General features: G+C 72.7%; 47 protein-coding genes, 1 pseudogene and 1 riboswitch. Of the genes and pseudogenes, 18 read left to right on the forward strand and 30 right to left on the reverse strand.

The genetic code is table 11. The features are described 5' to 3' along the window. Positions 1–279: 279 nt before the first annotated feature. Positions 280–1,104, forward strand: a complete 825-nt coding sequence (locus ACIRVH_RS30620; protein ID WP_403960262.1) for a DMT family transporter — start codon at positions 280–282, stop codon at positions 1,102–1,104. 44 nt (positions 1,105–1,148) lie between these two features. Here the strand turns inward: ACIRVH_RS30620 and ACIRVH_RS30625 are convergent, their stop codons facing one another. Then, positions 1,149–1,406, reverse strand: coding sequence for a hypothetical protein (locus ACIRVH_RS30625; protein WP_403959794.1), 258 nt, complete (start codon positions 1,404–1,406; stop codon positions 1,149–1,151). After that, a complete protein-coding gene (locus ACIRVH_RS30630) occupies positions 1,403–1,663 on the reverse strand; it encodes a hypothetical protein (RefSeq protein ID WP_403959797.1) in 261 nt (86 codons plus the stop codon). The genes ACIRVH_RS30625 and ACIRVH_RS30630 overlap by 4 nt, the downstream gene beginning before the upstream one ends. A 148-nt stretch (positions 1,664–1,811) precedes the next feature. Between ACIRVH_RS30630 and ACIRVH_RS30635 the strand changes: the two genes are divergently transcribed. Next, positions 1,812–2,063 carry a GntR family transcriptional regulator gene (locus ACIRVH_RS30635; protein WP_403959799.1) on the forward strand — a complete coding sequence of 84 codons (252 nt, stop codon included), beginning with the start codon at positions 1,812–1,814 and terminating at the stop codon, positions 2,061–2,063. Positions 2,064–2,127: 64 nt separating this feature from the next. On the opposite strand, the gene ACIRVH_RS30640 is transcribed toward ACIRVH_RS30635, so the two are convergent. Together ACIRVH_RS30640 and ACIRVH_RS30645 are read right to left on the reverse strand one after the other, a co-directional pair. Continuing rightward, positions 2,128–2,385 carry a hypothetical protein gene (locus ACIRVH_RS30640; RefSeq protein ID WP_403959802.1) on the reverse strand — a complete coding sequence of 86 codons (258 nt, stop codon included), beginning with the start codon at positions 2,383–2,385 and terminating at the stop codon, positions 2,128–2,130. Positions 2,386–2,472: 87 nt separating this feature from the next. After that, a complete protein-coding gene (locus tag ACIRVH_RS30645) occupies positions 2,473–3,861 on the reverse strand; it encodes a PLP-dependent aminotransferase family protein (RefSeq protein ID WP_403959805.1) in 1,389 nt (462 codons plus the stop codon). A gap of 47 nt (positions 3,862–3,908) precedes the next feature. Between ACIRVH_RS30645 and ACIRVH_RS30650 the strand changes: the two genes are divergently transcribed. Genes ACIRVH_RS30650 through ACIRVH_RS30660 form a run of 3 tightly spaced genes read left to right on the forward strand, consistent with a single transcriptional unit; the run spans position 3,909 to position 5,568 of the window. Continuing rightward, positions 3,909–4,409: a carboxymuconolactone decarboxylase family protein gene (locus ACIRVH_RS30650; RefSeq protein WP_403959807.1), complete on the forward strand. Its 501-nt coding sequence runs from the start codon at positions 3,909–3,911 to the stop codon at positions 4,407–4,409. A gap of 38 nt (positions 4,410–4,447) precedes the next feature. Beyond that, positions 4,448–4,849, forward strand: a complete 402-nt coding sequence (locus tag ACIRVH_RS30655) for a carboxymuconolactone decarboxylase family protein (protein WP_403960264.1) — start codon at positions 4,448–4,450, stop codon at positions 4,847–4,849. Continuing rightward, complete coding sequence (locus ACIRVH_RS30660; protein ID WP_403959810.1) at positions 4,846–5,568, forward strand: isocitrate lyase/phosphoenolpyruvate mutase family protein; 723 nt, start codon at positions 4,846–4,848, stop codon at positions 5,566–5,568. The genes ACIRVH_RS30655 and ACIRVH_RS30660 overlap by 4 nt, the downstream gene beginning before the upstream one ends. Positions 5,569–5,574: 6 nt before the next feature. Here ACIRVH_RS30660 and ACIRVH_RS30665 read toward each other — a convergent pair whose 3' ends face one another. The 5 genes and pseudogenes from ACIRVH_RS30665 to ACIRVH_RS30685 form a co-directional block, all read right to left on the reverse strand. After that, positions 5,575–6,540, reverse strand: coding sequence for an ABC transporter substrate-binding protein (locus ACIRVH_RS30665; protein WP_403959813.1), 966 nt, complete (start codon positions 6,538–6,540; stop codon positions 5,575–5,577). Between the two features lies 1 nt (position 6,541). Continuing rightward, on the reverse strand, positions 6,542–8,488 hold the full coding sequence (locus tag ACIRVH_RS30670) for an ABC transporter permease (RefSeq protein WP_403959816.1): 1,947 nt from the start codon (positions 8,486–8,488) through the stop codon (positions 6,542–6,544). A gap of 373 nt (positions 8,489–8,861) precedes the next feature. Further along, a pseudogene (locus ACIRVH_RS30675) lies at positions 8,862–9,894 on the reverse strand (glycine betaine/L-proline ABC transporter ATP-binding protein); the annotation flags it as partial. Beyond that, positions 9,894–11,423, reverse strand: a complete 1,530-nt coding sequence (locus ACIRVH_RS30680; RefSeq protein WP_403959819.1) for a GMC family oxidoreductase — start codon at positions 11,421–11,423, stop codon at positions 9,894–9,896. The gene ACIRVH_RS30680 and the pseudogene ACIRVH_RS30675, both read right to left, overlap by 1 nt. Positions 11,424–11,467: 44 nt before the next feature. Then, complete coding sequence (locus ACIRVH_RS30685) at positions 11,468–12,988, reverse strand: aldehyde dehydrogenase family protein (protein WP_403959821.1); 1,521 nt, start codon at positions 12,986–12,988, stop codon at positions 11,468–11,470. Between the two features lie 200 nt (positions 12,989–13,188). Here ACIRVH_RS30685 and ACIRVH_RS30690 point away from each other — a divergent pair, with 200 nt between their 5' ends. After that, a complete protein-coding gene (locus tag ACIRVH_RS30690) occupies positions 13,189–13,947 on the forward strand; it encodes a hypothetical protein (RefSeq protein WP_403959824.1) in 759 nt (252 codons plus the stop codon). After that, positions 13,944–14,840: a GNAT family N-acetyltransferase gene (locus ACIRVH_RS30695; protein WP_403959827.1), complete on the forward strand. Its 897-nt coding sequence runs from the start codon at positions 13,944–13,946 to the stop codon at positions 14,838–14,840. The genes ACIRVH_RS30690 and ACIRVH_RS30695 overlap by 4 nt, the downstream gene beginning before the upstream one ends. On the opposite strand, the gene ACIRVH_RS30700 is transcribed toward ACIRVH_RS30695, so the two are convergent. After that, entirely contained in the window at positions 14,823–15,740 is a 918-nt protein-coding gene (locus ACIRVH_RS30700; protein WP_403959831.1) for a LysR family transcriptional regulator, read from the reverse strand. The genes ACIRVH_RS30695 and ACIRVH_RS30700 overlap by 18 nt on opposite strands. Before the next feature lie 101 nt (positions 15,741–15,841). Here ACIRVH_RS30700 and ACIRVH_RS30705 point away from each other — a divergent pair, with 101 nt between their 5' ends. Beyond that, positions 15,842–17,287: an MFS transporter gene (locus ACIRVH_RS30705; RefSeq protein WP_403959834.1), complete on the forward strand. Its 1,446-nt coding sequence runs from the start codon at positions 15,842–15,844 to the stop codon at positions 17,285–17,287. A gap of 230 nt (positions 17,288–17,517) precedes the next feature. On the opposite strand, the gene ACIRVH_RS30710 is transcribed toward ACIRVH_RS30705, so the two are convergent. From ACIRVH_RS30710 to ACIRVH_RS30730, 5 genes are all read right to left on the reverse strand, one after another. Then, positions 17,518–18,513, reverse strand: coding sequence for a hypothetical protein (locus tag ACIRVH_RS30710; protein WP_403959837.1), 996 nt, complete (start codon positions 18,511–18,513; stop codon positions 17,518–17,520). A gap of 130 nt (positions 18,514–18,643) precedes the next feature. Further along, positions 18,644–19,633, reverse strand: a complete 990-nt coding sequence (locus tag ACIRVH_RS30715) for a malate dehydrogenase (RefSeq protein WP_403959840.1) — start codon at positions 19,631–19,633, stop codon at positions 18,644–18,646. 367 nt (positions 19,634–20,000) lie between these two features. After that, complete coding sequence (locus tag ACIRVH_RS30720) at positions 20,001–21,242, reverse strand: DUF2690 domain-containing protein (protein WP_403959843.1); 1,242 nt, start codon at positions 21,240–21,242, stop codon at positions 20,001–20,003. Between the two features lie 509 nt (positions 21,243–21,751). After that, positions 21,752–22,204, reverse strand: a complete 453-nt coding sequence (locus ACIRVH_RS30725) for a DUF3017 domain-containing protein (protein ID WP_403959845.1) — start codon at positions 22,202–22,204, stop codon at positions 21,752–21,754. Next, on the reverse strand, positions 22,194–23,048 hold the full coding sequence (locus ACIRVH_RS30730) for a bifunctional methylenetetrahydrofolate dehydrogenase/methenyltetrahydrofolate cyclohydrolase (RefSeq protein ID WP_403959848.1): 855 nt from the start codon (positions 23,046–23,048) through the stop codon (positions 22,194–22,196). Before ACIRVH_RS30730 ends, ACIRVH_RS30725 begins: the two co-directional genes overlap by 11 nt. Before the next feature lie 253 nt (positions 23,049–23,301). On the opposite strand from ACIRVH_RS30730, the gene ACIRVH_RS30735 reads away from it, so the two are divergent. Next, the gene (locus ACIRVH_RS30735) at positions 23,302–23,880 is read left to right on the forward strand and encodes an RDD family protein (RefSeq protein ID WP_403959851.1); all 579 of its coding nucleotides are present in this window, start codon (positions 23,302–23,304) and stop codon (positions 23,878–23,880) included. A gap of 102 nt (positions 23,881–23,982) precedes the next feature. On the opposite strand, the gene purH is transcribed toward ACIRVH_RS30735, so the two are convergent. Both purH and purN read right to left on the reverse strand, forming a co-directional pair. Beyond that, positions 23,983–25,554: a bifunctional phosphoribosylaminoimidazolecarboxamide formyltransferase/IMP cyclohydrolase gene (purH, locus tag ACIRVH_RS30740; protein ID WP_403959854.1), complete on the reverse strand. Its 1,572-nt coding sequence runs from the start codon at positions 25,552–25,554 to the stop codon at positions 23,983–23,985. After that, positions 25,551–26,189 (reverse strand): phosphoribosylglycinamide formyltransferase, encoded by a 639-nt coding sequence (gene purN, locus ACIRVH_RS30745; protein WP_403959857.1) that lies wholly within the window; start codon positions 26,187–26,189, stop codon positions 25,551–25,553. Before purN ends, purH begins: the two co-directional genes overlap by 4 nt. Before the next feature lie 283 nt (positions 26,190–26,472). On the opposite strand from purN, the gene ACIRVH_RS30750 reads away from it, so the two are divergent. Continuing rightward, positions 26,473–27,237: a hypothetical protein gene (locus tag ACIRVH_RS30750; protein ID WP_403959860.1), complete on the forward strand. Its 765-nt coding sequence runs from the start codon at positions 26,473–26,475 to the stop codon at positions 27,235–27,237. An 80-nt stretch (positions 27,238–27,317) separates the two neighbouring features. Here the strand turns inward: ACIRVH_RS30750 and ACIRVH_RS30755 are convergent, their stop codons facing one another. Then, positions 27,318–29,507, reverse strand: coding sequence for a DUF6350 family protein (locus ACIRVH_RS30755; protein ID WP_403959863.1), 2,190 nt, complete (start codon positions 29,505–29,507; stop codon positions 27,318–27,320). Positions 29,508–29,606: 99 nt separating this feature from the next. Between ACIRVH_RS30755 and ACIRVH_RS30760 the strand changes: the two genes are divergently transcribed. Further along, positions 29,607–30,599 (forward strand): sigma factor-like helix-turn-helix DNA-binding protein, encoded by a 993-nt coding sequence (locus ACIRVH_RS30760; RefSeq protein WP_403959866.1) that lies wholly within the window; start codon positions 29,607–29,609, stop codon positions 30,597–30,599. Between the two features lie 92 nt (positions 30,600–30,691). On the opposite strand, the gene sucD is transcribed toward ACIRVH_RS30760, so the two are convergent. The 7 genes from sucD to ACIRVH_RS30795 all read right to left on the reverse strand — a co-directional run bounded on the left by sucD (position 30,692) and on the right by ACIRVH_RS30795 (position 40,991). Further along, entirely contained in the window at positions 30,692–31,576 is an 885-nt protein-coding gene (gene sucD, locus ACIRVH_RS30765) for a succinate--CoA ligase subunit alpha (RefSeq protein ID WP_403959869.1), read from the reverse strand. A 26-nt stretch (positions 31,577–31,602) separates the two neighbouring features. Then, positions 31,603–32,781, reverse strand: coding sequence for an ADP-forming succinate--CoA ligase subunit beta (gene sucC / locus ACIRVH_RS30770; RefSeq protein ID WP_403959872.1), 1,179 nt, complete (start codon positions 32,779–32,781; stop codon positions 31,603–31,605). 437 nt (positions 32,782–33,218) lie between these two features. Then, entirely contained in the window at positions 33,219–35,213 is a 1,995-nt protein-coding gene (locus tag ACIRVH_RS30775) for a hypothetical protein (protein WP_403959875.1), read from the reverse strand. Positions 35,214–35,350: 137 nt separating this feature from the next. Further along, positions 35,351–36,094 (reverse strand): hypothetical protein, encoded by a 744-nt coding sequence (locus tag ACIRVH_RS30780; protein ID WP_403959878.1) that lies wholly within the window; start codon positions 36,092–36,094, stop codon positions 35,351–35,353. Positions 36,095–36,256: 162 nt separating this feature from the next. Further along, positions 36,257–37,447, reverse strand: coding sequence for a VWA domain-containing protein (locus ACIRVH_RS30785; protein ID WP_403959880.1), 1,191 nt, complete (start codon positions 37,445–37,447; stop codon positions 36,257–36,259). After that, entirely contained in the window at positions 37,444–39,864 is a 2,421-nt protein-coding gene (locus ACIRVH_RS30790) for a DUF5682 family protein (RefSeq protein WP_403959882.1), read from the reverse strand. The genes ACIRVH_RS30785 and ACIRVH_RS30790 overlap by 4 nt, the downstream gene beginning before the upstream one ends. Next, entirely contained in the window at positions 39,861–40,991 is a 1,131-nt protein-coding gene (locus ACIRVH_RS30795; protein ID WP_403959884.1) for an AAA family ATPase, read from the reverse strand. The genes ACIRVH_RS30790 and ACIRVH_RS30795 overlap by 4 nt, the downstream gene beginning before the upstream one ends. Positions 40,992–41,123: 132 nt before the next feature. Here ACIRVH_RS30795 and ACIRVH_RS30800 point away from each other — a divergent pair, with 132 nt between their 5' ends. Both ACIRVH_RS30800 and ACIRVH_RS30805 read left to right on the forward strand, forming a co-directional pair. Further along, positions 41,124–42,485, forward strand: a complete 1,362-nt coding sequence (locus ACIRVH_RS30800; RefSeq protein ID WP_403959886.1) for an SWIM zinc finger domain-containing protein — start codon at positions 41,124–41,126, stop codon at positions 42,483–42,485. A 40-nt stretch (positions 42,486–42,525) separates the two neighbouring features. Continuing rightward, a complete protein-coding gene (locus ACIRVH_RS30805) occupies positions 42,526–44,178 on the forward strand; it encodes a DUF5691 domain-containing protein (protein ID WP_403959889.1) in 1,653 nt (550 codons plus the stop codon). Positions 44,179–44,281: 103 nt separating this feature from the next. Here the strand turns inward: ACIRVH_RS30805 and ACIRVH_RS30810 are convergent, their stop codons facing one another. Further along, positions 44,282–44,704 carry a cobalamin B12-binding domain-containing protein gene (locus tag ACIRVH_RS30810; RefSeq protein WP_403959891.1) on the reverse strand — a complete coding sequence of 141 codons (423 nt, stop codon included), beginning with the start codon at positions 44,702–44,704 and terminating at the stop codon, positions 44,282–44,284. Between the two features lie 225 nt (positions 44,705–44,929). On the opposite strand from ACIRVH_RS30810, the gene ACIRVH_RS30815 reads away from it, so the two are divergent. Then, positions 44,930–45,781 carry an esterase/lipase family protein gene (locus ACIRVH_RS30815; RefSeq protein WP_403959894.1) on the forward strand — a complete coding sequence of 284 codons (852 nt, stop codon included), beginning with the start codon at positions 44,930–44,932 and terminating at the stop codon, positions 45,779–45,781. 254 nt (positions 45,782–46,035) lie between these two features. Then, on the forward strand, positions 46,036–47,529 hold the full coding sequence (locus ACIRVH_RS30820; RefSeq protein ID WP_403959897.1) for a peptidoglycan DD-metalloendopeptidase family protein: 1,494 nt from the start codon (positions 46,036–46,038) through the stop codon (positions 47,527–47,529). A gap of 49 nt (positions 47,530–47,578) precedes the next feature. On the opposite strand, the gene pcrA is transcribed toward ACIRVH_RS30820, so the two are convergent. Then, entirely contained in the window at positions 47,579–50,071 is a 2,493-nt protein-coding gene (gene pcrA / locus ACIRVH_RS30825; protein ID WP_403959900.1) for a DNA helicase PcrA, read from the reverse strand. Positions 50,072–50,333: 262 nt separating this feature from the next. Beyond that, a riboswitch (cyclic di-AMP (ydaO/yuaA leader) is annotated at positions 50,334–50,508 on the forward strand. Between the two features lie 8 nt (positions 50,509–50,516). Between pcrA and ACIRVH_RS30830 the strand changes: the two genes are divergently transcribed. Both ACIRVH_RS30830 and ACIRVH_RS30835 read left to right on the forward strand, forming a co-directional pair. Next, on the forward strand, positions 50,517–51,713 hold the full coding sequence (locus tag ACIRVH_RS30830) for an NlpC/P60 family protein (RefSeq protein WP_403959902.1): 1,197 nt from the start codon (positions 50,517–50,519) through the stop codon (positions 51,711–51,713). 104 nt (positions 51,714–51,817) lie between these two features. Beyond that, positions 51,818–52,786 carry a tellurite resistance/C4-dicarboxylate transporter family protein gene (locus tag ACIRVH_RS30835; RefSeq protein WP_403959904.1) on the forward strand — a complete coding sequence of 323 codons (969 nt, stop codon included), beginning with the start codon at positions 51,818–51,820 and terminating at the stop codon, positions 52,784–52,786. 3 nt (positions 52,787–52,789) lie between these two features. Here ACIRVH_RS30835 and ACIRVH_RS30840 read toward each other — a convergent pair whose 3' ends face one another. Then, on the reverse strand, positions 52,790–53,143 hold the full coding sequence (locus ACIRVH_RS30840) for a hypothetical protein (protein ID WP_403959907.1): 354 nt from the start codon (positions 53,141–53,143) through the stop codon (positions 52,790–52,792). A gap of 417 nt (positions 53,144–53,560) precedes the next feature. Here ACIRVH_RS30840 and ACIRVH_RS30845 point away from each other — a divergent pair, with 417 nt between their 5' ends. Beyond that, entirely contained in the window at positions 53,561–54,625 is a 1,065-nt protein-coding gene (locus ACIRVH_RS30845) for an NlpC/P60 family protein (protein ID WP_403960267.1), read from the forward strand. 19 nt (positions 54,626–54,644) lie between these two features. Here ACIRVH_RS30845 and ACIRVH_RS30850 read toward each other — a convergent pair whose 3' ends face one another. Beyond that, the gene (locus tag ACIRVH_RS30850) at positions 54,645–55,376 is read right to left on the reverse strand and encodes a LuxR C-terminal-related transcriptional regulator (protein ID WP_403959910.1); all 732 of its coding nucleotides are present in this window, start codon (positions 55,374–55,376) and stop codon (positions 54,645–54,647) included. Continuing rightward, positions 55,373–56,665, reverse strand: coding sequence for a PspC domain-containing protein (locus ACIRVH_RS30855; RefSeq protein ID WP_403959912.1), 1,293 nt, complete (start codon positions 56,663–56,665; stop codon positions 55,373–55,375). Before ACIRVH_RS30855 ends, ACIRVH_RS30850 begins: the two co-directional genes overlap by 4 nt. Positions 56,666–56,727 lie beyond the last annotated feature (62 nt).

Here is a 56,727-nt window from a genome sequence, read left to right on the forward strand (position 1 = left end):
AACTCCCACTGCCCGTCGGTGAGTTGCCTACGTGTCACACCCAGCGTCCTACCAGGTCCGGCCCCCGCACGGGACCAGAACCCGAGATTGATCACGACCGCACACAGGCCCTAGTCGCCGAGGTAGGCCCGTTGCGGCACGAACGCGGCGCGAGCTCGACGACGTGCCGGGCTGTGCAGGCGGGATCGACGGTCGGACTGCGCACGAAATCGGTGTGAGAGCGGGTGCGGAGGCCTCCGCGAATCCCCCTTCGCCTAAAGTCACTTCGTGCTCTTCGGAATGGTGTGTGCCCTGGCCGCGGCGCTCTGCTTCGGTACGGCGACGGTGTTGCAGGCGATCGCGGCGCGGGAGGCCGGTACGGGTGGGGGCGGCGAAGCCGCACTGCTGCTACGGGCGTTGCGGCAGTGGCGGTACCTGGCCGGGCTGGCCCTGGACGGACTGGGTTTCCTGTTCCAGATCGCGGCGCTGCGCTCGATTCCCATCTACGCGGTCAGCGCGGCACTGGCGTCGAGTCTGGCGGTGACCGCGGTGGTCGCGGCGCGCCTGCTGCGGGTGCGGCTGAGCGGCACGGAGTGGGGCGCGGTGGGCGTGGTGTGCGCCGGGCTCGCGATGCTGGGGGTGGCGTCCGGGCCGGAGGGGGAGCAGGAGGGTTCGGACGCCCTGAAGTGGGCCATGCTCGCGACGGCGGTCGGCATGCTGGTGCTCGCGCTGCTGGGCGGGCGGCTGACCGGGCGTATGCGGGCGCTGGTACTGGGTCTGGGGGCGGGTTTCGGATTCGGGGTCGTGGAGGTCTCGGTCCGCCTGATCGACTCGCTGCGGTTGGCCGATCTGCTCACCAACCCGGCGGCCTACGCCCTCCTGATCGGCGGCGCCGCCGCCTTCATCCTGCTGACCTCCGCCCTGCAGCGCGGCGCGGTGACGACGGCGACGGCCGGCCTGGTGATCGGCGAGACGATCGGCCCGGCGGCGATCGGCGTGATCTGGCTCGGCGACCGCACGCGGGAGGGCTTCGCCTGGCTGGCTGTGCTGGGGTTCGCGGTGGCGGTGGCGGGGGCGTTGGCGCTGGCTCGGTTCGGTGAGGCGCCAGTGGCGGAAGAAGCCTGAAGCCACCTCCTCGAACCTGCCACTCGCTGCATGCTCTTACACCGTCACTCCCCGTCCGCCGCAATCATGCCCACGCATTCGCCGAGCGCAGCGTGCAACGGCGGTACGAAGGCGGCGAGTTCGGCGTCCGACGCCTCCCCCGCCTCCAGTACGGCACCGACGAGAGCCACCAGGACGGCGGAGGCCTCCAGGGCGTGCGCGTCGGCCAGCGCCTCCAGAAAACCGCCGGGGCGCGCGACCACGAATGCCTCCTTGCCAGTGGCGGGGTCGACGCCGAGGCTGCGGAGGGGTGACGTCCTCATACGGCAGCCTCCCACGGGGCGTAGTAGCGCCGTTCTTGTTCGTCACGCTCGCGTTCCCAGACGGCGACGTAGGCCCGGACCAGCGGTAGACCGTCGGCGGCGATGACGTCCGTCGGGTACGGCCTCCTCCGACGCACGGAGGTGAGCCGGAACGCGGGAACGGACGGGCAGGCGATGAGGGGCGGCGGCATGTTGGCGCGGGGCGCTCCGCGGGAAGGCACGAAGAGGCTCAGGAATGCGGCCAGTAGGCTGCGCATAGGTCGACTCCTGTTCAGTCGGCTGAGGCCCCGGTGAGGAAGTAGCCGCTTCCCGTCGGGGCCGTTCTGCGTACGGATCCAACATAGCGTGGATAACCGTAGATAACCACGGATGCACAGAATGCCATGGTCACCCACGCTGAAGCTCATGGAGCTTGACCGCACGCGCCCGCTATGGCGCCAGATTGCAGCGGAGATCATCCGGCGCATCCAGGACGGCACGTATCCGCCAGGAAGTCGCGTGCCGTCCACTCTCGAAATCGCCCAGGAGTTCGGCGTAGTGAACGCGACGGCCGCGAAAGCCATGCGGCATGTACGGGAACAGGGCTGGACGCGGGGCGAAGTCGGACTGGGGACCTTTGTGGCCGACCCCCTGCCGCCCTCCCCTGCAACCCCCTAGCCCAGGGCGTTAGGGATTGAGGTCGCCATCGCGGTGTCGTCCAGGACGATGCGCATAGCATCGCTCACCGGGCAGCCGCCTGTGCCAGACGCCGGTCCAGCTCGCTGTCGAGGTCCCGTTCCTCAGAGGGAGTCGGCGCATAGCCGGTCCACTCCGTCAAGGCAGCGCGGGCCTGCTCGGCCCGCTCGGCCCGCTCAGCGGGGGTGAGCAGGGTTTCAGCGAGCCGGGCCAGGTAGGCACACAGCGACATACCCTCGGCTGCCGCTATGGCGGCGAGCCGGTCCCGTGCTTCCTCAGGGATACGGACATTGGCGTCAGGCACCTTCGGGCTCCTCTCCACCTTCCAAGGTACGGGTACGTACCCGTAGCCGGTTGCAGCACTGGTCGGCCGGACTCACCTCAGCCACCCTCAAGGCAACACCCTGCACAACGCCTCCAACGCCCCCGCCCACGCGCTGTCCGGCGGGGTGCCGTAGCCGACGACCAGGGCGTCCAGCGGCTCGGAGACGGCCTGTGGATGGCGGTGGAAGGCGAGGCCGTGCAGGGCCAGGCCCTGCCAGGTCGCTGCCTGGATCACCGACTGCTCGGTGCCGGGAGGCAGCCGTAGCACGGCGTGCAGGCCGGCCGCGATTCCGGTGACGCGCACCTCGGGTGCGCGGTCGGCGACGGCGGCGGCGAGGGCGTCGCGGCGGCGCCGGTAACGCAGGCGGGAGGAGCGGACGTGGCGGTCGTACGCGCCGGACACCATGAACTCGGCCAGCGTCAGCTGGTCCAGCGCTCCGCAGGTGTCGATGCGGCCCTTGGCCGCGGCCGCCTCCTCCACCAGGGACGGCGGCAGCGCCATCCAGCCGAGGCGCAGGCCGGGGGCGAGGGACTTGCTGGCGGTGCCGAGGTAGACAACCCGGTCGGGGTCGAGGCCCTGGAGGGCACCGACGGGCTGGCGGTCGTAGCGGAACTCGCCGTCGTAGTCGTCCTCCAGGACCAGGCCGCCGGTCCGCCGCGCCCACTCCACTACGGCGGTCCGCCGGTCGGGGTGCAGGGGCATGCCCATCGGGAACTGGTGGGCGGGGGTGACGAGTACCGCACCCTCGTCGCTCAACGCGCCCGTGTCGGTGCCCAGTTCGTCGTAGGGCAGCGCGGGTGTCGCGAGGCCCGCGCTCCTCAGCAGCCCCCAGTGGACGTCGAGCCCGTACGACTCCACCGCGACGGTCCGCACCCCGCGCCCCCGCAGCAGCGCCCCGAGGATGCGCAGGCCGTGCGAGAAGCCCGCGGTGATCATGATCGTGTCGGGGTCGGTACGGACGCCGCGGGCGCGGGCGAGGTAGCCGGCGAGGGCGGTGCGCAGTTCGGGTCGGCCGCGCGGGTCGCCGTAGCCGAGGGCGTCGAAGGGGGCGGTGGCCAGTGCGCGGCGGGCGGCCTTGAGCCACTCGGTGCGCGGGAAGGCGGCGAGGTCGGGACTGCCGGGGACGAGGCTGTAGACGGGGCGGCCGGGTTCGCGGCGCCGGGGTGCGGTGTCGGCCGGCGGGACGACGACCCGCTCCGCCACCTGCGTGCCCGAGCCCTGGCGGGCGGTGAGCCAGCCCTCGGCGACCAGGTCGGCGTAGGCCTCGGCGACGGTGTTGCGGGCGATGCCCAGGTCGGCGGCGAGACTGCGGGAGGACGGCAGCCGGGTGCCGGAGGCGAGGCGGCCGGTGCGGACGGCGCCCCGCAGCGCGTCGGTCAGACCGCGGCGCAGCCCGCTGGAACCGGCCGGTTCCAGGTGCAGGTCGACCCCCAGAGTGGCCCATGAATTCGCCATGGAAATGGACCATACCCCTGGGCATCCTCGCTCCTAGGGTCGAAGCCATGAGCACTGCAGAACAAACCGTCGAGTACGCCACCGAACAGGCCCCACGGCTCAGCTGGGCCAAGCACGCACCCGAGGTCTACAAGGCGATGATCCGCCTGGACGCGGCCGCGAAGCAGGGCCTCGACCCGGCGCTGTACGAGCTGGTGAAGATCCGCGCCTCGCAGCTCAACCACTGCGCGTTCTGCCTCGACATGCACACCAAGGACGCGCTCGCCGCCGGCGAGAGCGTGGAGCGGATCGTGCAGCTCAGCGCGTGGGAGGAGTCGCGGCACTTCTACACCGGGAAGGAGCTGGCGGCGCTGGAGCTGACCGAGGCGGTCACCGTGCTGACCGACGGCTTCGTGCCGGACGAGGTGTACGACCGGGCCGCCGCGCACTTCGAGGAAGCGGAGCTGGCCGGGCTGATCGCCGCGATCACGGTGATCAACGCGTGGAACCGGTTCGGCGTGACCACCCGGATGACCCCGGGCCACTACCGGCCGGGGCAGTACAGGTGAGCCGTACCCAGCTGCTGGACCGCGAGGTCGGCCTGGCCATGTCGGCGCTGAGCGCGGCCGCGAAGCAGGGCCTCGGCGATCCGGTCCTCGCCGAGCTGGTCATGATCCGCGCCTCGCAGCTCAACCACTGCGCGTTCTGCCTCGACATGCACCTCCGGGTCGCCCGCAAGAACGGCGAGTCGGAGGACCGCATCCAGTTGCTGAACGCCTGGGAGGAGGCCGAGGACCGGTACAGCGAGCGGGAGCGGGCCGCCCTGGCGCTGACCGAGGCGGTCACCGTCCTGACCGACGGCTTCGTGCCGGACGAGGTGTACGACACCGCAGCCAAGCACTTCAGTGAGGCCGAACTCGCCCATCTCATCGGCCTGATCACCGTCATCAACGGCTGGAACCGTCTCATGGTCAGCCGCCGTGTTCCGCCAGGGGGTTACCAGCCATGAGCAAGGTGGACGTGTTCCGCGCCCTGCACCGCAAGCGCGCCCAGGGCGATCCGCTGATCCTGCCCGGCCCCTGGGACGCGGCGAGCGCCCGGGTGTGTGTCGAGGCCGGGTTCCCGGCGCTGGCCACGCCGAGCGCGGGGGTGGCCGCCTCCCTCGGGTACGAGGACGGGGCGACCCCGGCCGACGAGATGTTCGCGGCGGTGGCCCGGATCGTGCGGGCGGTGGACGTACCGGTCTCGGCGGACGTCGAGGGCGGGTACGGGCTCGCGCCGAAGGAGCTGGTCGAGCGGCTGCTGGAGGCGGGCGTCGTGGGGTGCAACCTCGAGGACTCCAACGGGGGTGTCCTCAAGGACCCGCACGAGCACGCCGGGTACCTCGCCGAGGTCCGCTCGGCGGCCGCCGACCGGCTCTTCGTCAACGCCCGCGTCGACACCTTCCTCCACGGCGACGGCGATCCCGAACGGGCCATCGAGCGGGCCGCGTCCTACGTGGCCGCGGGCGCGGACTGCGTGTATCCGATCCTCGCCCCGGTGGACGTGCTGCCCCTGCTGCGGGCCGGGATCCAGGGCCCGCTCAACATGGTGGCCCGGCTGGACGGCGAGGGCCCCGCGCCCGCCGTGCTCGGCGAACTCGGGGCCACTCGCGTCACGTTCGGGCCGGGACTCCAGCGGCGCGCCGCTCAGGCGCTCCGCGAGATCGCCGACGGCCTCGCGAAGTAGGGCAGTTCAGGACAGCCACTTCTTCCACACGGAGGGGTGGCTGTCCACCCACTTCTTCGCCGCCTCCTCGGGCGAGAGCTTCTGGTCGGCGATCATCAGGGAGACCTGGTTCTGGTCCTCGGTCGTCCACCGGAACTTCTTCAGGAAGGCCGCCGCCTTGCCGCCGGACCTGGCGAAGTCCGCGTTGAGGTACTTCTGCAGCGGGGTGTGCGGGTAGGCGCAGGCGACCTTGGCCGCGTCCGCGTCGCAGCCCTCCTTGTACGGCGGCAGCGTCACCTCCGTCATGGGGACCTTCTTGAACAGCCACTGGGGTGAGTACCAGTAGGTCAGGAAGGGTTTCTTGTCCTTGGCGAACTGCTTCATCTGGGTGATCTGGGCCGCCTCGGAACCGGCGAAGACGACCTGGTAGTCCAGCTTCAGGTTGTTCACCAGGGCCTTGTCGTTGGTGACGTAGGACGGGGAGCCGTCCATCAGCTGGCCCTTGCCGCCGCTCTCCGCGGTGCGGAAGAGCGGGGCGTACTTGTTCAGGTTCTTCCAGTCGGTGATGTCCGGGTGCTGCTGGGCCAGGTACGTCGGCACGAACCAGCCGATGTGCCCGGTCACCCCGAGGTCGCCGCCGCGGGCGATCGTCTTCTTGTCGGTGACGTACCGCTTCTCCTGGTCCGGGTGGCCCCAGTCCTCCAGGATGGCGTCGACCCGGCCCTGGCTGAGCGCGTCCCACGCGGGCACCTCGTCCACCTGGACGGTGTCGACGCGGTAGCCCAGCTTGTGTTCGAGGAGGTACTGGGCGACGGCCACGTTGGACTGCGCGCCCACCCAGGACTGCACGGACAGGGTGACCGTCTTCGCGCCCTGGGCGTTCGCGAACGGCGACGCCTGCTTGGTCATGTCGGCGGCGCCGCAGCCGGTGGTCAGGCCCAGGACGGCGACAGCGACGGGGACACCGACGGGGACAGTCGTACGGAATCGCATGTCACGCTCCCTTCTTCGCGCGGCGTTCGGTCGGCTGGGTCACCCGGTCGAGCATCAGGCCCAGGCAGACGATGGCCGCGCCGGCGACCAGGCCGGTCGCCAGGTCGCCCTGGGCGAGGCCGAAGGCGACGTCGTAGCCGAGGGCGCCACCGCCGACCAGACCGCCGATGATGACGACGGCGAGGACCAGGACCACGCCCTGGTTGGCGGCGAGCAGCAACGACCTCCGGGCGAGCGGGAGCTGGATCTGCCACAGCTGCTGACGGCCGGTCGCGCCGAGCGAGCGCGCCGACTCCAGCGCGGCCGGGTCGACCTGGCGCAGGCCCTGCGCGGTGATCCGGACGACGGCCGGGAGGGCGTAGACGACGGCCGCGGCGACGGCGGGCGCGCGGCCGACGCCGAACAGGGCGACGACCGGGATCAGGTACACGAACTGCGGCATGGTCTGGAAGACGTCCAGGACCGGGCGCAGCGCCCGTTCGACACGGTCGCTGCGGGCGGCCGCGATACCGGTGGCGAAGCCGAGGACGAGGGTGACGGCGACGGCGGCGAGCACCTGCGACAGGGTGTCGAGCGAGGGCTCCCACACCCCGAGCACGCCGATCGCGGCCATGGCGAGGACGGCGGTCAGCGCGGTGCGCCAGGTGCCGATCAGCCAGGCCAGCGCGGCGACCAGGAGCAGCACCGCCCACCAGGGCAGCCACTGCAGGCCGCTGCGGACCGGGTCCAGGATCCAGGTGGTGAAGTGGCCCGCCCAGTCGGCGGTGCCGCCGACGACCGGGACGCCGGAGTAGAGGTGGGCGGTCATCCAGTCGACGGCGCGGTTGACCGGTTCGGCGATGTCCAGGTTCCAGGAGCCGGGCCAGTCGAGGGCGCCGAGCAGGCGGGCGGCCAGGGCCACGGCCACGGTGACGGCCAGGGCGTACGGCCGGCCGATGGTACGAGGCCGGGGGCTGCCGTCCCCGGCGGCTCCCGCGGCTGCGGTGACGCGGTCCAGGACGACCGCCAGCAGCACGATCGGGATGCCGGCCGCGAGGGCCGCGCCCACGTCGACGGAGGCGAGGGCCTGGTAGACGCGGTCGCCGAGGCCGCCGGCGCCGATGACGGAGGCGATGACGGCCATGGACAGCGCCATCATGATCGTCTGGTTCAGGCCGAGCAGGAGTTCCTTGCGGGCCAGCGGGATACGGGCGGTCAGCAGCCGCTGGCGGGCGGTGGCGCCGAGCGACTCCACGGCCTCCAGGACTTCGGGGTCGGCGCCGCGCAGGCCCAGCGCGGTGAGGCGGGCCATCGGCGGGGCGGCGTAGACGACGGTGGCGAGGACGGCCGCGGGGACGCCGATGCCGAAGACCAGGACGACGGGGAGGAGGTACGCGAACGCCGGGAGCACCTGCATGGTGTCCAGGACCGGGCGCAGGGCGCGGTCCATGCGGTCGGAGAGGCCGGCGGCGAGGCCGAGCAGGGTGCCCACGGCCACGGAGGCGAGGACGGCGGCCACCATCAGCGCGAGGGTCTGCATGGTGGGCACCCACATGCCGAGCGCGCCGCAGGCCAGGAACGCGATCGCCGTGCCGGCGGCCAGGCGAACACCGCCGAGGCGCCAGGCCACGAGGGCGCCGAAGGCGGTGACGCCTGCCCAGCCTGCGGCGAGCAGGGTGAGGTAGACGACGCGTACGGCCAGTACGACGGCGTTGCTGATGTAGCCGAAGAAGTAGAGGAACAGGGGGTGGCTGTCACGGTTGTCGATCACCCAGTTGCTGGCGGTGGCCAGGGGCTTGGAGAGATCGACGGTGAGCGCGTGCGGCCAGGCGTTGCTTCCCCAGCGGCTGTTGACCAGGGGTACGAGGATCGCGGCGAGCGCGGCCAGGGCGAGGAGCTTGGCCGCGGCCCGGTTTCTCAGGAAGCCCGGGATCGCTGTGCCGGCGGTCGGGACGGTGAGCGTTGCCATCAGACGTCCTCCGGGCTGGTGCGGGGCCGGGGCGGGGTCACTCGCCGGCGCTTGCCGGGTGCCGCCATCGGCGGGACGGGCGCCGCCCCAGCGGCACGACTGTCCGCAGCCGCGTCGGCCTTGCTGCCCGCGGCGACCTCGGCAGCGCCGTCCGCAGCCGCCTCCGCACGACCGCCAGCCGCTTCCGCAGCGTCCCCGCCCGCGGCTGCGTCGGCACGACCGTCCTCGGCGACCGCGGCATCGCTGTCCGCAGCCACGCCGGCCCGACCGCCCGCCGCCTCTGCAGCTTCGCCGTCCGCAGTCGCGTCCGTACGACCGCCCGCCGCTTCCGCAGCATTCCCGCCCGCGGCCGCGTCCGTACGACCGCCCGCAGCCACGCCGGCCACCACGTCCAGCAGCTGCTCGTGGCCGACGACGCCGACGCACTTCCCCTCGTCCATCACCCGGGCCGGAGCGCCCGCTCGGGCCACGGCCTCGATGGCCTCGGCGACCGGGGCGTCGGGGCTGACCGCGGGGCCGGTGCCGACCTCCTGGGGGTGCGCGGGGCGCATGGCCGTGCGGCAGGTCACGACCTGCTCACGCGGCACGTCGCGGACGAACTCGCGGACGTAGTCGTCGGCCGGGGAGGAGACGATCTCCTCCGGGGTGCCGAGCTGGACCACGCGGCCGTCGCGCATCAGGGCGATGCGGTCGCCGAGCTTGAGCGCCTCGCTGAGGTCGTGGGTGATGAAGACCATCGTGCGGCCCTCCTCGCGGTGCAGCCGGACCACCTCGTCCTGCATGTCCCGGCGGATGAGGGGGTCCAGCGCGCTGAAGGGCTCGTCGAACAGCAGCACCTCGGGGTCGACGGCGAGCGCGCGGGCGAGACCGACGCGCTGGCGCTGGCCGCCGGAGAGCTGGCCGGGGCGGCGCTTCTCCATGCCCTCCAGGCCGACCTTGGTGACGAACTCGGCGGCCCGCTCACGCCGTTCGGACTTTCCGACGCCCTGGATCTCCAGGCCGTAGGCCACGTTGTCCAGGACCGTGCGGTGCGGGAGCAGACCGAAGTGCTGGAAGACCATCGCTGCGCGGTGCCGGCGCAGTTCGCGCAGGCGGGCCTTGTCCATCGCGCGCACGTCCTCGCCGTCGATGGCGATGGTGCCCGCCGTCGGCTCGATCAGCCGGGTCAGGCAGCGCACCAGGGTGGACTTGCCGGAGCCGGACAGGCCCATGACGACGAAGACCTCGCCCTTGCGCACGTCGAAGGAGACGTCCCGGACGGCGGCCGTGCAGCCGGTGCGCGAGCGCAGGTCGGCGGGGGCCAGCGTGCTGAGTTCCGGGTCGGCCGGGACGCGGTCGGCCTTGGGGCCGAAGACCTTCCAGAGGCCGTTCACCGAGAACACGGGCGACTGAGTGGTCGTACTCATCACGCACCACCTCCGATCAGGTCGACGGCTTTCTCCCCGACCATGAGCACCCCGATCATCGGGTTGACGGCGGTCATGGTCGGGAAGACGGAGGCGTCGGCGATGCGTATGCCGTCGAGGCCGCGGATCCTCAGCTCGGGGTCCACCACGGCGAGTTCGTCGTCGGCGCCGCCCATCTTGCAGGTGCCGGCGGGGTGGTACACGGTGTGGGCGACCTTGCGGGCGTACTCGCTCAGCTCGGCGTCGTCCACGACCTCCGGGCCCGGGCAGACCTCGCGCTTGAGCCAGCCGGCGAGCGGCTCGGCCTCGGCGATCTCGCGGGCGATGCGGATGCCGTCGACCAGGGTCCGGGCGTCGTAGTCGTCCTCGTCGGTGAAGTACCGGAAGTCCAAGGCCGGCTTCACGGACGGGTCGGCGCTGGTCAGGTACAGGCGGCCGCGGCTCTTCGGCTTGGGGATGTTGGGGGTCATCGAGACGCCGTACTGCGGGCGCTCGTAGCCGAGGCGCTCGGGGTTGTCCGTGAACGGGATCTGGTAGAAGTGGAACATCAGGTCCGGGCCCGCGCGTTCGGGGTCCCGGCGCACGAACAGGCCCGCGTCGGAGTCCATCGCGGAGTTCTCCGGGATCGGTCCGTGGGTCTCCCAGACGATGACCGACTCGGGGTGGTCGAGCAGATTCTCGCCGACGCCCGGCAGGTCGTGCACGACGGGGATGCCGAGCGCCTCCAGGTCCGCGCGGGGGCCGACGCCCGAGTGCATCAGCAGCCGGGGCGAGTCCACGGCGCCCGCGCACAGCAGGACCTCGTTCCGGGCCCGGATCAGCAGTTCCTGGCCGTCCTCGGTGCGCACGTGGACGCCCTCGGCGCGGGTGCCGTTCAGCTCCAGCTTGTGCGCCCAGGTCTCCAGGAAGATGCGGAGGTTGGGGCGCTCCTCCATCACCGGGTGCAGGTACGCCACCGAGGCGGAGGAGCGCTTGTTGTCCTCGGGGTGGTAGGCGAGGTCGAAGAAGCCGGCGCCCTCGGTGAACGGCTTCTTGTTGAAGCCCTCGACGAGGGGCACGTCGAGGGCCGCCCGGGCGGCGTCCACGAAGTCGCGGGCGATGGCGTTCCGGTCCTTCTCGTCCACGGTGACGATGTTGTTGAGGAGGCGGGCGTAGTAGGCCTCCATGGGGACGGCGCCCCAGCCCTTGGCGCCGGCCGCCTCCCACTCGTCCCAGTCGGACGGGAGCGGCTTGAAGGAGATCAGGGTGTTGTGGGAGGAGCAGCCGCCGAGGACGCGGGCCCGGCTGTGCCGGATGTGGGAGTTGCCGCGGGGCTGTTCGGTGGTCGGGTAGTCGTAGTCGAGGTCGCCGCCGAGCAGGCCCATCCAGCGGCGCAGGGTCAGCACGTCGTCGCGGCCGACGTCGCTGGGGCCGCCCTCGATGACGGCGACGGTGACGTCGGGGTTCTCGGTGAGGCGGGAGGCGATGACCGAGCCCGCGGTGCCGCCGCCGATGACGACGTAGTCGTAGAGGTGAGGGGTGTGGGACATGGGGGTGTTACTCCAAAAGACTTGCTGTGTACGGCAGTCGGGGATCAGCCGGCGAACCAGCGCACCGGTTTCGGCGCGAGGTTCTGGTAGACGTGCTTGGTCTCGCGGTACTCGGCGAGCCCGGCGGGGCCCAGCTCGCGGCCGACACCGCTCTTTCCGAAGCCGCCCCACTCCGCCTGCGGGAGGTAGGGGTGGAAGTCGTTGATCCAGACGGTGCCGTGGCGCAGACGGCCGGCGACGCGGCGGGCGCGTCCGGCGTCGGTGGTCCAGACGGCGCCCGCGAGGCCGTACTCGGTGTCGTTGGCGAGGGCGACCGCCTCGTCCTCGGTGCGGAAGGTCTCGACGGTGAGGACCGGGCCGAAGACCTCCTCGCGTACGACCCTCATCTCCCGGTGGCACCGGTCGAGGACCGTCGGCTCGTAGAAGTAGCCGGTTGCGGGCCGCTCGGCGGACGGTTCGGGACGCCTGCCGCCCGAGCGCAGCACCGCTCCTTCCTCCAGCGCCGACTGCACGTACGCCTCGACCTTGGCGCGCTGCTGCTCGGAGACCAGCGGTCCGCACTCGGCGCCCTCGGCCGTGCCCCGGCCGAGGCGGATCCGGGCGGCCCGCCGGGCGAGTTCGGCGACGAACCGCTCCCGCACGCTCTCCTCGACGATCAGCCGGGCACCGGCCGAGCAGACCTGGCCGCTGTGGATGAAGGCGGCGTTGAGGGCCTGGTCGACGGCGGTGTCGAAGCCCTCCTCGGTGGCGCAGGCGTCGGCGAAGACCACGTTGGGGTTCTTGCCGCCGAGTTCGAGGGCGACCTTCTTGACGGTCGGGGCGGCCGCCTGGGCGACCTTGGTGCCGCTGACCAGGCCGCCGGTGAAGGAGATCAGGTCGACGTCGGGGTGCTCGGCGAGGCGGGCACCGACGGTGTGGCCGGGTCCGGTGACCAGGTTGGCGACTCCGGCGGGCAGACCGGCCTCGGCCAGCAGGTCGATCAGCGCGATGGTCGTCATCGGGGTGATCTCGCTCGGCTTGATCACGAAGGTGTTGCCGGCGGCGAGGGCCGGGGCGATCTTCCAGCTGGCCTGGAGCAGCGGGTAGTTCCAGGGGGTGATGAGCGCGCACACGCCGACGGGCTCGTGCACGACGACGCTGTGGATGTCGGGGGAGCCCGCGTCGACGACCCGGCCGGGGGCCTCGCCGGCGACCAGGTCCGCGAAGTAGCGGAAGGCGTCGGCGACACAGTCGATGTCGATGCGGCCCTCCTCGGCGGTCTTGCCCGCGTCCCTGCTCTCCAGCAGGCCGAGTTCCTCGCGGTCGCGTACGAGGAGGTCGGCGACGCGGCGCAGCAGGGCGGCGCGCTCGCCGACGGGGGTGCCGGGCCAGGGGCCGTGGTCGAACGCCTGCCGGGCGGCCGCCACGGCGCGCTCCGCGTCCTTCTCGTCGCCCTCCGCGACCACGGCGAACGGCCGGGCGTCTGCGGGGTCGAGGATCTCGCGCGTCGCGCCGGAGCCGGCTTCCAGCCACTCGCCGCCCGCGTGGATGGTCGCCCGGGCCTGTCGTTCCGTTCTGTCCGCCATGATCGGTATTGCCTTCCGTTCCTGTTCAGTGCCCCTGTGTCACAGTCGTGTCACAGTCAGGGACCGTGTCCGCCTGCCCCACCCCTCCGATCACATGCGCAATCGATGACCGAAAGTGCGCCGCGTCACTGAAAATGCGGTCGAAAAGGGACAAAAGTAGGCTGAGCAAAGCGGCTTGGGGTGATCACGGAGGTGCCGCGATGGCCGGACGACCGCTGATCTGTGCGGCGGCGAGCGTGACCCTGTTCCTCTCCCCCGCCCTGGTCACGGCGGCCACGGCGGACGACACCGGCGATCCGGGCGCCCGCGAGCTCGCCCGGGAGGCGCAGGACCACCTGCTCCACACCCGGTCGCTCCACATGACGTGGACGGACCGGGCCGCGGCCGCGAAGAAGGGGGACTTGGCGTCGATGGACCTGTCCCTGGACCGGGACGGCAACTGTGTCGGCATGGTGCGGATGGGCGCGCACGGCGGCAGCATCGAGATCGTCAAGCGGGGCGACGAGGTGTGGCTGAAGGGCGACAGCACGTACTGGAAGGCCGAGCTTCCGGGCAGCGAGGGCACCGCGGCGGCCGAACTCCTCAAGGACCGCTACATCCACGGCACCACGCACGACAGCGCGCTCAAGGAGTGGGAGGACGTCTGCGACCTGGACGCCTTCCAGCGGAAGCTGACACCCGACTCGCAGCACAGGAAGCCGCTGACGCGAGGCGACAGGACCACGGTCCAGGGCATACCGGTGATCCCGCTGAAGGGCGAGGACGACGGCAGGCGGGTCACGCTCTACGTCACCGCCGACTCGCCTCACGTGCTGGTCCAGGGCACCCGGAAGGGCGACGGCACCGACCTGACGATGACGTTCTCGGACTACGGCGAACCCGTGCCGTCCGCCACCCCCTCCGCGAAGGAGTCGGTGGACGTGTCCCGGCTGAGTCCTTTGACTAAAGTCAAAGAATGACCGAGCCAGTGTCGGCGGAGCAGGTCGCGGCCCTCCGCCGTTTCAACCGCTACTTCACGCGCCGCATCGGCGCCCTGGACGATCACTACCTGGGGCAGGACCGTCCCCTCGGAGAGGCCCGGCTGCTGTTCGAGATCGGGGAGGGCGTCTCCCTGCGCGAGCTGAGAAAACGGCTCGGGCTGGACGCCGGCTATCTCAGCCGCATGGCGAAGGCCCTGGAGGGCCAGGGCATGGTCCGGATCGAGACGCCCCCGCACGACAACCGGCTGCGGATGATCGGACTGACAGCGGCCGGCCGCGCCGAGGTCGGCGAGCAGAACCGGCGCGCCGACGCCCTCGCCGCCGGGCTCCTCGACGGGCTCGCCCCGGACCAGCGGGCCGAGCTGACCGACGCGATGGCGACCGCGCAGCGCCTGCTGCGGCTCGCGGCGATCACGGTGCAGGCCGTCGACGGCTCCTCGGCCGTGGCCCGGGCCTGCCTGGAGGCGTACGCGGCCGACATCGACGCCCGCTTCCCGGAGGGCTTCGACAGCGCCGCCCTCGTCCGCCCCGAGGAGGTGACCGGGGACGCCGGCGCCTTCCTGGTCGCGTACGAGGAGGAGCGGCCGGTGGGCTGCGGTGCGCTCAGGCGACTGGAACCGGGGGCGGGCGAGATCCGGCATGTGTGGGTACACGCCGAGGCCCGGCGGCTGGGTCTGGCCCGGCGGCTGCTCGACGGGCTGGAGCGGGAGGCGCGGGCGCGCGGCCTGGACGTCGTACGACTGGACACGCACGTCGTGCTCACCGAGGCACAGGCGCTGTACCGGGCGTGCGGCTACACCGAGATCCCGCGCTACGACGACAACGTGTACGCCGGCCACTGGTTCGAGAAGCGGCTAGTCGCCGCCGGCTGACCGCCGCATCAACTCCCGTACGCAGCCGCGCAGCCAGGCGTGGGCCGGGTCGGCGTCGTGGCGGGGGTGCCAGGCCAGCCCCACCGGGAGCGGCGGGAGGGCGAGCGGTACCTCGAAGGTGACCAGGCCGAGGGCGGCGGCCGGCGGGCACCCCCAGGAGCTGACCAGCCCGACCAGGTCGGTCTCGCGCAGCACGAAGAGCGAGGACGGGAAGGTGCCGACGCTGCCCACCACCCGGCGTTCCAGGCCGAGTTCGGCCAGCGCCTCGTCGACCGGCCCGTGCAGCCTGCCACGACGGGAGACGCCCAGGTGAGCGGCCTCGGTGGCGAACCGCTCGGGCGTCAACTCTCCGGTGAGCAGCGGGTGTCCGGCCCGTACGACACCCAGCATGCGGTCCTCGTACACCGTCTCGACGCGCACCTCGGGCGCGGTCGCGTCGATCACGCCGACCTCCAGATCGGCGGTGCCCTGACGCAGGACCGGGGCGTCCACGTGACTCTCGGACAGGAAGCGCAGGCGGATGCCGGGCGCCTCCTCGGCGGCACGGGCGAACAGGGTGGCGCCGTGCGTGGCGGCGATCGCGTCGTGGCCGATGATCGTGAAGGTGCGGGTGACCGTGCGCAGGTCGGCGTCCCGGCCGGGCCGGAACAGCGCGCGGGCCCGCTCCACCACCGCGCTCACCTCGGCCCGTACGGCCAGTGCGTGCGGCGTCGGCACCATCCGGCGCCCCGCCCGCACGAGAACCGGGTCGCCGAGGGCCTTGCGGATCCGGCCGAGGGTGCGGCTCATCGCCGGTTCGGACAGGTGCAGCCGGCGGGCGGCACCCTGCACGCTCTGCTCCTCCAGCAGCACGTCCAGCGCGAGGAGCAGGTTCAGGTCCAGATCCGTGGATTGCGTCATGCGCAAGTATCCCTTGCAAAGGTTGCACTGGAAAGCAGGCCAGGAGCGACTCTACGGTGGCAGGGCATCCCCCACCCACCGCCCAGCTCCCGGGAGGAGCCGTGCCCACGCACGCCCTGAAACGCCCTGCCCTGCTCGCGCTGTGCGCCTGCGTCCTGGTCGCGCAGAGCATGGTCGCCGCCATCAACCTCCTGATCCCGCAACTCAGTTCGTCCGCGCTACACCCCTCGTACAGCGAGATCCTGTGGACGGTCGACGCGTACGTCATCGTCTTCGCCGGACTCCTCGTCCCGGCCGGCGCGCTCGGCGACCGGTACGGCCGCAAGGGCGCGCTGCTCGTCGGGCTCGGCCTGTTCGCCGTGGGCGCCGCCACCAGCGCGCTGGCGACCGGCCCGGCCGTGCTGATCGCGGGACGGGGCCTGTCCGGCGCGGGAGCGGCCCTGATCACCCCGGCCACCCTGTCGATCCTGATGCAGCTGTCCGCGCCCGAGCACCGGGCCCGCTCCATGGCCGCCTGGACCCTGTCGATCGGTCTGGGCGGCGCGGCGGGCAACCTGGGCGGCGGCCTGGCCGGCCAGTTCCTGTCCTGGCGTGCCCTGTTCGCGGCCATGGTCCCGCTCGCCGCGGTGCTCGCCGCCGCCGTCGCCGTCACCACCCCGCGCACCGCACGCTCCACCGGCAGCAACCCCGACCTTTCCCCAAGCTCTCAACTTCGTTCGAGCGGGGGAGACCCCTATGGCACCCTGCTGCTCACCGCGGGCCTGGTCGCGGACCTGTTCGGCATCATCGAGGGCCCGACCTACGGCTGGGCCTCCGCCCGCATCCTCGGCGCCTTCGCCGCGGGCGCCGCTCTGATCGCCGCGTTCACCCTGCACGCCCTCCGCTCGGCGGCCCCGCTGTTCGACCCGCGCGTCTTCTCCTCCCCCCGCCTGCGCGCCGCCTCCCTCGGTACGGCCACCGGCTTCTTCGGCCTGTTCGCCCTCTTCTTCGTCAACTCGCAGTACCTGCAGGACGTGAAGGGCTTCGGGGCCGCCCTCACCGGCGTCGCGATCCTGCCGCTGCCCGTCGGGATGGCCGTCGCCCAGAGGCTGGCCGCCCGCTGGGCGGGCCACCCCCGCGCGCTCATCGGCACCGGCCTCGCCCTCATCGGTCTGGGCCTGCTCGGCGTCTCCACGGCCGACGCGCACACCCCGTACTGGGCATACGCCGGCTGGCTCCTGGTCGTCTCGGCCGGCACCGGCCTGTCCATGCCCGCCCTGACCCTCGGCGTCGTCACCTCACTCCCCGCCCACCAGGCGGGCCTCGGCTCGGGTCTGGGCACCACCGCCCGCGAGACCGGCGCCGCCCTCGGCGTCGCCGTCACCGGAACCGTCCTGTCCGCCCACCCCGACCTCGCCCACGGCATGGGCCCTGCCCTGCGCACGGTAGCCCTGGTGGTCCTGGCGGCAACGGCCCTGGTGACCACGGCCTACGGCACCCGCCCCGCCTCCGACCCGGCTCCGAAGACCCCCACGGACCGCGAGCAGGCACTGCCCCACCACTCTTGAGCGCCCCTGCACGAAAGGCTCAGACCGCTACCCCATCGCCAAGAAGGAACCGCGGGCCGCCCTGACCGAGCCACACGCCCCACCCACCCCGCAGTCGCCGACGGCGCTTCCACCCCACAGGGGCCACCCGCACTCGACGACGAAAGTTGTACGGGTGGTGCGGGTGGGAACCCGGACCCGGCCGAAGGCCGGGTGTCCCACAACGCACCCACACCACCCAGCCCAACCCCCTACGGGCAAGACAGCCCCGTCGGGCAGAACGAACCCAGCGCCGTCGTCAGCGGAGCGCGCACGCGGGCGTCGGACAGGCGTTCCGGGCCGCTGGAGCGGATCGCGTACAGCGTGCCGTCGGCCGTGCGGAAGCGGTGGTCGACGACGCGGCGGGCGCCCTTGTCCGGGTCGTCGTAGCGGTACGACAGCTCGGCCCAGGAGTCTCCGGAGCTGCGGGTGAGGGCCTGGTAGCCGGGCTCGCGGGAGTAGCCGTAGCCCGGGTCGTTCTCGGCGAGGTCCAGGGACTCGGTCACGGTGGACTCGGCCAGCTCGAAGATCTGCAACTGGCGGCCGTCGGACGGGGAGTCGTAGAACACCACGGTCGCCTTCTCCCCCTGCTTCTGCCGCCGGGTCCAACCCTCGGGGACGGCGAGGGTGTAGCCGACGGGGTCGTGGACGAGGCGGTAGCCGACGGGGAGTTGCCGCGCTGCGGGCGGCGGCGTCGAGGCCGCTGTCCGGGGCGTCGTGGAAGGCGAGGCAGAGGCAGAGGCGGAGACGGTGACGCCGGCGGCCGGAGCGGAGGCCGACGGGGTGCCCCCACCGGAGCGGTCCCGCCCGAGGTACCAGACCCCGAAGCCCGAACCGGCCCCGACCAGCGCCATGGCGACGACCAGGGCGACCAGCCGGCCGCCGTGGACACGGCGCGGCGCGGGCACGTACGCCGACGAAGGGAAGGGACCGTCGGTGCGGGCGGGGGCGGCGGTCCAGGGCGGCGGCGGAGGCGGCGGCACCGGAGCCGTGCCGGTCTCCGCGGACGCCCAGGGCGGAGGTGACGGGAGCGCGGCCGACTGGGTCTGGGCCGAAGCCCACGGCGGCGGGGCCGACGGCTCGTCGGCGGTCCAGGCCGCCCGGCCTCTCTCCTCGCCGGGTCCGCGCTCGGCCCCGGGCCCGTGCTCCGGACCGGAACCCTCCGCGCCGTAACCCTCCGGGCCGTTCCATCCGCTCCAGCCGCTCATCACGAACCCCCCGAATCGCCCTTCCCTGCCCTGCTTTTGACAGTAACGGCGAAAACGGGCGCGGGCCCCGCTCCGGACGAAACCGGAACAGGGCCCGCACAGGCTCGCGGCGAATCCGCCGGAGGCAGCCTCAGATGAGGCCCAGGGAGCGGACCGCGTCGCGCTCCTCCGCGAGCTCCTGGACGGAGGCGTCGATGCGGGCGCGGGAGAAGTCGTTGATCTCCAGGCCCTGGACGATCTCGTACGTGCCGTCCTTGGTGGTGACCGGGAAGGAGGAGATCAGGCCCTCCGGGACGCCGTAGGAGCCGTCCGACGGGATGCCCATGGAGGTCCAGTTGCCCTCGGCGGTGCCGTTGACCCACGTGTACACGTGGTCGATGGCGGCGTTGGCGGCGGAGGCGGCGGAGGACGCGCCACGGGCCTCGATGATCGCGGCACCGCGCTTGGCGACGGTCGGGATGAAGTCCTCGGCCAGCCACTTCTCGTCGCTGACGACCTCGGCGGCGTTCTTGCCGGCGACCGTGGCGTGGAAGATGTCCGGGTACTGGGTGGCGGAGTGGTTGCCCCAGATGGTCAGGCGCTTGATGTCGGCGACCGTCGAGCCCGTCTTCTTCGCGAGCTGGGTCAGCGCGCGGTTGTGGTCCAGGCGGGTCATCGCGGTGAAGCGCTCGGCCGGGACGTCCGGCGCGGCGGCCTGCGCGATGAGCGCGTTGGTGTTGGCCGGGTTGCCGACGACGAGGACCTTGATGTCGTCCGCGGCGTGGTCGTTGATGGCCTTGCCCTGCGGCTTGAAGATGCCGCCGTTGGCCTCCAGCAGGTCACCGCGCTCCATGCCCTTGGTACGGGGGCGGGCGCCGACCAGGAGGGCTACGTTGGCGCCGTCGAAGGCGACGTTCGGGTCGTCCGTGATGTCGATGCCCTGCAGGAGCGGGAACGCGCAGTCGTCCAGCTCCATGGCCGTGCCCTCGGCGGCCTTGAGCGCCGGGGTGATCTCCAGCAGGCGCAGCTTGACCGGCACGTCCGCGCCGAGGAGCTGGCCGGAGGCGATGCGGAAGAGCAGGGCGTAACCGATCTGGCCGGCCGCGCCGGTGACGGTGACGTTCACGGGAGTGCGGGTCATGGCGTTCTCCGTATGACAGCTGGCGGTGGGGCGTCACTGCCCCGGCGGATGATCGATCTCTTGGCGTCAAGAGAATCCAGCGGTCAGGCTATCGCGCATCCGGCATGCGAGACGTCCGGGGCCGTGTGGCCCAGCCCACAAGGCGGACTCGTGATTCAGGAAGGGGCGGCCGCCCGTCCGGGAGAGGGGGAAGGGCGGCCGCCTTGGGGGGTACCGGCTGACCGGACTCCCGTGGGGGTAACGTTCGCGTGCCCAGGATCCGGCGGCCCATGCGTGCGTCCCCGGAATTCCACCCGAATTGGTTCGCCCCGCTCTTCCGGGGACCGCCGGACGGGCCCTCGCGTCCCGTCCGGCGGTCCCTCGCGTCCTACTTCGTGCATCCCTTCCGCCCGGAGGCGAGGGTCGCGCAGGCCTTGGCCTCGGCCGCGTCCTTCACGGCGACCATCGGTGTGTAGGCGATGGCGTCGCCGACGGCGGTGATGTCACCCGTCTGGCGGAGCTTGCCCGCGGAGACCTGGACCTGGTCGCCCTGGGTGGCGCCGGTGATCCGTCCCCAGGCGGCGCCACAGGTCTTGCTGTAGCGGACCTCCAGGGTGGTGGTGCCGACGGTGGCGGTCTTGGCGGTGGTCACCAGGTCGCCGCTGCAACCCATCGCCTCCGCGTCCTTGCCGTTGCAGGCGGCGCCGCTGCACTTGACCCCGGAGGGCAGGCTGGGGTTCCTACTGGCCGTCGGGGACGGCGACTTGGCGGCACCCTCGTGCTTGGCGCCGTTGCCCGGGTTGGTGAAGAAGTAGACGGCCGCGACGACGACGAGGACACCGACGACGCCCGCGAGGAACATCGTCAGGCGCCCCTTGCGCCCGGCCCCCTTGCCGGGGGCGCCGCCACCGGGCCGCGCCCCCTGCGGCTGCCCGTCGTACGGGTTCGGGGTGCCCGGGGTCCAGCCCGGGCCGTCCGGCGAGGGGGCGGGACGCGCACCGGAACCGGCATCAGCCGCGGCACCAGGCCGGCGGCTCGCCTTCGACGGACCCTCATAGCCCGCCATTCCCCAGGAGTTGACCTCGGGGTCCGCACCGCGGTCCGCGTTCTCCCGTCCGTCGGCGTCCGACGCCGTCGGCTGCGGCGGGATCGTCGGTGAGACGCCCGCCGGGCCCGCGACGCCCGGGGTCACGGTGGTGCCTGGGGTCCCGGTGGTGCCCGGGGTCACGGTGGTGCCGGTGCCTCTGCCGGCCGTCCTGGTGCCGCTCGCGCCCTCGGCCTCGGCCGCCCCGAACTCCCCGAGCGCGGCGCGTGCCTGGGCGATACGAATCTGCTCCATGGTCCGGTCGTGCCGCATCTCCGCGCGGCTCCAGGCGCGTTCGGCCAGCTCCCACATGGTGGTCAGATGGACCGGGTTGGTGCCGGTGACCTCGGCGAGCGCGACGACCGCACCCTTGGGCGCGAGCAGCCGGCCGCCCAGGTAACGCTCCCAGGACGTCTTGCTGTAGCCGGTCCGGTCGGCCAGCGCCGCGATGCTCAGACCGCTCCGGTCCACGAGGCGCCGCACCTGGCTGGTGAACTCCTTGATCTGCGGATCCAGCTCGTCCGGCAAGGCTTTCCATCGAGGCATTGCTTCCCCCCTCATTCCCCCCGGTTGGTGCTGATGGTTCCCCGCGCCGTTCCCCGCACGTGACCCTCGCGCCGGTCCGGTCCCCCCGGCGCGGCCCCCTCTGACTACCCACAGGGATGCGCTGACTAAGGATCCCAGTTCCCGGAGTGGGGGCGCACAGGAGCACCGCTCCCGCCGGTTGTGCACCGTCGCACGCCGACCGCCCCACAGTCCACCGGACCGTCCCGATTGGGCACCTTGGACACGTTAGCCCGGTTCGACGGGACCCTCGTGACGTGTCTCCGAACTGTCAACACATCGACACGGCGGGCACACATGTGGCAGTGCGCGGACACCGTAGCGGAACGGTCACTTCCGTGCCACAGCGCACGGACAGCCGTTGAACAGGCAGTTCATGAGGGGAAGGCTGGATCCCGACGGCGGCTCGTCCTTGCTCGGGGGAGGGGACGGGCCGCCGTTCCGCCCGCGCCCCCGGGGGGAGGCGCGGGCCTTCGGCCGTACCGGCGCCGCTACTTGACCGTGAAGTGCAGGATGTCCTTCAGGAACGAGAGCTTCAGCAGCGGGTCCGGCTGGATCATCAACGCCAGCAGGATGATCACCAGACCCAGGACACCGTAGGTGGCGACGTCCGTGAAGCGGGAGCGCACGGCGAGCATGCCGACGTCCGGCAGCAGCCAGCGCAGCACCGCACCGCCCAGCAGCGCGACGCCGATGAGCAGCGTCCCCGGGCGGAGCGCGTCCAACGTGATCACCAGCAGACCGATCGCCACCAGGCAGATGACGGCGAGCAACGGCCACTGCCGGGCGGGCGCCGGAGCGTTGCCGGGCGCGGCCCGGCCGCCGCCCTCCGGGCGCGCGGTGTCCCTGGTGAACCGAGGGAAGCGACGCGTGGTCCGCTTCGGGTCCCCGCCGGCGTCGGAGCCGACCGGCCCGGTGCTGGAGTGGGTGTCCTCAGCCGGCACTGCGCTCCGCCGCCTCGACCACGTTGACCAGCAGCAGCGCCCGGGTCATCGGGCCCACGCCGCCCGGGTTCGGGGAGATCCAGGCGGCCACCTCGGCCACGTCCGGGTGGACGTCGCCGACGATCTTGCCTTCGGCGTTGCGGGAGACGCCGACGTCCAGGACGGCCGCGCCCGGCTTGACGTCCTCGGCGCGGATCAGGTGCGGGAAACCGGCCGCGGCGATGATGATGTCGGCCCGCTTGAGGTGGGCGGACAGGTCACGGGTGCCGGTGTGGCACTGGGTCACGGTGGCGTTCTCGCTGCGCCGGGTGAGCAGCAGCGGCATCGGGCGGCCGATGGTCACGCCCCGGCCGACCACCACGACCTCGGCGCCCTTGATCTCGACGCCGTGGCGGCGCAGCAGGGTCAGGATGCCGTTGGGGGTGCAGGGCAGCGGCGCCGGCTCGTTCAGGACGAGACGGCCGAGGTTCGTCGGGTGCAGGCCGTCCGCGTCCTTGGCCGGGTCCATCATCTCCAGGATGCGGTTCTCGTCGATGCCCTTGGGCAGCGGGAGTTGGACGATGTAGCCGGTGCAGGCCGGGTCCTCGTTCAGCTCCCGGACGACCGCCTCGATCTCCTCCTGGGTGGCCGTGGCGGGCAGCTCGCGCTGGATGGAGGCGAGGCCGACCTGGGCGCAGTCGCGGTGCTTGCCGGCGACGTACTTCTGGCTGCCGGGGTCGTCCCCGACCAGGATCGTGCCGAGGCCGGGCGTGACGCCCTTCTCCTTCAGCGCCGCCACGCGGGCGGTCAGATCGGACTTGATCGCGGCTGCGGTGGCCTTGCCATCGAGAATCTGGGCGGTCATGACACCATCCTCGCGGATGACCCGGTCCCGGTTCCAATCCGGGGCTGCCTGGGCCGGTTCCCCGCGTCCCCCGCTTGATCGATGATGTTGCACTTGCACAACACCTTGCGAATCCGGCTGGACAACAATCGGCCTTTCCTACAACCATGAGCGGCGCAGTATCGCGGTCCGGTTAGGGGGCAAGCCGCTCAGATCCTGACGTTCCTCCGTTCCTTCCGCGTCGTCCCCGCAGTGTCAACGGAGGAAATCCGCCATGAGTTTCGGCTCGCCCAACAACCCGTACGGTCAGCCGCAGGATCCGCAGCAGGGCTACGGCTACCAGCAGCAGCCCGGCTACCCGCAGGCCCCGCAGGGCGTCCCGCCGCAGCAGGGCTACGGCTACCCGCAGGCGCCCCAGGGCGGATACCCGGGCTACCCGCAGCAGGCCGGCTACGGCATGCAGCCGACGTACGCGAACTGGGGACAGCGCTTCCTGGCCCGGCTGCTCGACAGCCTGCTGTACGCGGTGCCCTACGGCATCGCGGTCGCGGGTGCCAAGAACGCCCCGATCCTCGCCATCATCGGTTTCCTCGCCCTGATCGGCCTGTTCGTCTGGCAGATCATCATGGAGGGCAAGACCGGCCAGACGGTCGGCAAGAAGGCGCTGGGCATCCGCACGCTCAAGGAGGAGACCGGGCAGCCGCTCGGCGGTGGCATGGCGTTCGTGCGCCAGCTGGCCCACATCCTGGACGGCCTGCCCTGCTACCTCGGCTACCTGTGGCCGGCCTGGGACGCCAAGCGTCAGACGTTCGCCGACAAGGTCTGCGGCTCGATCGTCATCCGCTCCAACTGAGCTGAGCGCCATCCGCTCGAACTGAGCTGAGCGCCTGAACGGAAAGCGGCCTCCGGCCCCCTGCGAAGGGAGCCGGAGGCCGCTCTGCGTGGCCCTGCGGGATCAGTGGAAGAAGTGGCGCGTGCCCGTGAAGTACATGGTGACGCCCGCCTTCTTCGCGGCCTCCACGACCAGCTCGTCACGGACCGAACCGCCCGGCTGGACCACGGCCTTGACGCCCGCCGCGGTCAGGACCTCCAGGCCGTCCGGGAACGGGAAGAACGCGTCCGAAGCGGCGTACGAGCCCTGGGCGCGCTCGGCACCGGCCCGCTCGACCGCCAGCTTCGCGGAGTCGACCCGGTTCACCTGGCCCATGCCCACGCCGACCGAGGCGCCGTCCTTGGCGAGCAGGATCGCGTTGGACTTCACCGCGCGGCAGGCCCGCCAGGCGAAGGCCAGCTCGGCCAGTTCGTCGGCGGAGAGGGCTTCGCCGGTCGCCAGCGTCCAGGTGGCCGGGTCGTCGCCCTCGGCCTGGAGCCGGTCGGTCTCCTGCAGCAGCACGCCGCCGTCGATCGGCTTGACCTCGACGGGGTTGGCCGGGCCGTTCGGGGCCTTCAGGACCCGGATGTTCTTCTTCTTGGTGAGGGCCTCCAGGGCCCCGTCCTCGTAGTCGGGCGCGACGATGACCTCGGTGAAGATCTCCGCGACCTGCTCGGCCATCTCCTTGCTGACCGGGCGGTTCACGGCGATGACGCCGCCGAACGCGGACAGCGGGTCACAGGCGTGCGCCTTGCGGTGCGCCTCGGCGACGTCGGCGCCGACCGCGATGCCGCAGGGGTTGGCGTGCTTGATGATCGCGACGCACGGCTCGTCGTGGTCGTACGCGGCACGGCGGGCGGCGTCCGTGTCCGTGTAGTTGTTGTACGACATCTCCTTGCCGTGCAGCTGCTCGGCCTGGGCCAGACCGGCGCCGGCGGCGTCGGCGTACAGGGCGGCGGGCTGGTGCGGGTTCTCGCCGTAGCGCAGGGTGTTCTCGCGCTCCCAGGTGGCACCCAGGAAGTCGGGGAACGGGGAGTCGTCGACGGGCGCGTACGCGGACGCGAACCAGGAGGCCACGGCCACGTCGTAGGCGGCCGTGTGCTGGAAGGCCTCGGCGGCCAGCCGCTTGCGGGTGGCGAGGTCGAAGCCGCCGGCCGCGACGGCGGCGAGGACGTCGGCGTACCGCTCCGGGCTGGTGACCACGGCGACGGAGGGGTGGTTCTTGGCGGCGGCACGGACCATCGACGGGCCGCCGATGTCGATCTGCTCCACGCACTCGTCGGGCGAGGCGCCGGAGGCGACGGTCTCCCGGAACGGGTAGAGGTTCACGACGACCAGGTCGAACGGCTCGACGCCCAGCTCGGCGAGCTGCTCGCGGTGGCTGTCCAGACGCAGGTCGGCGAGGATGCCCGCGTGCACCCTGGGGTGCAGGGTCTTGACCCGGCCGTCCAGGCACTCGGGGAAGCCGGTCAGCTCCTCGACCTTGGTCACGGGAACACCGGCGCCGGCGATACGGCCGGCCGTGGACCCGGTGGAGACGAGCTCGACACCTGCCTCGTGCAGCCCGCGCGCGAGGTCTTCGAGCCCGGTCTTGTCGTAGACGCTGACGAGCGCCCGGCGAATGGGCCGCTTGGTGCTCTCGGCGGTGGCGGTCACTGGATAACTACCTTTCGTCCCTCAATGCGATAGCCGTTGCGGGCGAGCCGCCCCACGACCTCGACGAGCAGCCTTCGCTCGACTTCCTTGATGCGCTCGTGCAGCGCGCTCTCGTCGTCCTCGTCCCGGACCTCGACCACGCCCTGCGCGATGATCGGCCCGGTGTCGACGCCGTCGTCGACGAAGTGGACGGTGCAGCCGGTGACCCTGACGCCGTACGCGAGCGCGTCCCGCGCGCCGTGGGCCCCGGGAAAACTGGGCAGCAGGGCGGGGTGCGTGTTGACGAACCGCCCGCCGAACCGCGCGAGGAATTCCTTCCCGACGATCTTCATGAACCCGGCGGAGACCACGAGGTCGGGTTCGTGCGCGGCCACGGCCTCGGCCAGGGCGGCGTCCCACTCCTCGCGCGTCCCGAAGTCCTTCACCCGGCACACGAAGGTCGGCAGTCCGGCCCGCTCGGCGCGGGCGAGCCCCTCGATGCCGGTGCGGTCGGCCCCGACGGCGACGATCCGCGCGCCGTACGACTCGGCTCCGGTGCGCTCGATCTCGTCCAGGAGCGCCTGCAGGTTGGTGCCGGATCCGGAGACCAGCACGACGAGGCGCTTGACCGCTTGGCCAGCGGGGGTGGCGGCCACGGTGGGGCCCTTTCTCGGGGAAGCGTTGTGTCCGGCCGGCGTTTGTACAGTCGTACGAATGCTTCGCACCCCCGGATACGGGGAAGTCTACGAAGCGGCCGACCGCCAGCAACGATACCGGCACTCCGGAAGGCCCCCTCGGGACGGGGGCGTGGCCGGAAGGTAGCGTTCGGAAGGAATCACGAAGGAGCAGCCTCGGGAACGCGGTCGTCGTGCGGTGCGTTTCACGGGGTGGAAGCTCACGTCGGACCGCCGTATTCGCCTAGGGGAAGACGCTCTTTTGATGCCCGATCGCAGCCTGCGACTCCTCACGTTCCCCCCGCGCCCGGCCCAGGGAGGCGAGCGGGGCGCCGTGCTGCTGCGGGAGCGGCCGGCCTCGCCGCCCCAGGCGCCCCAGGGCGGGCGGGACGGCGACGGGCGCGGCGGCGAGCAGCAGGACGACAACCCGTTCGCGCCGCCGCCGGAGGGCACCCCCGACAAGCCGTGGCAGCCGCGCCACCCCGAGGGCTCCTCGGGCTCCGGGGGCGACTCCCGCTGGGGCACCCAGTGGAGCGACCGCCAGCCCGGCCGCTCCCCCGGCGGCTTCGGCGAACGTCCCGGCCGCGGCCCCGAGGGCCCGGGCGGCCCGACCGGCCCCGGCATGCGCTGGGACCCGACGGACCCGGCCCAGCGCCGCGCGCGCTACGCACTCCTGTCCGGCATGTGGGCCGTCTTCTTCGCCCTCTTCAGCTGGACCTACGTCGCCCTGCTGCTGGGCGCGCTGGCCCTCTACTGGGGCATCAGCGCCCTGCGCGCCAAGCCCCGCCCCTCCGACCCGAGCGCCCCGGCGCCCGCCCCGGGCCCCCGCCCGCAGACCACGGCGGCGATCGGCGGCCTGGTCACGGCCTCCCTGGCCCTCGCCCTGGTGGCCACGACCTTCACGGTGCAGCTGGTGTACCGCGACTACTACACCTGCGTCGGCGACGCCCTCACCCACGAGGCCAAGCAGTCCTGCGAGCAGTTGCTGCCCAAGGAGCTGCGGGGCGTACTCGGGGTCGGGAACGACTAGGACCTGCGGGTTCGGCGGGCGCCTTCCGAGCCAGGGCTCAGCGCGTGGCTTTCCGGCGGGTGGCTGTCCCGGTCGGGGGCTCAGCGGGCGGATTCCGAGTCAGGGGGTTCGGCGGGCTGGTGATCGGCGTCCGTGAGGGGCGAGGACTCCGGTACGGGTGAAGGGGCGACCGGCGGGAGCGAGGGCTCCGGTGCGGGTGCGTGGTCAACCCGCGCGGACGACGGATCCAGTGCGGGCGAGCGGTCGACCCGCGCCGACCACGGCTCCGGTACGGGCGAGTGGTCAACCCGCGCGGACGACGGATCCAGCGCGGGCGAGCGGTCGACCCGCGCCGACCACGGCTCCGGCACGGGCGAGTGGTCAACCCGCGCGGACGACGGATCCGGCACGGGTGCGTGGTCGACCAGCGGCGGCAAGGGCTCCGGCACGGGTGCGTGGGCGGCTGCCGGGGGCGACGGTTCTCGCAGGGGTGGCCAGCTGGGTGCGGCGGGCTGGTCGGCGGGTGAGCCGGGCGAGCCCAAGGGTGTCGACGCCGCTCGCAGGGCTGCCCAGCGGGTGGCTCGGGCCACGTCGTCGTGCCAGGCCGAGGGGAACGGGTCGGCGGCGGGCAGGACGTCGTACCTCTCGTCCTCGTCGGACAGGGTGAGGGGGGACGGGGGGTCCTGCTGGTGGGCCTGGGTCTTCAATGCCTTCCCCGCCTTGGTCGTCTTCCCGCTCGTTTCCTTCGCCTGCTCCGTCGCGGCGGCCTTTGGAGAACCCTTCGCGGACTCCTCGGCCACCCCCTTCGCGGACTCCTCGGCCACCCCCTTCGCCGCCTCCTTCGCGGCCTCCTCGGCCATCGTCTTCGCCTCCTCCCGCGTCGCCTTGTTCGCCGCCCTCTCCCCCGTGTCCGCCGGCCGCTTGCTCCCCGGCTCCGTCCCCTGCGCCGGAACCCTGCCCCGCCTCCGCCGCCCCCACAGCCGCCACGCCCGTACCGTCAGCGCCACCGGCATCCCCGTCACCGTGAGCCAGAGCGCCGCCGCTCCCCCGCTCTGCCACCACAGCGGGCCGAAACGGGCCAGTGCGGCCACGCCCAGGGGGCCGCCGGCCAGTGCGGCGAGAAGGGCGAGGATCGCCCCGCAGAGGAGCGATGCGAGCATGAGCACCCCGACGGTCCGCCCGGCCGGCCAGGGCGCCCGTGGCTCCTCCTGCGCCTCCCGGTGCACGCCCCCCGCGGCCCCGCGCCCCACGAACCAGGCGACCGTCACCCCGGCCGCCACCGGCACCACTCCCGCCGTCCAGTTCAGCGGCGTTCCGGCGCCCGCGTCCGGTACCGCCGCGAGCAGCGGGAACGGGGGCAGCAGCGGGGCAGGGTTCGAGGCGAGGGGGTGCACCAGGTGCCCGGTGCCGAGGGCGAAGCCGGGGCCGAGGGCGTAGGACGCCGACCACACCGCCGCGTTGGGGATCAGCGCGATGCCGAGCAGCAGGACCGCGAACCGGCCGGTCCAGCCTTCGGTCAGCTGCAGGAAGGACGCCCGGGCGGCCGCGCCGTGCAGGACCAGCGAGACGCCGAGCAGCAGCGACCCGCCCCCGAAGAGCACCGTCGTCCCGGCCAGGGCCGCCCGTACGGCCGTACCCAGCCGCGCCCGGACCTCCGACCCGAACAGCAGCCGCCGCACCGACCCCGGCAGCTTCAGCAGCACACCGAGCACGGGCTCGCGCGGGCGGCCGTGCGCCGACCACACCCCGGCCCCCGCCGCGCTCGCCGCGACGAGCGGCAGACATACCGTCACCCAGCCCCACACGGGACGGAGTTCGCTGCCCGAGCAGTACAGCGCGGCCGCGACGCCGACACCGAGGTAGCCGAGGACCACCCCCGTCCACGCCGTGTGCGCCGGGACCGGTGGCGGGGCATCGGGTTCGGCGGACGCATCCGTCGCGTCCCGCGCCGCCCGGTACAGCAGCCACACCGGCAGGGCGAACAGCAGCAGCGGGGTCACGCCGACCGGCTGGGGCACGCCGGAGAGCGTGTCGGTGCGGACCAGTTCGACACCGTGTCCCAGCAGCCACAGCGCGGCGGCGATGTGCAGCGCGCCGGCCGGCCCGCTGTCGGGGTACGGCGAGCTGATCCACAGCCCCAGGACGAGCACGGCGAGCGAGCCGAGCCCGAGCCCGGCGGCGACGGCACCGCCCAGCAGGCTCGCGCCCAGCCCGGGCGAGCGGTCGCGCATCCGGTGCAGCAGCAGCGACAACGACGGTCGGCGAGCGGTCATCAGCGTCACGACCGCCATGCTCCCAACGACACGCGCTTTCCCGTCGTAACAGCCGAACCCCCGATGTGTCGCCCAATATATGTTTATGTACTTTTTCGTACGAAGGGGTGAGGTACTGTGACGGAGATCCCCACCGGCTCGCTGCCACCACCGCAGGAACGCCGACAGCTGCGCGAGTCCCGCTCGCTGACGCAGGCTCAGGTCGCCACGCAGGTGGGCGTCAGCCGGGCCACGGTCCGCTCGTGGGAGAGAGGGCGCAGCGTCCCGAGCGGCCAGGAGGGCGAGGCGTACGCCCGCCTGCTGACCGGAGACGCCCTGACTCCCGCTCAGACCTTCGACGCGCTCTACGCGTTCTGCACCCCCGCTCTCGTACGCCAGGCGTACCTGCTCACCGGGCGCCGGGAGCTGGCCCGGGAGGCCGTGGAGCGGGCCTTCCAACTCGCCTGGCAGCGCTGGCCGGAGGTGGCCCAGGACCGGGACCCGGGCGGCTGGGTCCGGGCGATGGCCTACGAGTACGCCCTCTCCCCCTGGCACTCCTTCCGCCCGCGCTACCGGTCCCCCGAACCCCCGCCCGCCGACCCGGCCGACCGGGAGCTGCTGCACGCGCTGCTGAAGCTCCCGCCGTCGTACCGGCGCACGCTCATCCTGTACGACGGTGTCGGCCTCGACCTGCCGGAGACGGCGGCGGAGACGGAGGCGAGCACCCCCGCCGCGGCCGGCCGGCTGACCCGCGCCCGGGCGGCCGTGGCCGAGCACGTCCCGGAACTGGCCGACCCCGCCGCACTGCACCGACGGCTGCTGGAACTGGCCTCCAGGGAGCATCTGCGCGCCGCCAGGCCGCCCACGGTGCGGACGGTCGGCGAACGCCGGAACGTGTTCTGGACACGGGCGGCCATCGCCTTCACGGTCGCGATCATCGGCTCGACGGCCCTGACCCTGCGCACGGCGCCCACCCACTACGAGGCACCGATCGCCCCGGCCCAGGCGGTACAGGGGGTTCCGCCGCCGCCGGCCATGGGTCCGCTGTCACGGGAGGAACAGGCCCTGCGCGCGAAGCTGTACCGAACGGAGTCCGACGGCCCGGAGCGGCTCGCGCCAGCGGCACGTTGAGCCGCGCGGCTGCACCCGGCGCGGCGAGCGAAAACGCCGGCAGGCCCGCCCCGGCGAACGGGGACGGGCCTACCGGCGTGCAGTCAGGAAGCTCAGGCGCTCAGGATCTCCCGGGCCAGCTTCGCCGTCTCGGTCGGGGTCTTGCCGACCTTGACACCCGCGGCCTCGAGGGCCTCCTTCTTCGCCTGGGCGGTGCCGGACGAACCGGAGACGATGGCGCCGGCGTGGCCCATGGTCTTGCCCTCGGGCGCGGTGAAGCCCGCGACGTAGCCGACGACCGGCTTGGTCACGTTCTCCTTGATGAACGCGGCCGCGCGCTCCTCGGCGTCGCCACCGATCTCACCGATCATGACGATCAGGTCGGTGTCGGGGTCGTCCTGGAACGCGGCCAGGGCGTCGATGTGCGTGGTGCCGATGATCGGGTCGCCACCGATGCCGACGGCCGTCGAGAAGCCGATGTCACGCAGCTCGTACATCATCTGGTACGTCAGCGTGCCGGACTTCGAGACCAGGCCGATGCGGCCCGGCTTCGTGATGTCGCCCGGGATGATGCCGACGTTCGACTGGCCCGGGGTGATGATGCCGGGGCAGTTCGGGCCGATGATGCGGGTCTTGTTGCCCTTCTTGCCGGCGTACGCCCAGAAGGAGGCCGTGTCGTGCACGGCGATGCCCTCGGTGATCACGACGGCCAGCGGGATCTCGGCGTCGATGGCCTCGACGACCGCGTCCTTGGTGAACTTCTCCGGCACGAAGATGACGGAGACGTTGGCGCCGGTCTTCTCGATGGCCTCGGCGACCGTGCCGAACACGGGTACCTCGGTGCCGTCGAAGTCCACGGTCTGACCCGCCTTGCGCGGGTTCACGCCGCCGACGACGTGGGTGCCGTCACCCAGCATGAGCTTGGTGTGCTTCATGCCCGTGGCGCCGGTCATGCCCTGGACGATGACCTTGCTGTCCTTGTTGAGCCAGATAGCCATGGTGGTGTGAGTCCTCGTCCTTGTGCTTACTTGGCGGCGGCCAGCTCGGCGGCCTTGTCGGCCGCGCCGTCCATGGTGTCGACGCGCTGCACCAGCGGGTGGTTGGCGTCGGTGAGGATCTTGCGGCCCAGCTCGGCGTTGTTGCCGTCGAGGCGGACGACGAGCGGCTTCTCGACCTTCTCGCCGCGGTCCTCCAGGAGCTTCAGGGCCTGGACGATGCCGTTGGCGACCTCGTCACACGCGGTGATGCCACCGAAGACGTTGACGAACACGGACTTGACGTCCGGGTCGCCCAGGATGATCTCCAGGCCGTTCGCCATGACCTGGGCGGAGGCGCCACCGCCGATGTCCAGGAAGTTGGCGGGCTTGACGCCACCGTGGTTCTCACCGGCGTAGGCGACGACATCCAGGGTGCTCATGACGAGACCCGCGCCGTTGCCGATGATGCCGACCTCGCCGTCGAGCTTGACGTAGTTGAGGCCCTTCGCCTTGGCGGCGGCCTCGAGCGGGTTGGCCGCGTCCTTGTCGTGCAGTGCCTCGTACTCGGGGTGGCGGAACTCGGCGTTCTCGTCGAGCGACACCTTGCCGTCGAGGGCGATGACCTCGCCGGAGGCGACCTTCGCGAGCGGGTTGACCTCGACCAGGAGGGCGTCCGACTTGATGAAGGTGTCCCACAGCGTGACGAGGACGTTCGCCACCTTGTCGGCGACCTCGGCCGGGAACTTGGCGGCCGCGACGATCTCGCGGGCCTTGGCCTCGTCCACACCGTCGATCGGGTCGATCGGCGTCTTGGCGACGGCCTCCGGACGGGTGGCCGCCACCTCCTCGATCTCCATGCCGCCCTCGACGGAGGCGATGGAGAGGAAGGTGCGGTTGGCACGGTCGAGGAGGAAGGAGACGTAGTACTCCTCGACGATCTCCGGAGCGGTCTCGGCGATCATGACCTTGTGGACCGTGTGGCCCTTGATGTCCATGCCGAGAATGTCCGTCGCCCGGGCGACGGCCTCGTCCGCGGAGGCGGCCAGCTTGACGCCACCGGCCTTGCCGCGACCACCGACCTTCACCTGCGCCTTGACGACAGACTTGCCGCCCAGCCGCTCGGTGATCTCGCGCGCCGCCTCAGGCGTGTCGATGACTTCACCGGCCAGCACCGGTACATCGTGCTTGGCGAAGAGGTCCCTCGCCTGGTACTCGAACAGGTCCACGCGCTTCCGTCCCTATCAGTGATCTCGCGGTTCGTTGGATGCGTGGGCGTGCCGCGAAGGGCAACGTGACGTCCGCTGTCACTAGGGAAGCGCACACGGTGTCCGAGCGCGCGGCATGTCCGTCTCGCAGGTTATCGCCGCTTGCGTGGGCTCCCTAAATCGAGGGTCACACCTGAGCGGTGATACCTGTCACACGATGCCGGATTTGCTGACACGGCGTGCCGCGATCGAGGGCGATCGGGGGGATGTGCGAGGCCTCACCGGGCTGGGGTTGACCCGGTGAGGCCTCTGGACGGGCCCCGAAAGGCCCGGGGCGGTTGATCCCCACCCCAATGGGGACCACCCGCCCCGTACCGCTGGGGTACGGCCGGACGGGCCGTCGGCGTTCGGCCGTCCGGGTTCCCGGCCCCCCGCGGAGCTTGCGTGGGCGCTCAGCCCTACTGCACGCCGTGGCCGTACGCCAGACCCTGGACGTAACCCGGGGTGACGGAGTGGGCGACGCCCTCGGCCCCGGCGACGGCGTGTCCGGCCAGCGGACCACCGGTGACCTGAGCGGTCCCGGTGAGGTCCTGCGCGAACGGTCCGACCTGCCAGGTGAGGGGCGCGGTCTCGCCGACGACACCGCCCACGTAGGGGCCGGCCTCGCCCGCCACGTCGTACGCCAGCCCGCTCGCGCTGCCGCCGACACCGTCCACGACCGGCGACACGGTCCCGGTGACCGTGTCTACGACCGGCTGCACGGCACCGGTGACTCCCGCCGCGAACGGCGGCACCTGTCCGGTCACTCCCTGCGCGAAGGCACCGGTCTGGCCGGTGACCCCGTGGGCGAGCGGCGGTACGGCGCCCACGACACCGCCGGCGAAGGGGTGCACGTCGCCCACCACGCCGTACGCGAGCGTCCCCGCGTCCGCCACGGCCTGCCCGGCGACCGGCACGACCCCGTGCACGGCGGTCCCGGCGACGGGCGGCAGCACGGCGTCCACGGCGTCGTGGGCCACCTGGCCGACCAGCCCGGTGGCGTACGGCGGCACGTCCGCGCGGACCCCGCCGGCGAGGGGCAGCGCGTCGGCGAGGGCACCGGTGGCGACGCCGTGCACGTCGGCGACGGCACCCGTACCGAGCCCGTGCACCTCGCCCACGGCGCCGGTGGCGACGCCGTGGACGCCTGCCACGGTGCCCGTGCCGACCCCGTGCACGTCGGCGACGGCACCCGTACCGAGCCCGTCCACGCCGTACACGGCGTCCGCCGCGAGTCCGTGCACCTGGGTCACGGCATCCATGGCGGTGCGGTACACGCCCCCGACCGTGCTCGTGGCGGTGCCCTGCGCGCTCGTCACCGCGCCCGAGGCGGTGCCCTGCACGCCCGCGACCGCGTACCCGGCGGTGGGCAGGACGCCCGACACCGTGCCGGTGGCGGTCCCCTGGACGCCGGTCACCGCGCCGGAGGCGGTGCCGTGGACGCCGGCGACCGCGTGCCCCGCGGTCGGCAGGACGCCCGCCACCGCCTCGTCGGCGACCGGCAGCACCCCGGCCACGGCGGCGGAGGCCACCGGCGGGACGGCTGCGGCGGTCGTCTCGTCCACGACGGGTGCGACGGTGCCCGGCACCGCCCGCACCGTGCCGAGGACCCGCTGCTCGACACCGGCGACCGTGCCGGTGACGTGCGCGGGCACGGCGGCGACGGAGGCCTCTGCGGCGCCGGTCACCCGTGCCGCCTCACCGTCCGCGAGGGCGGCCGCACCGGCGGTACGGCCCTGCGCCCCGGCCACGGTCTGCTGTGCCGTCGTCCGTACGGTGCCCCCGACCCCCGCGGCCCGCAGGCGCGCGGCCGCCTGGGTGGCCTGCAGCTTGGTCTGGGCGGCCGCCAGGGCCTCCTCCACCTCGGGGGCGAAGGAGGCGAGGGGGCCGAAGAGGTAGTCGATCCCGTCCTGCGGGGTGGGAGCGGAGGGCGTGGCCGGCGCGGCGGGCACGGACAGGTGGGTGGCCGTGTGGGTCGCCGCGGCGGCCTCGGTGGTGGCCCGGGCGCCCGCCGCCTGCACGTGCGCCTCGGTCGGCGCCTGGGCGGCGCGGGCTGCCCGGGCGCCCTGGATGGCCTGGCCGCCCCTGATCTTCGCGGCGGTCGGGACCTTCGCGTCGACGTAGCGGCGGGCCTGGTCGGCGGCGCCGGTGACGGTGCGGGTCGGCTGCTGCGCCTTGGCGGCGGCGCCGGAGACGGCCGCGGTGGCCGTGCCGGTCACGCCGGAGACGGTGTCGTGGACGTCGGTGAGGACGCCGTCGACGGTGTCGGCGAGGGTGCCGGTGGTGCTCTCGGTGTCGGGTACGGAGACCGCAGGGGTGGACAGCTCGTCGGCGCTGGCCACGGCCGAGCCGAGGGCCCAGGCACCGGTGACTCCGGCGGCTATCACGATCGAGCGGCGGATGTTCTTGTTCATGCGTGCGTCAAGTCCTTCGGAAACGGCTAGGGGGTTCCGTCCGGAGGGGCGCCGGGGAGGCCGGCGGGTCCGGCGGAGTGGGCAGACCTGTTCCGCCCCCGCGCGACAGGTCCGTGGCGGGGAGGTCGGCCCTTGGCCTAGCCGGGGAAGACCGGGATGTCCCGGTGCCGTTCCCGGGTCCCGGGCGTGTCGACGCGCGCGGTGGTGCCGGGCAGGAGCCGCAGGGGCGCCCGGCCGTCGAGGGCGACGGCGTACGCGTCACCGTGGCGGGGTGCGGTGCCGTCGGCCGCCTGCTTGCCGAGCACGCCGTCCGGGTCTCCGGTGGGCGCGGGCTGGGCGGGGGCGTCGAGGGCCGCGGCGGTGCGGTGCACGGGGGTGTGCGCCGGGGCCTTGGGGACTTGCGCCGGGAGCGCGAAGTCCGGTCCGTACGTGGTGGCCTGCGGCGGTGCGGAGACGACGCCACGGGCTTCGGAGCGGGCTCGGTCGCCCTTGTCCGCCGCCGGTGCCGCGCTGTCGTGCCGGTCCGCCCCGGCTTCCGGGGTGACCGGCGCGGGCAGCGCGTGCACGGGCGGCGCGGAGACCTCCGGGACCTCCGGAAGCTTCGGCAGCGGCACGGAGGGCGTGGCGGGCAGTGCGGGCGCCTGGGCCCGCGTCTCGTCGAGGGCTCGGGAGGCCGTCTGCACGACCTTCCGTACGGGGGTGACGACCCGTTCGGTGACGGTTCGTACCGCGTTCTCGTGCCCGGTCACCTGGACCACCGGAGTCGCCGGCGTCCGTTCGGCCGCCTGGGCCTGTTCGCCGCAGAGGAACCCGAGCAGGAACAACCCGCCGACCAGCAGTGTCAGTTGCAGCGCACGCCGCCCGGCCGCCGTACGCAACACGCGCACAGCGGTACCGAACACAGTGGCTGGCAAGGTCAAGAGGAGAGACTTCCGGTCGGCGCGGCGGGGGGTGGCGGCGGCGTCGATCCTCGCACGGGCGGCCCGAGGTAGCGCAACCCCCCTGTTACCGATGGGTAGTCATGTCCCTTTTCCGGCCCGCCGTCACGCGGTGTCCGGTATGGGCAGCGGGCGCTTCTCGATCGCCGCCGCCATCACCTCCGGGAACAGGTCGGGCGTGCAGGCGAAGGCGGGTGCGCCGAGCGCCCCGAGCGCGGCCGCGTGCTCACGGTCGTAGGCGGGGGCCCCCTCGTCCGACAGCGCGAGCAGGGCGACGAACTGCACCCCGGACGCCTTCATCGCCGCGACCCGCTTGAGCATCTCGTTGCGGATGCCGCCCTCGTAGAGGTCGCTGATCAGCACGACCACCGTCTCGGCGGGCCGGGTGATCTGCGACTGGCAGTAGGCGAGCGCCCGGTTGATGTCCGTGCCGCCGCCGAGCTGGGTACCGAAGAGTACGTCGACCGGGTCGTCCAGCTGGTCGGTGAGATCCACGACCGCCGTGTCGAACACGACCAGCCGGGTGTCGATCGACCGCATGGAGGCGAGCACCGCCCCGAACACGGACGCGTAGACCACGGACGCCGCCATCGAGCCCGACTGGTCGATGCAGAGGATGACCTCCTTCTTCACCGACTGCGCGGCCCGCCCGTACCCGATGAGCCGCTCCGGCACGATCGTGCGGTACTCGGGCAGGTAGTGCTTGAGGTTGGCCGCGATGGTGCGGTTCCAGTCGATGTCGTGGTGGCGCGGCCGGCTGATGCGCGCGCTGCGGTCCAGGGCGCCGGTGAGGGTGGCCCGGGTGCGGGTGGCGAGGCGCTTCTCCAGGTCCTCGACCACCTTGCGCACGACCGCCCGCGCCGTCTCCTTCGTCGTCTCCGGCATCGCCTTGTTGAGCGAGAGCAGCGTGCCGACCAGGTGCACGTCGGCCTCCACCGCCTCCAGCATCTCCGGCTCCAGCAGCAACGCGGCCAGCCCGAGCCGGTCGATGGCGTCGCGCTGCATGACCTGGACGACGGAGGACGGGAAGTAGGTGCGGATGTCCCCGAGCCAGCGCGCCACGGACGGCGCCGAGGCCCCGAGCCCCGCCGAACGGTCCCGCCCGGTCTGCGGCTTGTCCCCCTTGCCGTACAGCGCGGTGAGCGTGCCGTCCATCGCCGCGTCCCGGCCGGACAGGGCGCATCCGGTGCCGTCGGCCCGGTCGCCGCCGAGCACCAGCCGCCAGCGCCGCAGCCGCTCACGCGCGGGGTCGGCGTACTCGGCCGGCGTCCCGGCCGCCAACGGTTCGGTCGTCATGTGCCCACCCCCGCAAGGCTGTTGTCGTGAGTTGCCACGTGCTCCCGCTCCGTGTCCAGGCCGAGCAGCAGTCGTACCACCGGCAGCACGGCGTCCGCGCGCTCGGTGTCCGGTTCGGCGGCGAAGCCGGGCGGTCCGGCCGCCGGGGCCGTCGGGCCGGCCGTCCCTCCGGGCCCGCGCCGCACCAGTTCGCCGAGGGTTCTGCGCACTCCGGGCTCGTACGCCGAGAACGTGCGCCGCAGCAGCGGCAGTACGTCCGTGAACGCCTCCGCCGGAACCCCGGTCAGCCAGGTGTCGACCAGGCCGAGCAGCCGCTCGTCGTGCACCAGCAGCATGCCGCCCCCGCCGCCGACGAAGCCCTCGATCCAGGCGGCCGCGTCGGCGGGCGGTGTCCCCGGCGAGAGCACCAGGCCCATCAGCCGGGCCGCCTCCTCGGGCTCCAGCTCGCCGTCGTCCAGCAGCAGCCGGACGGCCCGCCCCCGTACGACACCGGGCACGGTGTCCCGCAGGGCCAGGGCGCGCAGCACGGAGCGCCAGCGGCCGCGCAGGTCCCCCCGGCTGTCCGGGGTGCCGGTCAGGGTCTCCGCCAGGAGTCCCACGGCGCCGTGCACGGCGTCGACATGACCGCGCATCTCCTCCGCCGCGTCCGTGTCCAGGGCGGTGCAGGCCGGCGGGAGGCCGACGAAGACCCGCTCGGCGAGGCCCGCCGCGACACCGGCCAGCGCACCGGTGTCGGTGCCGCGCACATCGCCGTAGCGCAGCGAGCGGACCAGGGCGGGCAGCGCCTGGGCGAGATGGCCGACGTCCGAGTCGAGGGCCGCCCGGTCGGCGAGCACCCGCATCACCACCGGCAGCGCGTCCGGCAGCCCGGCCGGCAGGCAGTGCTCGGCGAGCGCGGTGACCTCCGCGAGGACTCCCGCGGTGGTCGCCTCCGCCTCCACCCTGGCCGTGGCCGCGGCGAGCACGGTCGTCCCCCACACGCCCGCCTCGGCGACCCGCACCGACAGCTCCGGCTCCCAGCGCAGCCGCCAGGTCTCCCGGAAGGTGCCCGTGCTCCCCCGCGACTCGGCCGGCTCGCCCCAGCCGACGCCGAGCAGCCGCAGGCGGTGCAGCAGCCTGCTGCGGCCGGCGTCGGTCTCCTTGCGCAGGTCCAGCTCCAGCTCGCGCTCCAGCGCCTCCGGCTTGAGCCGCAGCCGGCGCTGCTCCCGGGTCAGGTCGCGCTGCAACGGCACCGCGGGCGCCGCCTCCGGCACCTCCCCCAGCACGTCCCCGACCACCAGCCGGTCGTGCACCAGCGCCAGCGGCACGTCCGAGCCGTCGCACATCACCGCGCGCACGGCGTCGGTGGTCTCGCTCAGACCGGGCAGCGGACGGCCGCGCATGGCCGCGAGGGTCCCGGCGAGCCGCACCGCCTCGATGACGTGCGCGGAGGAGACGATCCGGTCCTCCTCCCGCAGCAGCCCGGCCACCTTGGTCAGCCACCGCTCGACCGGCCGGTCCGGTGCCCGGAACAGATGCCCGTACCAGCCCGGCGAGTCGATCCCGGCGCCGTACCCGCTCGACCGGGCCAGCCTGCGGTGCGTCCATGGCACCCAGGTCAGGTCGGCCTTGACCTTGGGCAGCCCCTTCAGCAGCGCCCGGTCCGCGGTGACGGCGGTCTTCTCCCGCAGTGCGGGCACGTGCCACGCCCCGCACACCACGGCCACCGCCTCCCCGAACTCCTTGCGCGCGGCCCGCATTTGGAGCCTCATATGAGCCTCCCGCACCAGGTCGCGGGGCCGCCCGCCAACGCCGTAGCGCTCGCGCAGCGCCGTCATGGCCTCCTCCAGCGCGGCGAACGGCGCAAAGGGGTCCGACCGCCCCGGGCCCCGGTGCTCGACGACGTCCTCCCACCAGCGCTCGGGATCGTCGTACCCGGCGGTCTCGGCGAGCACGGCGAGGGGGTCGACGCGCAGGTCCCGCACCGCGCCCGGGTCGCCCTCGGTGCCCGCGTCGTCCTCGCCGCCCCTGTCGTCCCCGTGGCCCTTGTCGTCCTCGTCGGACGGCGCCTCCGGCTCGGCCTCCCACGCCAGCGTGTGGGTGGCGGGCAGGTCGATGAAGCGGGCCGGGACACCCTGTTCGAGGGCCCAGCGGATCGCCACCCACTCGGGGCTGAACTCGGCCAGCGGCCAGAACGCCGAGCGGCCGGGCTCGTCCACGGCGTGGCCGAGCAGGGCGACCGGCGGCCGCATGTCCGGGTCGGCGGCGAGCGGGATCAGCGCGTCGGCCTCGGGCGGCCCCTCGATCAGTACGACACCGGGCCGGGCGGCCTCCAGGGCGGCCCGCACCGCACGCGCGGAGCCGGGCCCGTGGTGCCGCACGCCGAGCAGCAGCGGCCCGGAGGCACGGGCCCTGCCCCAGGTGGAGTCGTCGCTCACACGCTCACCTCCCGGCAGGCCCGGTAGAAGTCCTTCCAGCCGTCGCGCTCGCGGACGACCGTCTCCAGGTACTCCTGCCAGATGACGCGGTCGGCCGCCGGGTCGCGGACGACGGCCCCGAGGATGCCGGCGGCGACGTCGCCCGGGCGCAGCACGCCGTCACCGAAGTGGGCGGCCAGCGCGAGGCCGTTGGTGACGACGGAGATCGCCTCGGCGGTGGACAGCGTGCCGCTCGGCGACTTCAGCTTCGTCCGGCCGTCGGCGGTCGTCCCGTCGCGCAGCTCGCGGAAGACCGTCACGACCCGGTGGATCTCCTCGATGCCGTCGGGCACGGCCGGCAGGTCGAGAGAGCGGCCGATCTGCTCGACGCGGCGCGTGACGATGTCGACCTCGGCGTCGGCGCTCTCCGGCAGCGGCAGCACCACGGTGTTGAAGCGGCGGCGCAGCGCACTGGAGAGGTCGTTGACGCCGCGGTCGCGGTCGTTGGCGGTGGCGATGAGGTTGAAGCCGCGGACCGCCTGCACCTCCTGGCCCAGCTCCGGGATCGGCAGGGTCTTCTCGGACAGGATCGTGATCAGCGTGTCCTGCACGTCGGCCGGGATGCGGGTCAGCTCCTCCACACGGGCCGTCATGCCCTCGGCCATGGCCCGCATGACGGGGCTGGGCACCAGGGCGTCGCGGCTCGGGCCGTGCGCGAGCAGCTGCGCGTAGTTCCAGCCGTAGCGGATCGCCTCCTCCGGCGTGCCCGCCGTGCCCTGCACCAGCAGGGTCGAGTCGCCGCTGACCGCGGCCGCCAGGTGCTCCGACACCCAGGTCTTGGCCGTGCCGGGCACGCCGAGCAGCAGCAGCGCGCGGTCGGTGGCGAGGGTGGTGACGGCGACCTCGACGAGACGGCGCGGGCCCACGTACTTCGGTGTGATCACGGTGCCGTCCGGCAGGGTGCCGCCGAGCAGATAGGTCGCCACCGCCCACGGCGACAGTTTCCAGCGCTCCGGACGCGGGCGGTCGTCCTGGGCGGCCAGCGCCGCGAGTTCGGCGGCGAAGGCGTGCTCGGCATGCGGTCGCAACGCCTGCGGACCCTTGCTCCCGCTCGCTTCGACGGACGTCGGTTCCACGGACACAGTCATGGCTGAGGCCCCCTCCAGCTCGGCCGGTTCGGATCTGGTATCCACCGTGCACCACGCCACTGACAATCGCTCCGACCTGCGCAAACGTGCTCGCAGGGCCGATTGTCAGTGGCGGGATCTACCGTCGGTGGCATGACTGAGCAGGGGGTGCGCTGGACCGCGGAGCAGGTGCTGGCACTGGCGCCTGACGCCGCGTCACGCAAGGCGGGAAGCAAGCTGGGCACGGCCGGACCCTGGTCCGAGTCGGGCAGCGGAGAGGGGACGGTGTGGGGGCTGTGCAAGGGCAGTGGCAGCAGGCCGTACCAGACGGTGGTGGACCTCGCGGACGCCGCCGGGCCCGCGTACAAGTGCAGTTGCCCGAGCCGGAAGTTCCCGTGCAAGCACGCGCTCGGGCTGCTTCTGCTGTGGGCGGAGGGGGACGGCGCGGTGCCGGCGGTGACCGAGCCGCCGGAGTGGGCCGAGCAGTGGCTCTCGGGCAGACGCAAGCGCGCGGAGAGCAAACGGACGGAGAGCGGCGGGAGTTCCGCGCCCGGGTCCGCTGATCCGGAGGCGGCTCGGCGCCGGGCGGAGCGCCGGGCCGAGCGGGTCACCGCGGGCGCGACGGAGCTGGAGCAGCGCCTCGCGGACCTGCTGCGCGGCGGCCTGGCCTCGGCCGAACAGGCGGGATACGGGATGTGGGACGAGACGGCGGCCCGCATGGTCGACGCACAGGCCCCCGGACTGGCGTCCCGGGTCCGGGAGTTGGGGGCGGTACCCGCCTCCGGTCCGGGCTGGCCGGCGCGCCTGCTGGAGGAGTGCGCTCTGCTGCATCTCCTCGACCAGGGCTGGCTGCGCCGCGACCGGCTGCCGGACGCCCTCGCGGACACGGTCCGCTCCCGGCTCGGCCTGCCCGCTGCGGCGGACGGCCCGCCGGTGCGCGACCGCTGGCTGGTCCTCGCCCAGTACGACACGGTCGACCCGAAACTGACGACGCGCCGGATCTGGCTGCACGGAGCCGAGTCGGGCCACACCCGGCTGCTCCTCTCCTACGGCGCGGCCGGCCGGGCACCGGAACTCTCACTGCCGGTCGGTCTGGCGCTGGAGGCCGACCTGTCCGTGTTCCCCGGCGCCGGACAGCTGCGGGCGGCCCTGGGCGAGCAGCACGCCCCGCCCGCACCCGTCGCCCTGCGCCCGCCGGGCGTGAGCACGGCCCGGGCGGCGGCCCGCTACGGCGACGCCCTGCGCGAGGACCCCTGGCTGGAGTCGGTCCCGGTCACGCTGGACCGCGTCATACCGACGCCGGACACCGAACCGGGCTCCTGGCAACTGGCCGACGCCGAAGCGGACTCGGCGCTCCCGCTCACCCCGTCCGCCCGCTCCCGCCCGGGCCTGTGGCGCCTGGTCGCCCTCTCCGGCGGCGCCCCCGTGAAGGTCTTCGGCGAGTGCGGCCATCGCGGCTTCACCCCGCTGACGGCCTGGCCCGAGGGCCCGGGCGCCCCGGTGACGCTGTGCTGACCGGCCCGGCCACCGAGGGACACGAAGAGAAGGGAACGTGATGCACGGAACCTCGACCGCGACGGCCGGCCAGGCCCTGACGCCACCCTCCTGGGAGGACCTCGTCACCACCGCCCTCCTCGGCACCGACCGGCGCCCCTCTGCGCCGGCCGTGCCCGGGCGGGAGGCGCCCGTGGCCCTGCTGGACGCCGCCGCCGTGGCCACCCTGCGCCGACGCGCGGGGCTGCGGCCCGGACCGGCCGCGCAGCGGCAGGAACCCGCTCCCGAGGACCGGCGTCCGGCGCTGCCCGCCGCCGCCGCGCGCAGGCTCGCCCTGCTGCTGGCCGACCGCTCCGGCGGCGCAGGCGGTGGCAGACGGGGCAGCGCACCGGATCTCATGGAGCTGCTCCCGCAGTGGCTCGCGGCGGCCAACGCCCATGGGTACGCGGCACCCCCGCAGGTGCTGCCCGCACTGCTGGACGCCGCCCGGGGCCGTACGGACCTGCGGCCGGCGGCGCTGCCGTTCGCGGGGCCGCGGGCCCTGTGGCTGGCCCGGCTGAACCCGGACTGGCGGTTCGCCCTGCGCTCGGCACCGGGCGGCGGAGCGACGCTGCCCGACCCCGAGGACGACGAGGCGGTGCAACGGCTGTGGCAGGAGGGCCTGTTCGCCGAGCGCGTCGCCCTGCTGTCCGCGCTGCGCGCCCGCACGCCCGGCCCCGCCCGGGAGCTGCTGACCGCGACCTGGGCGACGGAGCGGGCCGAGGACCGGCTGATGTTCCTCGACGCGTTGCGCACGGGCCTGTCCGCCGAGGACGAGCCCTTCTTCGAGCAGGCCCTGGGGGATCGCAGCCGCAACGTCCGGGCCACGGCGGCGGAGCTGCTGTCCGCACTGCCGGGCTCGGCGCTCGCCGCACGGATGGCGGTGCGGGCCATCGCCTGCGTGGCCGTCGATCACATGGGGCACAAGCCCACGATCGTCGTGGAGGCACCCCCCGAATGCGACCCGGACATGGAGCGGGACGGCGTGGCGGCCAAACCCCCGACAGGCCGAGGCGAACGGTCTTGGTGGCTGGGTCAGTTGGTGGAGGCGGCACCGCTCGGCGCCTGGCCGGGCCGGCTGGGCGGACGTACCCCGGAGCAGATCGTGGCGCTGCCGGTGGCCGACGGCTGGCGGGGCGAACTGCACGCGGCCTGGTGCCGGGCGGCGGTGCGGCAGCAGGACGCCGCGTGGTCGAGGGTGCTGCTCGGGGTGCCGTCGGCGCCGGAGGCCGGCGGGCCGGGGGCGGTGTCCCTGGCGGAGCGGGCGAAGCTGCTGGCCACGCTGGGGGACGGGGAGCGGGCCGAGTGGGTGGCGGGATTCATCGCGACCCACGGCCTGTCCGAGGCGTTCCAGCTGCTCGGGGTGTGCGACGTCCCCTGGGGCGCCCCGCTCGGCCGGGCCGTGGTGGACGCCCTCGACATCGCCCGGGACGCGGGCAGTTACCCCTGGAGCTTCAGCGGGGTGATGGGGCTGGCCGAGCGCTGCCTGGACCCGGCCGAGGCCACCCGTCTGGACGGCCTGCTGGCGATACCCGACGAGCGCGAGGACGCCTCGCCCGGCGCCGGGGGCTACTGGGCGGAGGCGTTCCAGCGGCTCATGGCGACGCTGAGGTTGCGAGCGGCAATGGCCGAGGAACTGGCGCCGGTCGGCATCAACAGCCCGTCCGGCGCTTGAGGACGAGGCCGTTCAGGCCGAAGCCGGGGTCTGGGGGCGGCAGCCCCCAGTGGCCGCAACGACAGCTCGGCGCAACGTCGACCAAACCGCCGGAGGCACTGGCTCAGCCCCCGGACGCGGCCGGCTGACGCGCGTTCTCCCGGACCCACTCCACGATCGCCGTGGTGGTCGCGCCGGGCGTGAAGATCGCCGCGACCCCCTTCTCCTTCAGCGGCGGGATGTCCTCCTCCGGGATGATGCCGCCGCCGAAGACGAGGATGTCCGCGGCGTCGCGCTCCTTGAGGAGGTCGATGACGGCGGCGAAGAGGGTGTTGTGGGCGCCCGAGAGGATGGACAGGCCGATCGCGTCGGCGTCCTCCTGGATGGCGGTGCCGACGATCTGTTCCGGCGTCTGGTGAAGCCCGGTGTAGATGACCTCCATACCGGCGTCGCGCAGCGCCCGCGCGATGACCTTGGCCCCACGATCGTGGCCGTCGAGCCCCGGCTTGGCGACCACCACGCGGATCGGACCGGCTGCCACACCCATCACTGCCTCCATCAAGCGACCACGGAAGCGGCCGCTTCCGTCCGTACCGACAAGTACCGCATATCTGGCACGTTCCGCCACCCGTCGGGAAGTGAACGAACGTTATCTCCAGCATCCCGCAACCGGCGGTTTTACGGTGCGCAGCGAGGGGGAAATCACACGGTGGGACATGAGGGCGCACGGGGGATCGAGCCGTCTCTCCGTGTGCCGACAGGAGGTCGGCCCATGAAGGTCACCGGGGTACTGCCACTCTTCCTCCCGCTCTACCGGCGCCTGTGGCCCGGCAGACTGGTCGAGCTGTCCATGACCCTCCTCAAGGCGACCGCGCTCGAGGCCGCGATCCTGGCCGGCCACCTGCTGCTGTATCCGACCGGCCTCACCCAGGAGCGCCGCTCCCCCGCGCTCCCCTGCGAGGACGGCGCCACACGGCTGCCCGACCGGCCCGGAGCGCCGGTCGTGCTGCTGCACGGCTTCATCGACAACCGCTCGGTCTTCGTCCTGCTGCGCCGCAACCTCGTCCGGAACGGCAGGCAGCGCGTCGAATCGCTCAACTACTCCCCGCTGACCTGCGACATTCGCACCGCCGCCGAACTGCTGGGGCGGCACGTCGAGGAGATCTGCGAGCGCACCGGAAACGCCCAGGTCGACATCGTGGGGCACAGCCTCGGCGGGCTGATCGCCCGTTATTACGTACAGTGCCTGGGCGGTGACCTGCGGGTGCGCACCCTGGTCACCCTGGGCACCCCGCACTCCGGCACCCGTGCCGTGCCGCTGGCCAGCGCCCATCCGATCGTGCGCCAGATGCGGCCCGGCTCGGAGGTGATCGAGGAGCTGACCCGGCCCGCACCGGGCTGCCGGACGCGGTTCGTCAGCTTCTGGAGCGACCTCGACTCCGTGATGGACCCGCTGGAGACGGCCTGCATCGACCACCCCGACCTGGACGTCCTGAACGTCCGGGTGACCGGGATCGGGCATCTCGCGCTGCCGGTGCACCCCGCGGTGGCGGCCGGGATACGGGACGCGCTCGACAACACCCTCCCCGAGGAACCGCTCAGCGACGGCCTGACGGTGGCCTGAGGGCGGCGGCCGGACGGGCGGTCGGGGCGCGGCATGGGCGCGGCACAGCCGGTCCACAGGTGACGTACGGTCACCTGACATCGAACACTCTTCGAACACAAGGCCAAACTCGTGCCCGCCGTCCGCCAAAACACGGCTGATTGCCCGTTTCCGGCCCACGCGAAACCGGCCGAAGATTGTCGCGCCCTCGTACCGCCGGGTACAGTCGCCGCACTGCTCTGGCAGCCCCTGTTGTCGAGGCGAAAGAGAAGTTGGTGAACGACCGTCACCCGTCGGGGACCATGACCACCCCGGCCCCGGCTTCCGACGCCTCCGCCGCGCACTACGCGCAGTACGGGGCACAGGGAACCCAGTACGACGACCTCACCACGTACGGCGGCTACGACGCCACAGGTTTCGCGAGCGGCACCACCGGCACCGGATCCTTCGCCACCGATCCGCTCTTCGGCGGCCTCCCGGGCAACGAGCAGCACACCGGCGCGTACGACACCACGCAGTGGCAGACCGGCACCGGCCAGACCCTGAACTACGACCCGTACGCGGCCCAGCACCACGCGGCCTACGACTCGGGCGTGTACGACAACACCGCCTGGTCGGTCCCCGCGCAGCCCACCGGTAACGACATCAGCGGCCAGTGGGACGCGAACGCCTGGCTCCAGCCCGACCAGTCCGCCGCCGCCGGCCCCACCCAGCAGTGGGAGTGGGGCGCCCAGTCGTTCGAGACGGGCGCGTACGACGCCACCCAGTGGAACTCCGACGGCGCGGCCGCGCCGCACGAGCAGTTTGCCGAACCGTTCGACCACCAGGCCACGGCCACGTTCGAGCAGGTCGGCGAACCGTTCGACCAGCAGGCCACAGCCACGTTCGAGCATGTCGGCGAGTTCACCGAAATGCCGTCCGAGGGCGGCGCGTTGGGCGACACGGGCGAGCTGCCCGCCGTACCGACGCTGCTCGACGACCAGGAAGAGGACACCCCGGCCCCGGCGCCCCGCGCGGGCTCCCGCAGCGCGGCGCGTTCCCGGCGCCGTACGCCTCCCAAGCGCTCCGCGCTGCTGACCGTCGCCGTGCCCTCGGTCTGCGTGATGGGGGTCGCCGGGATCGCCGCCGCCTCCGTCGGCAGCCTGACCGACGGCGGCAAGGACACCACCGCCACCGCCTCGGACGCGCACGCAGTGAAGCCGTCCGTCGCCAACAGCAAGCTGGACTCCCAGCTGCGGAAGCTCTCCGCCGGCGCCGACGACTTCGCCGACCGGGCCAGCCGGACGCAGGAGCGCATCGACCTGAAGGCGCAGCAGGAACTGCAGCAGAAGAAGGCGGCCGCGGAGGCCGCGCTCAAGGAGCGGCTGCGTCCCAAGTTCGCGCTGCCGGTCACTCAGCGCGGGCTCAGCGCCTACTTCGGCCAGGCCGGTGTGAACTGGATGTCCGTGCACACCGGCATCGACTTCCCGGTCTCGTACGGCACCACGGTGATGTCCGCCGTGGACGGCGTCGTCTCCACGAAGTGGAACAGCGCCTACGGCAACATGATGATCGTGACGGCGAAGGACGGCACGGAGACCTGGTACTGCCACCTCTCCAGCTACCGCGTCTCCTCCGGCACGTCCGTCAAGGCCGGCGAACCGATCGCCTACTCCGGCAACTCGGGCAACTCCACCGGGCCGCACCTGCACTTCGAGGTACGTCCGGCGGGCGGGGCGGCCATAGACCCCCTGCCGTGGCTGCGCAGCCACGACCTGGACCCGACCTGAGCCTCCGACGAACCGAGCCCCGCCGATCCGGCGGGGCTCACTCGTCTCCCTACAGCTTCTCCACCGGCGCGTACCGCAGCAGCAGCCGCTTCGGTTTCCCGTCCCCGAAGTCGATCGTCGCCTGGGCCTTGTCCTCCACGCCCGCCACCGCGACGACCGTGCCGAGCCCGAACTGGTCGTGGGTGACCCGGTCACCGACGGCCAGGGACACCACCGGCTTCTCGGAGGCCCGCCGGGTGGCGAACCCGGACGCACCCGCCGCCGACGAGCGGGAGCGGGACGAGGACAGCGAGGCCGCGATCCCGGAGGCCGGCCCGGAGGACACCGGGGCGGTGGCTCCCGTCCGCTTCCACTCCAGATGGGCGGCCGGGATCTCCTCCAGGAAGCGGGAGGGCGGGTTGTACGACGGCTGGCCCCAGGCGCTGCGCAACGTGGACCGGGTGAGGTAGAGCCGCTCCCGCGCGCGCGTGATGCCGACGTACGCCAGCCGCCGCTCCTCCTCCAGCTCCTTGGTCTGGCCGAGGGCGCGCATGTGCGGGAAGACGCCGTCCTCCATGCCGGTCAGGAAGACGACCGGGAACTCCAGGCCCTTGGCGGTGTGCAGGGTCATCAGGGTGATGACGCCGGAGCCTTCCTCGTCCTCGTCGGGGATCTGGTCGGAGTCGGCGACCAGCGCGACCTGCTCCAGGAAGTCGGACAGCGCCACCGACTCGCCCTCGCCGCGGCCCTGCTCGAACTCCAGGGCCACGGCCGCGAGTTCCTGGAGGTTCTCGATGCGGGTCTCGTCCTGCGGGTCGGTCGAGGCCTGCAACTCGGCCAGGTAGCCGGTGCGTTCGAGCACCGCCTCCAGGACGGTCGCCGGTCCCGCGCCGGACTCCACGATCGTGCGCAGGTCCTCCATCAGCGTGTTGAACCGCTTGACCGCGTTGGTGGACCGCGCGGCCATGCCGTACGCCTCGTCCACGCGCTTCAGGGCCTGCGGGAAGCTGATCTTCTCGCGCTGGGAGAGGGCGTCGATCATCGCCTCGGCGCGCTCGCCGATGCCCCGCTTGGGGACGTTGAGAATGCGGCGCAGCGGCACCGAGTCCTCGGGGTTGGCGAGGACGCGCAGGTAGGCCAGGACGTCCCGGACCTCCTTGCGCTCGTAGAAGCGGACGCCGCCGACGACCTTGTAGGGCAGGCCGACACGGATGAAGACCTCTTCGAAGACACGGGACTGGGCGTTGGTGCGGTAGAAGACCGCGACGTCCCCGGACTTCGCCTCGCCCGCGTCCGTGAGGCGGTCTATCTCGTCGGCGACGAACTGGGCCTCGTCGTGCTCGGTGTCGGCGACGTAGCCGGTGATCCGGGCGCCCTGGCCGGCGTTGGTCCACAGGTTCTTCGGGCGGCGGGACTCGTTGCGCTCGATGACCGCGTTGGCGGCGGACAGGATGGTCTGCGTGGAGCGGTAGTTCTGCTCCAGCAGGATCGTCGTCGCGTTCGGGTAGTCCTCCTCGAACTGGAGGATGTTGCGGATGGTCGCGCCCCGGAAGGCGTAGATCGACTGGTCCGCGTCGCCCACGACGCAGAGTTCGGCGGGCGGCAGGTCGTACTCGTTCGGCGGCGCGTCGATGCCCTCGGGGGCATGCTCGCCGGTGCCGACCAGCTCGCGCACCAGCGCGTACTGGGCGTGGTTGGTGTCCTGGTACTCGTCGACCAGGACGTGCCGGAAGCGGCGGCGGTAGTGCTCGGCGACGTCCGGGAAGGCGCGCAGCAGGTTGACCGTCGTCATGATCAGGTCGTCGAAGTCGAGCGCGTTGGCCTCGCGCAGCCGCGACTGGTAGAGCGCGTAGGCCTGGGCGAGGGTCTTCTCGAAGCCGTCGGCGGCCTGGGCGGCGAAGTCCTCCTCGTCGATCAGCTCGTTCTTGAGGTTGCTGATCTTGGCGCTGAAGGACTTGGGCGGGAAGCGCTTGGGGTCGAGGTCCAGATCGCGGCAGACCAGGGCCATCAGGCGCTTGCTGTCGGCGGCGTCGTAGATGGAGAAGCTCGACGTGAAGCCGAGCTTCTTCGACTCGCGCCGGAGGATGCGTACGCACGCGCTGTGGAAGGTCATCACCCACATCGCGTTCGCGCGCGGGCCGACGAGCTGCTCGACGCGCTCCTTCATCTCGCCCGCGGCCTTGTTGGTGAAGGTGATCGCGAGGATCTGGCCCGGGTGCACGTTCCGCTCGGCGAGCAGGTGGGCGATGCGGTGGGTGAGCACACGGGTCTTGCCGGAGCCGGCGCCGGCGACGATGAGCAGCGGGGAGCCGGCGTGGACGACCGCCGCGCGCTGGTTCTCGTTCAGCCCCTCCAGAAGTGCGGCCGCGTCGAGCGCGGGGCGGGGGGCGCCGTCGCGGTAGTACGTGTCCCGGTCCGGCGGCACATCGAACTTCCCGCCGAACAGATCGTCCGGAAGCGGCTCCGGAGCGTGATCGTCCTCGGGCGGCGGCGGGGGCTCCTCCTCGCGCCCGCGAGGGGCCTGGAGGTCCGCCAGGAAGCTGTCGTCAAAGAGGCTGCTCATCGCTCTCCGAGTCTAGGGCGCCGCACCGACAACCGGCCGCCGTCCCGGAAACATGGCCGGTTCGGGAAGAACGGACTTTCGCGCCCAGGACGGCCGAACAGCCCCTCACACAGCGGAATCACCCCGTGACACGGGAGCGATCCCACACTCAGGTCACGAAAATGTATCGGACATATCGTGCACCAACCTTCACACGAGACACACCAGTTGGCTAGGTTGCGGGGCGGGCCGCACGCCCCCTTCCGGCGAACGTCGCCGATCCGCGCGGCCTCCGCCGAGTCCGGCGCACCCCCGTACGGTGCCCGGAGCCGGGGACCCACCGAGACCTTGGGGTGAATCGGCACACGTCCCGTCCCGGGACGAGAGCCGTAGGGCAAACCTTCCGACCACACGCCCGAACCCGACAGCTAACCCGGTAGGCGGCACATGGAAGGAGTCGCCTCCCTTGGCGTCGCACCGCAAGCCGCGCCCAGCGGGCACACTCGGAGCAGGTTTCCGCACCCCAGTCCTCGCCACCGCCGCCCTCACCTCCGTGGCCGTGCTGTCCCAGACGGCCGACGCCGCTCCCGCAGCCGATGGAAAGCCGAGCCTGGAGGAGGTCGAGAAGAAGGTCGACGACCTCTACCGCCAGGCGGGGTCGGCGACCGAGAAGTACGACGCCGCCAAGGAGCAGACCGGCAAGCAGCGCACCCACATCGACAGCCTGCGCGACGAGGTGGCCCGGCGGACCGCCCGGATGAACAAGGCCCGCGAGGAGCTGGGCACGTTCGCCGCCGCCCAGTACCGGACCGGGTCCGCCACGCCCGACACCGCCACCTTCCTGCTCGCGGACAGTCCCCAGGACTACTTCGACGAGAGCCAGCTGATGAACCGGCTGACCTCGCGGCAGAAGAGCGCCGTCGACGCCTACGTCACCGAGCAGGCCGCGACCATGAAGAAGCGGCAGGAGGCTGCCAAGAGCCTCCAGACGCTGTCCGAGTCGCAGAACGAACTGCAGACGGCCAAGGCCACCGTCCAGAAGAAGCTCGCCTCCGCGCGCAAGCTGCTGTCCCAGCTGACGGCCGAGGAGAAGGCCCGGCTGGCGGCGATCGAACGGCAGAAGCAGGAGGAGGCGGCGCGCAAGGCCGCGGAGCTGGCCAAGCAGCAGGCGGCAGCGGCCAAGGCCAGGGAACAGGCGGCAGCGGCCAAGGAGCAGGCGAGCGGTTCGTCCACGTCGAGCGGCTCGTCCAGCTCCGGCGGTTCGTCCAGCTCCGGCGGTTCGTCGACGTCCTCCGGGACGTACGCCACCAAGGCCGAGAAGGCGATCGCCTTCGCCCGCGCCCAGATCGGGAAGCCCTACGTGTGGGGCGCCACCGGACCCGGCTCGTACGACTGCTCGGGCCTCACCCAGGCCGCCTGGAGGGCCGCCGGCGTCTCGCTGCCGCGGACCACCTACGCGCAGGTCGACGTGGGCACCACGGTCTCCCTCGCCGATGCGCAGCCCGGCGACCTGATCTTCTTCTACGGCGACATCAGCCACGTCGGCATCTACATAGGCAACGGCATGATGATCCACGCGCCCAAGCCGGGCGCGTACGTCCGCGAGGAGTCGATCTACTACGGCGGTGAATCGATCATCCACAGCGTGGTCCGACCCGCCTGACCGTCCCCTTCGTCCAGCCCGACCGTCCCCTTTTCGAGGTTTCGAGCGCCACGCGCGCGCGTGGCCTCCGAGCCCCGCCCGCGCGGCTGCCTAGCATCGGGCCCATGCCCGGCATCTCAGCTCTGCGTACGTGGTGGGCGGGGCGTCCGCCGGCGGCGGGTGCCGCCGTCATGGCGACCGGCATCGTCTCGGTGGGCCTGCATCTGACGGGCGCCGAGACGGTGTCCCGGGTCTTCCTGTGGCTGGCCTGCGTCGCCTGGGTGGCACTGGCCGCCGACTTCCTCGTACGGCTGGTGGCCCAGCGGGAGCGCTGGCTGGCCGAGGCGCACAGCCCGGGCGCGCTCACCGCCGTCGCCGCCACGGCCGTGCTCGGCACCGAGTTCTCGGCGCTGGGCCGGCAAACCCTGGCCGAGGCGGCGCTGGCACTGGCCATGGTGCTCTGGCCGGTGCTGCTGTACCTGGTCGTACAGCACTGGGAGCGGCACATGACCGGAGCGGTGTTCCTGTGCTGTGTGGCCACACAGGGGCTTGCGGTGCTGGCGGCCACGCTGGCCGCGGCCGAGACGACGGCATGGCTCGCGCACGCCGCGCTGGTGCTGTTCTGGCTGGGCCTGGTGCTCTACGGCCTCGCCCTGCTGCGCTTCGATCCGCGGCAGGTCCTCGAGGGGGCCGGGGACCACTGGATCGCGGGCGGGGCGCTCGCCATCTCGGGGCTGGCCGGGGCGAAGCTGCTCTCCGCCGACAGCCGGCGGCTGTACCTGTGGAACGACGACGACCGGGGCGTGCTGCGGAACGTGACGGTGACGCTGCTCGTCCTGGACCTGTCCTGCTACGTGGTCCTGCTGGCCGCCGAGGTGGCCCGGCCGCGCCTGCGCTACGACATGCGGCGCTGGGCGACGGTGTTCCCCATGGGGATGACCGGGGCGGCCACGCTGTCGGTGGCGGCCGCCGTGGGCATCGGGTGGCTGAAGGGGCCGGGGCGGGTGCTGGTGTGGGTGGCGGTGGCCGCGTGGGTCACGGTCGCGGCCGGCGCGGCCCTCGCGGCCCGCGCCGGGATCAGCGGACGGCGCTGAGCGTCACGTCCACAGCACGGCGATGAAGATGTTCGCCGTGGTCAGCAGGCCGACCAGCCCGAAGAGGCTCTTGTCCACCTTCTCCTCGTCGCGCTTCACGTACACCAGCCCGAGGATCACGATCAGCAGGGCCAGCTTCACGCCGATCTTGATGGTGTTGAGGTGGTGGCCCTCGGCCTGGTTGAGGCCGACCAGGGCCACACCCGTGACCAGCATGGTGAACGCGCCGTGCAGCATTCCGGGGACGAAGCGGGCCGTGCCCTGGCCCATCGCCTTCATCTGGGTGAGGAAACCGCCGAGCAGCGCGGCGATGCCGATGATGTGCAGGCCGACGAAGAGATGGATGAGTACGTCCATGAGTCCGGAGCCTAATCAGGGGCCCTGCAGCCCTCTGTCACCGGGCCCGCCGGGAGCATCAGTGGACCTTGCATATATGCGCCCCATAGCAGCACATGACTCCCGCGCGTCCCGCATTCCGCGCATCGGTCACCACGCTGCGTGAAGGCGACGACTCCAGACCAGAAATCTGGTCACATGCGGTCACATTTTGATCGCTCAAGGTCAGTTACGCACTCCGCGTTACCAACCCGTCACACCCGGGTTTAGCGTCCTCCCCCAGGTGACCGGCTCCCCACCGCCGCCCGGGCCAGGGGCGGCAGTCGGGCACCACCGCCGAGAAAGGTCCGGCGGCGGCCCGCTCCCCCTGTGCGGGCCGTCGCCGGACGCACCGCTCGTTCGGTCGCAGGAGTCCTACGGAAGGACGTGACGGTCCAGGTGGCAGCGCACCGCAAGCCCCGACAGCGCTCGCTCGGCGGGAACACGGCCCGCACGGCCGTCACCCTCGCTCTGGCGGGCGCGGCCACCGCGACGGCCTTCGACGGAACCGGCCAGGCCGAGCCGCAGCTGACACCGACGCAGGTGAAGGCCAAGGTGGACAAGCTGTACCAGGAGGCGGAGACCGCCACCGAGAAGTACAACGGCGCGAAGGAGAAGGCGGACACGGCACAGCGGCGGCTGAACTCGCTGCGGGACGAGACCGCCCGGAAGCAGGACAAGCTCAACGCGGCCCGGGACGCGCTGGGTTCGTACGCGGCGGCACAGTACCGCCAGGGCGGGATCGACCCCTCCTGGCAGCTCGCCCTGTCCAGCGACCCCGACCGGTACCTGGACGGGGCCGCGTTCGCGGAGCGGGCCGGCGACCGGCAGGCCGGGGCGGTGGCGCGGGTGCGCGAACAGCTGCGGGAGATCGAGCAGTTGCGCGGCGCCGCCCGGATCGAGCTGAACGCGCTGCGGTCACGGCAGGCGGAGCTGAAGCGGCAGAAGAAGACCGTCACCGGGAAACTGGCCAAGGCGCGCGACCTGCTGGCCCGGCTCACTCCGGCGCAGCGGGCCCAGGTCACCGGCGACGGCACCGCGGCGGGACACGCCTCGCGCTCGGCCCCGGACGCCCGCCCGGACCTGGACCCGCCGGACTCCCCCGCCGCCCCCGGCTCGCGCGCGGCGGCAGCCGTCGCCTACGCCTACCAGAAGCTCGGCAGCCCCTATGTGTGGGGCGCGACCGGCCCGGACGCCTTCGACTGCTCGGGCCTGGTCCAGGCCGCCTACCGCTCCGCCGGCGTCTCCTTGCCCCGCACCACATACGCCCAGATCAACGCGGGCCGGCGGGTCTCCCGCTCGGAACTCCAGCCCGGCGATCTGGTGTTCTTCTACTCCGGCATCAGCCATGTGGGCCTCTACATCGGCAACGGCCAGATGATCCACGCCCCGAACCCCTCGGCACCGGTCCGGGTGGCCCCCATCGACCAGATGCCGTTCGCGGGGGCCACCCGGGTGGCGTGAGTGCGGCTGCCCGGCAGGGTCAGACCAGACGGCGGGCCGTGGCCCAGCGGGTCAGCTCGTGACGGTTGGACAGCTGGAGCTTGCGCAGGACCGCCGAGACATGGGACTCGACCGTCTTCACCGAGATGAACAGCTGCTTGGCGATCTCCTTGTAGGCGTAGCCCCGGGCGATCAGGCGCAGCACCTCCCGCTCGCGCTGGGTGAGGCGGTCCAGGTCCTCGTCGACCGGCGGGGCGTCGGTGGAGGCGAAGGCGTCCAGGACGAATCCGGCCAGCCGCGGGGAGAAGACGGCGTCGCCCTCCTGGACCCGGAAGATCGAGTCGACCAGGTCGGTGCCGGTGATGGTCTTGGTGACATAGCCGCGGGCGCCGCCGCGGATCACACCGATCACGTCCTCCGCCGCGTCCGACACGGACAGCGCGAGGAAGCGCACCGGCTGCTCGGCGTCCGCCATCAACCCGGCGCACCGGCGCAGCACTTCGACCCCGCCGCCGCCCGGCAGGTGGACGTCGAGGAGGACCACCTCGGGCCGGGTCGCGGTGATGACCGTGACCGCCTGGTCGACGTCCGCGGCCTCCCCGACCACCTCCACGCCGGTCTCGGCGGTCTGCCCGATCTCGGCCTGCACCCCGGTGCGGAACATGCGGTGGTCGTCGACGAGCACCACGCGCACGTGCCGCTTCCCGGCGGGGCCGGACCCGGCCGGCTCCGCCGCTCCCGCCGTACCGTTCGACTCGGTCGCGTCGCTCATGACGTCTTCTCCGCCCTCTCCATCTCCAGCTCGACCTCCGTGCCGCCGCCCGGCACCGCCCGGAGCCGGGCCGTGCCGCCGTTGCGCTCCATGCGGCCGATGATCGATTCTCTAACGCCCATGCGGTCGGCGGGTATCGAGTCGAGGTCGAAGCCCGGACCGCGGTCACGGACGGACACGAAGACCGTCCTCCCCTCGACTTCGGCATAGACCTGCACGGCACCGCCGTCGCCACCGTACTTGGCGGCGTTGACCATGGCCTCGCGCGCTGCCTGCATCTGTGCGGCGGTCCTCTCGTCCAGCGGGCAGTCGCCGACCACGACCACCTCGATGGGCACACCGTGCTTGTCCTCGACCTCGGCCGCGTTGCGCCGCACCGCCTCGGCGACCGTGTCCGGCTCGTCGGCCTCGTCCTTGCCGGTGCCCTCCGGCTTGTACAGCCAGGTGCGCAGGTCCCGCTCCTGCGCGCGGGCGAGGCGCCGGACCTCGCCCGCGTTGTCGGCGTTGCGCTGGATCAGGGTGAGGGTGTGCAGCACGGAGTCGTGGACGTGGGCTGCGACCTCGGCTCGCTCCTGGGCGCGGATGCGCATCAGGCGTTCCTCGGAGAGGTCCTGGGTCATGCGGACCAGGTAGGGGCCGGCGAGCAGCGTGATGCCGACGAGGACCACGAGTGCCGCCTGGAGGACCGCGCCGAGGTGGGCGGCCGAGCCCTGCATGACGAAGATCGCGGAGACGCCGGCGGTGACCAGCAGGACGCCGGCGCCCGCGCGCAACAGCGTGAGGGTGCGGCGTCGGCTGCCGACCTCGACCCAGCGGGCGCGGCGGGCGTTGTCCGCCTGACGCCAGACGAGGGCGACACCGGCCGCGACCAGGACGGCGGGCAGCAGATACGCCTTGGCGGCACTGGTCAGGTTGATGCTGCCCACGAAGACCATGGACACGATGACCATGAGGAGCAGGGCGACGATCTGGCCCTTGTCCGGCTTGCGGGCCAGCAGTCGGCGGCGGCCCTCCGGCGAGGCCGCGGTGCCCGCCGGCGGCTGCGGCTTCTGGTCGCCGACGCCGCCGACGCCGAGCGGCACGAAGAACCAGAACGCGGCGTACAGCAGCGCTCCGAGTCCGTTCGCCATGAACAGGCCGACGAAGGCGAGCCGGACCCAGATCACGGGCAGCCCGAGATGCCCGGCGAGGCCCCGCGCCACTCCGCCGAGCCAGCGTCCGTCGCTGCTGCGGTAGAGCTTGCGCGGCGGCCGCGGGTCGTCGAGGGGCAGGGCTGCGGCTTCCGGCATGCCATCGATGGTCACATGGCCGCGGGCGCGGAGCATCAGGGTCGACCCCCTAGACTCCCCTG

It is taken from the genome of Streptomyces sp. NPDC101165 (genome assembly GCF_044768135.1).
Classification (GTDB): domain Bacteria; phylum Actinomycetota; class Actinomycetes; order Streptomycetales; family Streptomycetaceae; genus Streptomyces.

Coding starts and splice junctions, on each gene's coding strand:
- ACIRVH_RS30620 (WP_403960262.1), top strand. CDS start 280: ATGGTGTGTGCCCTGGCCGCGGCGCTCTGCTTCGGTACGGCGACGGTG.
- ACIRVH_RS30625 (WP_403959794.1), bottom strand. CDS start 1,406: ATGAGGACGTCACCCCTCCGCAGCCTCGGCGTCGACCCCGCCACTGGC.
- ACIRVH_RS30630 (WP_403959797.1), bottom strand. CDS start 1,663: ATGCGCAGCCTACTGGCCGCATTCCTGAGCCTCTTCGTGCCTTCCCGC.
- ACIRVH_RS30635 (WP_403959799.1), top strand. CDS start 1,812: ATGGAGCTTGACCGCACGCGCCCGCTATGGCGCCAGATTGCAGCGGAG.
- ACIRVH_RS30645 (WP_403959805.1), bottom strand. CDS start 3,861: ATGGCGAATTCATGGGCCACTCTGGGGGTCGACCTGCACCTGGAACCG.
- ACIRVH_RS30650 (WP_403959807.1), top strand. CDS start 3,909: ATGAGCACTGCAGAACAAACCGTCGAGTACGCCACCGAACAGGCCCCA.
- ACIRVH_RS30655 (WP_403960264.1), top strand. CDS start 4,448: ATGTCGGCGCTGAGCGCGGCCGCGAAGCAGGGCCTCGGCGATCCGGTC.
- ACIRVH_RS30660 (WP_403959810.1), top strand. CDS start 4,846: ATGAGCAAGGTGGACGTGTTCCGCGCCCTGCACCGCAAGCGCGCCCAG.
- ACIRVH_RS30665 (WP_403959813.1), bottom strand. CDS start 6,540: ATGCGATTCCGTACGACTGTCCCCGTCGGTGTCCCCGTCGCTGTCGCC.
- ACIRVH_RS30670 (WP_403959816.1), bottom strand. CDS start 8,488: ATGGCAACGCTCACCGTCCCGACCGCCGGCACAGCGATCCCGGGCTTC.
- ACIRVH_RS30680 (WP_403959819.1), bottom strand. CDS start 11,423: ATGTCCCACACCCCTCACCTCTACGACTACGTCGTCATCGGCGGCGGC.
- ACIRVH_RS30685 (WP_403959821.1), bottom strand. CDS start 12,988: ATGGCGGACAGAACGGAACGACAGGCCCGGGCGACCATCCACGCGGGC.
- ACIRVH_RS30690 (WP_403959824.1), top strand. CDS start 13,189: ATGGCCGGACGACCGCTGATCTGTGCGGCGGCGAGCGTGACCCTGTTC.
- ACIRVH_RS30695 (WP_403959827.1), top strand. CDS start 13,944: ATGACCGAGCCAGTGTCGGCGGAGCAGGTCGCGGCCCTCCGCCGTTTC.
- ACIRVH_RS30700 (WP_403959831.1), bottom strand. CDS start 15,740: ATGACGCAATCCACGGATCTGGACCTGAACCTGCTCCTCGCGCTGGAC.
- ACIRVH_RS30710 (WP_403959837.1), bottom strand. CDS start 18,513: ATGAGCGGCTGGAGCGGATGGAACGGCCCGGAGGGTTACGGCGCGGAG.
- ACIRVH_RS30715 (WP_403959840.1), bottom strand. CDS start 19,633: ATGACCCGCACTCCCGTGAACGTCACCGTCACCGGCGCGGCCGGCCAG.
- ACIRVH_RS30720 (WP_403959843.1), bottom strand. CDS start 21,242: ATGCCTCGATGGAAAGCCTTGCCGGACGAGCTGGATCCGCAGATCAAG.
- ACIRVH_RS30730 (WP_403959848.1), bottom strand. CDS start 23,048: ATGACCGCCCAGATTCTCGATGGCAAGGCCACCGCAGCCGCGATCAAG.
- ACIRVH_RS30735 (WP_403959851.1), top strand. CDS start 23,302: ATGAGTTTCGGCTCGCCCAACAACCCGTACGGTCAGCCGCAGGATCCG.
- ACIRVH_RS30750 (WP_403959860.1), top strand. CDS start 26,473: ATGCCCGATCGCAGCCTGCGACTCCTCACGTTCCCCCCGCGCCCGGCC.
- ACIRVH_RS30755 (WP_403959863.1), bottom strand. CDS start 29,507: ATGGCGGTCGTGACGCTGATGACCGCTCGCCGACCGTCGTTGTCGCTG.
- sucD (WP_403959869.1), bottom strand. CDS start 31,576: ATGGCTATCTGGCTCAACAAGGACAGCAAGGTCATCGTCCAGGGCATG.
- ACIRVH_RS30775 (WP_403959875.1), bottom strand. CDS start 35,213: ATGAACAAGAACATCCGCCGCTCGATCGTGATAGCCGCCGGAGTCACC.
- ACIRVH_RS30785 (WP_403959880.1), bottom strand. CDS start 37,447: ATGACGACCGAACCGTTGGCGGCCGGGACGCCGGCCGAGTACGCCGAC.
- ACIRVH_RS30795 (WP_403959884.1), bottom strand. CDS start 40,991: ATGACTGTGTCCGTGGAACCGACGTCCGTCGAAGCGAGCGGGAGCAAG.
- ACIRVH_RS30800 (WP_403959886.1), top strand. CDS start 41,124: ATGACTGAGCAGGGGGTGCGCTGGACCGCGGAGCAGGTGCTGGCACTG.
- ACIRVH_RS30805 (WP_403959889.1), top strand. CDS start 42,526: ATGCACGGAACCTCGACCGCGACGGCCGGCCAGGCCCTGACGCCACCC.
- ACIRVH_RS30810 (WP_403959891.1), bottom strand. CDS start 44,704: ATGGGTGTGGCAGCCGGTCCGATCCGCGTGGTGGTCGCCAAGCCGGGG.
- ACIRVH_RS30815 (WP_403959894.1), top strand. CDS start 44,930: ATGAAGGTCACCGGGGTACTGCCACTCTTCCTCCCGCTCTACCGGCGC.
- pcrA (WP_403959900.1), bottom strand. CDS start 50,071: ATGAGCAGCCTCTTTGACGACAGCTTCCTGGCGGACCTCCAGGCCCCT.
- ACIRVH_RS30835 (WP_403959904.1), top strand. CDS start 51,818: ATGCCCGGCATCTCAGCTCTGCGTACGTGGTGGGCGGGGCGTCCGCCG.
- ACIRVH_RS30840 (WP_403959907.1), bottom strand. CDS start 53,143: ATGGACGTACTCATCCATCTCTTCGTCGGCCTGCACATCATCGGCATC.
- ACIRVH_RS30850 (WP_403959910.1), bottom strand. CDS start 55,376: ATGAGCGACGCGACCGAGTCGAACGGTACGGCGGGAGCGGCGGAGCCG.
- ACIRVH_RS30855 (WP_403959912.1), bottom strand. CDS start 56,665: ATGCCGGAAGCCGCAGCCCTGCCCCTCGACGACCCGCGGCCGCCGCGC.